The 57,077-nt window shown below is 66.9% G+C and carries 57 protein-coding genes and 3 pseudogenes (2 of these 60 only partly in view); 41 read left to right on the top strand and 19 right to left on the bottom strand.

The window, feature by feature from the left end:
• Together MKK62_RS24190 and MKK62_RS24185 are read left to right on the top strand one after the other, a co-directional pair.
• Positions 1–767 carry the 3' portion of a hypothetical protein gene (locus MKK62_RS24190; protein ID WP_434084991.1) on the top strand. Its footprint begins 22 nt before the window's first position, so 767 of the gene's 789 nt are visible here — the last part of the coding sequence; the start codon falls outside the window, past its left edge; the stop codon is at positions 765–767.
• Positions 768–776: 9 nt separating this feature from the next.
• A complete protein-coding gene (locus MKK62_RS24185) occupies positions 777–1,913 on the top strand; it encodes a glycosyltransferase family 4 protein (protein ID WP_240263365.1) in 1,137 nt (378 codons plus the stop codon).
• On the opposite strand, the gene MKK62_RS24180 is transcribed toward MKK62_RS24185, so the two are convergent.
• Entirely contained in the window at positions 1,910–3,712 is a 1,803-nt protein-coding gene (locus MKK62_RS24180; protein WP_240263366.1) for an AMP-dependent synthetase/ligase, read from the bottom strand. The genes MKK62_RS24185 and MKK62_RS24180 overlap by 4 nt on opposite strands.
• Before the next feature lie 109 nt (positions 3,713–3,821).
• Here MKK62_RS24180 and MKK62_RS24175 point away from each other — a divergent pair, with 109 nt between their 5' ends.
• The 5 genes from MKK62_RS24175 to MKK62_RS24155 all read left to right on the top strand — a co-directional run bounded on the left by MKK62_RS24175 (position 3,822) and on the right by MKK62_RS24155 (position 7,273).
• Entirely contained in the window at positions 3,822–4,220 is a 399-nt protein-coding gene (locus MKK62_RS24175) for a polyketide cyclase / dehydrase and lipid transport (RefSeq protein ID WP_240263367.1), read from the top strand.
• A 113-nt stretch (positions 4,221–4,333) separates the two neighbouring features.
• Positions 4,334–4,771 (top strand): SRPBCC family protein, encoded by a 438-nt coding sequence (locus MKK62_RS24170; protein WP_240263368.1) that lies wholly within the window; start codon positions 4,334–4,336, stop codon positions 4,769–4,771.
• 6 nt (positions 4,772–4,777) lie between these two features.
• On the top strand, positions 4,778–6,037 hold the full coding sequence (locus tag MKK62_RS24165; RefSeq protein ID WP_240263369.1) for an ArsA family ATPase: 1,260 nt from the start codon (positions 4,778–4,780) through the stop codon (positions 6,035–6,037).
• The gene (locus MKK62_RS24160) at positions 6,025–6,408 is read left to right on the top strand and encodes a hypothetical protein (protein ID WP_240263370.1); all 384 of its coding nucleotides are present in this window, start codon (positions 6,025–6,027) and stop codon (positions 6,406–6,408) included. The genes MKK62_RS24165 and MKK62_RS24160 overlap by 13 nt, the downstream gene beginning before the upstream one ends.
• 133 nt (positions 6,409–6,541) lie before the next feature.
• Entirely contained in the window at positions 6,542–7,273 is a 732-nt protein-coding gene (locus MKK62_RS24155; RefSeq protein WP_240263371.1) for a lysophospholipid acyltransferase family protein, read from the top strand.
• On the opposite strand, the gene MKK62_RS24150 is transcribed toward MKK62_RS24155, so the two are convergent.
• A complete protein-coding gene (locus tag MKK62_RS24150) occupies positions 7,270–7,974 on the bottom strand; it encodes a TetR/AcrR family transcriptional regulator (RefSeq protein WP_240263372.1) in 705 nt (234 codons plus the stop codon). The two genes, MKK62_RS24155 and MKK62_RS24150, sit on opposite strands and share 4 nt — an antisense overlap.
• Complete coding sequence (locus tag MKK62_RS24145) at positions 7,971–8,879, bottom strand: fumarylacetoacetate hydrolase family protein (RefSeq protein WP_240263373.1); 909 nt, start codon at positions 8,877–8,879, stop codon at positions 7,971–7,973. Before MKK62_RS24145 ends, MKK62_RS24150 begins: the two co-directional genes overlap by 4 nt.
• Before the next feature lie 111 nt (positions 8,880–8,990).
• Here MKK62_RS24145 and MKK62_RS24140 point away from each other — a divergent pair, with 111 nt between their 5' ends.
• On the top strand, positions 8,991–10,343 hold the full coding sequence (locus MKK62_RS24140; RefSeq protein WP_286670873.1) for an alpha/beta hydrolase family protein: 1,353 nt from the start codon (positions 8,991–8,993) through the stop codon (positions 10,341–10,343).
• A 17-nt stretch (positions 10,344–10,360) separates the two neighbouring features.
• On the opposite strand, the gene MKK62_RS24135 is transcribed toward MKK62_RS24140, so the two are convergent.
• Positions 10,361–11,674, bottom strand: a complete 1,314-nt coding sequence (locus MKK62_RS24135) for a glycosyltransferase 87 family protein (protein WP_240263374.1) — start codon at positions 11,672–11,674, stop codon at positions 10,361–10,363.
• A gap of 83 nt (positions 11,675–11,757) precedes the next feature.
• Here MKK62_RS24135 and MKK62_RS24130 point away from each other — a divergent pair, with 83 nt between their 5' ends.
• The 3 genes from MKK62_RS24130 to MKK62_RS24120 all read left to right on the top strand — a co-directional run bounded on the left by MKK62_RS24130 (position 11,758) and on the right by MKK62_RS24120 (position 14,772).
• A complete protein-coding gene (locus tag MKK62_RS24130; RefSeq protein ID WP_240263375.1) occupies positions 11,758–12,639 on the top strand; it encodes a hypothetical protein in 882 nt (293 codons plus the stop codon).
• 6 nt (positions 12,640–12,645) lie between these two features.
• Entirely contained in the window at positions 12,646–13,152 is a 507-nt protein-coding gene (locus tag MKK62_RS24125) for a polyadenylate-specific 3'-exoribonuclease AS (RefSeq protein WP_240263376.1), read from the top strand.
• A gap of 228 nt (positions 13,153–13,380) precedes the next feature.
• Positions 13,381–14,772 carry a class II 3-deoxy-7-phosphoheptulonate synthase gene (locus tag MKK62_RS24120; protein ID WP_240263377.1) on the top strand — a complete coding sequence of 464 codons (1,392 nt, stop codon included), beginning with the start codon at positions 13,381–13,383 and terminating at the stop codon, positions 14,770–14,772.
• A gap of 102 nt (positions 14,773–14,874) precedes the next feature.
• Here MKK62_RS24120 and MKK62_RS24115 read toward each other — a convergent pair whose 3' ends face one another.
• Entirely contained in the window at positions 14,875–15,990 is a 1,116-nt protein-coding gene (locus MKK62_RS24115) for a protein kinase domain-containing protein (protein WP_240263959.1), read from the bottom strand.
• Between the two features lie 175 nt (positions 15,991–16,165).
• Here MKK62_RS24115 and MKK62_RS24110 point away from each other — a divergent pair, with 175 nt between their 5' ends.
• On the top strand, positions 16,166–16,570 hold the full coding sequence (locus MKK62_RS24110; RefSeq protein ID WP_240263378.1) for an Rv2175c family DNA-binding protein: 405 nt from the start codon (positions 16,166–16,168) through the stop codon (positions 16,568–16,570).
• On the opposite strand, the gene MKK62_RS24105 is transcribed toward MKK62_RS24110, so the two are convergent.
• Both MKK62_RS24105 and idsA2 read right to left on the bottom strand, forming a co-directional pair.
• Positions 16,557–18,074 carry an alpha-(1->6)-mannopyranosyltransferase A gene (locus MKK62_RS24105; protein WP_240263379.1) on the bottom strand — a complete coding sequence of 506 codons (1,518 nt, stop codon included), beginning with the start codon at positions 18,072–18,074 and terminating at the stop codon, positions 16,557–16,559. The two genes, MKK62_RS24110 and MKK62_RS24105, sit on opposite strands and share 14 nt — an antisense overlap.
• Before the next feature lie 4 nt (positions 18,075–18,078).
• Positions 18,079–19,128 (bottom strand): bifunctional (2E,6E)-farnesyl/geranyl diphosphate synthase, encoded by a 1,050-nt coding sequence (gene idsA2 / locus MKK62_RS24100; RefSeq protein WP_240263960.1) that lies wholly within the window; start codon positions 19,126–19,128, stop codon positions 18,079–18,081.
• A gap of 237 nt (positions 19,129–19,365) precedes the next feature.
• Here idsA2 and MKK62_RS24095 point away from each other — a divergent pair, with 237 nt between their 5' ends.
• Complete coding sequence (locus tag MKK62_RS24095; RefSeq protein WP_240263380.1) at positions 19,366–20,256, top strand: mycobacterial-type methylenetetrahydrofolate reductase; 891 nt, start codon at positions 19,366–19,368, stop codon at positions 20,254–20,256.
• Here MKK62_RS24095 and MKK62_RS24090 read toward each other — a convergent pair whose 3' ends face one another.
• Complete coding sequence (locus MKK62_RS24090) at positions 20,257–20,880, bottom strand: DUF3153 domain-containing protein (protein WP_240263961.1); 624 nt, start codon at positions 20,878–20,880, stop codon at positions 20,257–20,259.
• 136 nt (positions 20,881–21,016) lie between these two features.
• Positions 21,017–21,616 (bottom strand): GNAT family N-acetyltransferase, encoded by a 600-nt coding sequence (locus tag MKK62_RS24085; protein ID WP_240263382.1) that lies wholly within the window; start codon positions 21,614–21,616, stop codon positions 21,017–21,019.
• Between the two features lie 215 nt (positions 21,617–21,831).
• Between MKK62_RS24085 and MKK62_RS24080 the strand changes: the two genes are divergently transcribed.
• From MKK62_RS24080 to MKK62_RS24060, 5 genes are all read left to right on the top strand, one after another.
• Positions 21,832–22,233 (top strand): SCO2097 family morphological protein, encoded by a 402-nt coding sequence (locus MKK62_RS24080; RefSeq protein ID WP_240263383.1) that lies wholly within the window; start codon positions 21,832–21,834, stop codon positions 22,231–22,233.
• A 296-nt stretch (positions 22,234–22,529) separates the two neighbouring features.
• The gene (gene mraZ / locus MKK62_RS24075) at positions 22,530–22,961 is read left to right on the top strand and encodes a division/cell wall cluster transcriptional repressor MraZ (protein ID WP_240263384.1); all 432 of its coding nucleotides are present in this window, start codon (positions 22,530–22,532) and stop codon (positions 22,959–22,961) included.
• Positions 22,936–24,213, top strand: coding sequence for a 16S rRNA (cytosine(1402)-N(4))-methyltransferase RsmH (rsmH, locus tag MKK62_RS24070; RefSeq protein WP_434084990.1), 1,278 nt, complete (start codon positions 22,936–22,938; stop codon positions 24,211–24,213). The genes mraZ and rsmH overlap by 26 nt, the downstream gene beginning before the upstream one ends.
• A complete protein-coding gene (ftsL, locus tag MKK62_RS24065) occupies positions 24,210–25,418 on the top strand; it encodes a cell division protein FtsL (RefSeq protein ID WP_240263387.1) in 1,209 nt (402 codons plus the stop codon). Before rsmH ends, ftsL begins: the two co-directional genes overlap by 4 nt.
• A complete protein-coding gene (locus MKK62_RS24060; RefSeq protein ID WP_240263388.1) occupies positions 25,415–27,322 on the top strand; it encodes a peptidoglycan D,D-transpeptidase FtsI family protein in 1,908 nt (635 codons plus the stop codon). Before ftsL ends, MKK62_RS24060 begins: the two co-directional genes overlap by 4 nt.
• A 2-nt stretch (positions 27,323–27,324) precedes the next feature.
• On the opposite strand, the gene MKK62_RS24055 is transcribed toward MKK62_RS24060, so the two are convergent.
• The gene (locus MKK62_RS24055; RefSeq protein WP_240263390.1) at positions 27,325–27,714 is read right to left on the bottom strand and encodes a DUF732 domain-containing protein; all 390 of its coding nucleotides are present in this window, start codon (positions 27,712–27,714) and stop codon (positions 27,325–27,327) included.
• Between the two features lie 373 nt (positions 27,715–28,087).
• On the opposite strand from MKK62_RS24055, the gene MKK62_RS24050 reads away from it, so the two are divergent.
• The 4 genes from MKK62_RS24050 to MKK62_RS24035 are packed head-to-tail and all read left to right on the top strand — an operon-like array spanning position 28,088 to position 31,116.
• A complete protein-coding gene (locus MKK62_RS24050) occupies positions 28,088–28,798 on the top strand; it encodes a glycosyltransferase family 2 protein (protein ID WP_240263392.1) in 711 nt (236 codons plus the stop codon).
• Positions 28,795–29,745 carry an acyl-CoA dehydrogenase family protein gene (locus MKK62_RS24045; RefSeq protein ID WP_240263393.1) on the top strand — a complete coding sequence of 317 codons (951 nt, stop codon included), beginning with the start codon at positions 28,795–28,797 and terminating at the stop codon, positions 29,743–29,745. Before MKK62_RS24050 ends, MKK62_RS24045 begins: the two co-directional genes overlap by 4 nt.
• Positions 29,732–30,499 (top strand): PIG-L deacetylase family protein, encoded by a 768-nt coding sequence (locus tag MKK62_RS24040; RefSeq protein WP_240263394.1) that lies wholly within the window; start codon positions 29,732–29,734, stop codon positions 30,497–30,499. Before MKK62_RS24045 ends, MKK62_RS24040 begins: the two co-directional genes overlap by 14 nt.
• Before the next feature lie 29 nt (positions 30,500–30,528).
• Positions 30,529–31,116 (top strand): SAM-dependent methyltransferase, encoded by a 588-nt coding sequence (locus MKK62_RS24035; protein WP_240263395.1) that lies wholly within the window; start codon positions 30,529–30,531, stop codon positions 31,114–31,116.
• Between the two features lie 16 nt (positions 31,117–31,132).
• Here the strand turns inward: MKK62_RS24035 and MKK62_RS24030 are convergent, their stop codons facing one another.
• Positions 31,133–32,284, bottom strand: a complete 1,152-nt coding sequence (locus MKK62_RS24030) for an NAD(P)/FAD-dependent oxidoreductase (protein WP_240263396.1) — start codon at positions 32,282–32,284, stop codon at positions 31,133–31,135.
• Between the two features lie 113 nt (positions 32,285–32,397).
• Here MKK62_RS24030 and MKK62_RS24025 point away from each other — a divergent pair, with 113 nt between their 5' ends.
• From MKK62_RS24025 to MKK62_RS23950, 16 genes are all read left to right on the top strand, one after another.
• A complete protein-coding gene (locus tag MKK62_RS24025) occupies positions 32,398–33,927 on the top strand; it encodes a UDP-N-acetylmuramoyl-L-alanyl-D-glutamate--2,6-diaminopimelate ligase (protein WP_240263397.1) in 1,530 nt (509 codons plus the stop codon).
• The gene (locus MKK62_RS24020) at positions 33,924–35,432 is read left to right on the top strand and encodes a UDP-N-acetylmuramoyl-tripeptide--D-alanyl-D-alanine ligase (protein WP_240263398.1); all 1,509 of its coding nucleotides are present in this window, start codon (positions 33,924–33,926) and stop codon (positions 35,430–35,432) included. The genes MKK62_RS24025 and MKK62_RS24020 overlap by 4 nt, the downstream gene beginning before the upstream one ends.
• Complete coding sequence (gene mraY, locus MKK62_RS24015) at positions 35,429–36,511, top strand: phospho-N-acetylmuramoyl-pentapeptide-transferase (protein WP_240263399.1); 1,083 nt, start codon at positions 35,429–35,431, stop codon at positions 36,509–36,511. Before MKK62_RS24020 ends, mraY begins: the two co-directional genes overlap by 4 nt.
• A 1-nt stretch (position 36,512) precedes the next feature.
• Positions 36,513–37,982 carry a UDP-N-acetylmuramoyl-L-alanine--D-glutamate ligase gene (gene murD, locus MKK62_RS24010; protein WP_240263400.1) on the top strand — a complete coding sequence of 490 codons (1,470 nt, stop codon included), beginning with the start codon at positions 36,513–36,515 and terminating at the stop codon, positions 37,980–37,982.
• A 5-nt stretch (positions 37,983–37,987) separates the two neighbouring features.
• Entirely contained in the window at positions 37,988–39,559 is a 1,572-nt protein-coding gene (gene ftsW / locus MKK62_RS24005) for a putative lipid II flippase FtsW (RefSeq protein ID WP_240263401.1), read from the top strand.
• Positions 39,556–40,764 carry an undecaprenyldiphospho-muramoylpentapeptide beta-N-acetylglucosaminyltransferase gene (murG, locus tag MKK62_RS24000; RefSeq protein ID WP_240263402.1) on the top strand — a complete coding sequence of 403 codons (1,209 nt, stop codon included), beginning with the start codon at positions 39,556–39,558 and terminating at the stop codon, positions 40,762–40,764. Before ftsW ends, murG begins: the two co-directional genes overlap by 4 nt.
• Complete coding sequence (gene murC, locus MKK62_RS23995; RefSeq protein ID WP_240263403.1) at positions 40,761–42,206, top strand: UDP-N-acetylmuramate--L-alanine ligase; 1,446 nt, start codon at positions 40,761–40,763, stop codon at positions 42,204–42,206. Before murG ends, murC begins: the two co-directional genes overlap by 4 nt.
• A complete protein-coding gene (locus MKK62_RS23990) occupies positions 42,203–43,135 on the top strand; it encodes a cell division protein FtsQ/DivIB (protein WP_434084989.1) in 933 nt (310 codons plus the stop codon). The genes murC and MKK62_RS23990 overlap by 4 nt, the downstream gene beginning before the upstream one ends.
• Before the next feature lie 39 nt (positions 43,136–43,174).
• The gene (locus MKK62_RS23985; protein ID WP_240263404.1) at positions 43,175–43,519 is read left to right on the top strand and encodes a hypothetical protein; all 345 of its coding nucleotides are present in this window, start codon (positions 43,175–43,177) and stop codon (positions 43,517–43,519) included.
• 239 nt (positions 43,520–43,758) lie between these two features.
• Entirely contained in the window at positions 43,759–44,910 is a 1,152-nt protein-coding gene (gene ftsZ / locus MKK62_RS23980) for a cell division protein FtsZ (RefSeq protein ID WP_240263963.1), read from the top strand.
• 103 nt (positions 44,911–45,013) lie between these two features.
• Complete coding sequence (pgeF, locus tag MKK62_RS23975; protein WP_240263405.1) at positions 45,014–45,721, top strand: peptidoglycan editing factor PgeF; 708 nt, start codon at positions 45,014–45,016, stop codon at positions 45,719–45,721.
• On the top strand, positions 45,718–46,551 hold the full coding sequence (locus tag MKK62_RS23970) for a YggS family pyridoxal phosphate enzyme (RefSeq protein WP_240263406.1): 834 nt from the start codon (positions 45,718–45,720) through the stop codon (positions 46,549–46,551). Before pgeF ends, MKK62_RS23970 begins: the two co-directional genes overlap by 4 nt.
• A 21-nt stretch (positions 46,552–46,572) precedes the next feature.
• On the top strand, positions 46,573–47,211 hold the full coding sequence (locus tag MKK62_RS23965; protein ID WP_240263407.1) for a cell division protein SepF: 639 nt from the start codon (positions 46,573–46,575) through the stop codon (positions 47,209–47,211).
• Between the two features lie 106 nt (positions 47,212–47,317).
• A complete protein-coding gene (locus tag MKK62_RS23960; protein ID WP_240263408.1) occupies positions 47,318–47,608 on the top strand; it encodes a YggT family protein in 291 nt (96 codons plus the stop codon).
• Positions 47,609–47,843: 235 nt separating this feature from the next.
• Entirely contained in the window at positions 47,844–48,659 is an 816-nt protein-coding gene (wag31, locus tag MKK62_RS23955) for a DivIVA-like cell division protein Wag31 (RefSeq protein ID WP_240263409.1), read from the top strand.
• 78 nt (positions 48,660–48,737) lie between these two features.
• Positions 48,738–49,061 (top strand): DUF308 domain-containing protein, encoded by a 324-nt coding sequence (locus MKK62_RS23950; RefSeq protein WP_240263410.1) that lies wholly within the window; start codon positions 48,738–48,740, stop codon positions 49,059–49,061.
• Here the strand turns inward: MKK62_RS23950 and MKK62_RS23945 are convergent.
• The 5 genes and pseudogenes from MKK62_RS23945 to MKK62_RS23925 form a co-directional block, all read right to left on the bottom strand.
• Positions 49,058–49,699, bottom strand: a pseudogene (locus tag MKK62_RS23945) (phosphoribosyltransferase); the annotation flags it as partial. The gene MKK62_RS23950 and the pseudogene MKK62_RS23945 overlap by 4 nt on opposite strands.
• A 114-nt stretch (positions 49,700–49,813) precedes the next feature.
• Entirely contained in the window at positions 49,814–50,029 is a 216-nt protein-coding gene (locus MKK62_RS23940; protein WP_240263411.1) for a hypothetical protein, read from the bottom strand.
• 219 nt (positions 50,030–50,248) lie between these two features.
• Positions 50,249–50,671, bottom strand: a complete 423-nt coding sequence (locus MKK62_RS23935; RefSeq protein ID WP_240263412.1) for a tautomerase family protein — start codon at positions 50,669–50,671, stop codon at positions 50,249–50,251.
• Between the two features lie 380 nt (positions 50,672–51,051).
• Positions 51,052–51,486: a type II toxin-antitoxin system VapC family toxin gene (locus tag MKK62_RS23930; protein WP_059087301.1), complete on the bottom strand. Its 435-nt coding sequence runs from the start codon at positions 51,484–51,486 to the stop codon at positions 51,052–51,054.
• Between the two features lie 3 nt (positions 51,487–51,489).
• Positions 51,490–51,944, bottom strand: a pseudogene (locus MKK62_RS23925) (type II toxin-antitoxin system Phd/YefM family antitoxin).
• A 408-nt stretch (positions 51,945–52,352) separates the two neighbouring features.
• Between MKK62_RS23925 and MKK62_RS23920 the strand changes: the two are divergent.
• Genes MKK62_RS23920 through MKK62_RS23910 form a run of 3 tightly spaced genes read left to right on the top strand, consistent with a single transcriptional unit; the run spans position 52,353 to position 55,036 of the window.
• The gene (locus MKK62_RS23920; protein ID WP_240263413.1) at positions 52,353–52,859 is read left to right on the top strand and encodes a hypothetical protein; all 507 of its coding nucleotides are present in this window, start codon (positions 52,353–52,355) and stop codon (positions 52,857–52,859) included.
• 22 nt (positions 52,860–52,881) lie between these two features.
• On the top strand, positions 52,882–54,117 hold the full coding sequence (locus MKK62_RS23915; RefSeq protein WP_046187329.1) for an IS256 family transposase: 1,236 nt from the start codon (positions 52,882–52,884) through the stop codon (positions 54,115–54,117).
• 43 nt (positions 54,118–54,160) lie between these two features.
• Entirely contained in the window at positions 54,161–55,036 is an 876-nt protein-coding gene (locus MKK62_RS23910) for an integrase catalytic domain-containing protein (RefSeq protein ID WP_240263414.1), read from the top strand.
• Positions 55,037–55,296: 260 nt separating this feature from the next.
• Here the strand turns inward: MKK62_RS23910 and MKK62_RS23905 are convergent, their stop codons facing one another.
• The 3 genes and pseudogenes from MKK62_RS23905 to MKK62_RS23895 all read right to left on the bottom strand — a co-directional run.
• Entirely contained in the window at positions 55,297–55,875 is a 579-nt protein-coding gene (locus MKK62_RS23905) for a carboxymuconolactone decarboxylase family protein (RefSeq protein WP_036428816.1), read from the bottom strand.
• Positions 55,872–57,008 carry a zinc-dependent alcohol dehydrogenase gene (locus tag MKK62_RS23900; RefSeq protein WP_240263415.1) on the bottom strand — a complete coding sequence of 379 codons (1,137 nt, stop codon included), beginning with the start codon at positions 57,006–57,008 and terminating at the stop codon, positions 55,872–55,874. The genes MKK62_RS23905 and MKK62_RS23900 overlap by 4 nt, the downstream gene beginning before the upstream one ends.
• Positions 57,005–57,077, bottom strand: a pseudogene (locus MKK62_RS23895) (acetyl-CoA acetyltransferase); its annotated part runs 296 nt beyond the window's last position; the annotation flags it as partial. The gene MKK62_RS23900 and the pseudogene MKK62_RS23895, both read right to left, overlap by 4 nt.

The following is a 57,077-nucleotide window of genomic DNA, read 5'->3' as shown; positions in this document are numbered from 1 at the left end:
TGGGCGCCGTCGTGGCCGAGCCCCGCGGCGGCCCGTCGCCGACCGTCGCCACCCCACAGCGGATCGAGGTCGGTGACCGCACCCTGCGGATGACCAACAGCGGAGGACCGGCACAGGCCGCGCTGTTGACGCGGATTGCAACAGACATCGCCCCGGCGATCCACGACGTGGATGCGTTCTGGGGTCGAGACTGGCCGCACGACATCGACGTGACCGCGGCGGGCAGCCAGCTTCAATTCGGGGCGCTGGCCGGCGGTGGGCCCAGCGCGCAATGGGCCGACATTGCCGCGATCGCTGTCGCCGATCGCGTCGATCCGCCGCACCGAATCGCGCTGGGGCAGCGGATCGTTTTCGCGCCGGGCGCAGCGGGCATGAACGAGCGCGCGCTGCGAATCGTGTTGACCCACGAGCTTTTTCACTACGCGGCCCGCGCCGACACAGCGCTTGACGCGCCGCGGTGGCTCACCGAGGGCGTCGCCGACTACGTCGCGCGGTCACCCGCGCCGTTGCCCCGGATCGCCCCTCCAACCGCCTTGCCGTCCGACGCCGATCTGAACGAGCCGGGGCCGTTGCGGTCGCAGGCCTACGATCGCGCCTGGCTGTTCGCCCTGTTCGTCGCGGCCACCCGTGGAGCGCCGACGCTGCGTGCGCTCTACCTGGCCGCGTGCGGAGTTCGGCACACCGACCTGGTCACCGCTATCGGCGATGTCCTGGGCACCGACGAGGCAGGGTTACTCGCCGCGTGGCGGCGCTGGCTCACCCGCTAGCCTTCCTACGTGTCTCGGGTCCTGCTGGTAACCAACGACTTTCCGCCCCGCCGCGGCGGAATCCAGTCGTATCTGGTCGACCTGGTCACCCGGCTGGCCGCCGCGGGGGAGCACACGCTGACGGTGTACGCACCGCAATGGAAGGACGCCGACGCATTCGACGCCCACACCGCCGGGTACCGGGTCGTGCGTCATCCCCGGACGCTGATGCTGCCGGTACCGTCCGTCGACAAGCGGATGCGACGACTGATCGCCGAGCACGACATCGACACGGTCTGGTTCGGTGCCGCCGCCCCGCTGGCGTTGCTGGCTGAGCGAGCCCGGCAGGCCGGCGCCACTCGGGTGCTGGCCAGTACGCACGGCCACGAGGTGGGTTGGTCGATGCTCCCCGGCGCCCGATCGGTGCTGCGCCACATCGGTGATCACAGCGACGTCGTCACCTACGTCAGCCGCTACACGCGGGGCCGCTTCGCCTCGGCGTTCGGGCCGCGAGCCCGGTTGGAGCATCTGCCGCCCGGGATCGACACCGAGAGATTCCGGCCCGATCCGGCCAGTCGTGCCGAGTTGCGTTCTCGCCTCGGGCTTGGCGAACGGCCCACGGCGCTGTGCCTGTCGCGACTGGTGCCGCGCAAAGGTCAGGACATGTTGATCCGCGCGCTGCCCGCGATCAGGCGGCGCGTGGACGGGGCCGCGCTAGTGATCGTCGGCGGCGGCCCCTACCTGGACACGCTGCGCGGGCTGACCGAACGCTGCGGCGTCACCGAGCACGTCACATTCACCGGCGGTGTGCCGTTCGCCGAACTTCCCGCCTACCACGCGATGGCCGACGTGTTCGCGATGCCGTGTCGGACCCGCGGCGCCGGACTCGACGTCGAAGGCCTCGGCATCGTCTTCCTGGAGGCGTCGGCCACCGGCGTTCCGGTGATTGCCGGTTCTTCCGGCGGCGCGCCGGAAACGGTGCAGCACAACAAGACTGGGATGGTGGTCGACGGCACCTCGGTGCAACAGATCGGCGACGCCATCAGCGAGTTGCTGGGCGACCCGGACCGTGCCGCCGCGATGGGCGCCGCCGGCCGGAGCTGGGTCACCGCGCAGTGGCGCTCGGACGATCTGGCTGCGCGGTTCTCCGACCTGATCCGCGGCTAGTCGGTGGTGTAGATCGCCTCGATGTCGTGGGCGAACTTCTCGGCGACGACCTTGCGCTTCACCTTCATCGTCGGGGTCAACTCCCCGGTGTCCTCGGTGAAGTCGACGGGCAGGATGCGGAACTTGCGGATCGACTCCGCATGCGACACAGCCAGATTGGCCTGTTTGACGGCGGTGTCCACCTCGGCGCGCAGATCGGGGTCGTTGGCCAGATCGGCGACCGACGCGCCCGCGGGCTTGCCGTTGCGCTGCTTCCATCCCTCAATCGCCTCCGGGTCGATGGTGATCAGCGCGCCGATGAAAGGCTTGGCGTCACCGACCACCATCGCCTGGCTGATCAACGGGTGCGACCGCAACTGGTCTTCCAGCACCGCGGGGGCGACGTTCTTTCCGCCGGCGGTGACGATGATTTCCTTCTTGCGGCCGGTGATCGTCAAGAACCCGTCGTCGTCGACCGCGCCAAGATCGCCGGTCTTGAACCAGCCGTCCTCGAACGATTCGCTGGTGGCTTGTTCGTTGTGCCAATAGCCGTGGAACACCACGCCGCCGCGCAGCAGCAGTTCGCCGTCGTCGGCGATGCGCAGGCTGTTGCCGGGCACCAACTTTCCGACCGTGCCGATCTTCAGCGCGTTGACCTGGTTGACGGTGATCGCCGCGCTGGTCTCGGTCAACCCGTAGCCCTCGTAGACGGTCAGGCCGACGCCGCGGTAGAAGTGGCCGAGCCGCGCGCCCAGCGGCGCGCCTCCGGACACGGACGCATGGCAGTCGCCGCCGAGGGCGGCACGCAGCTTGTGATAGACCAGCCGGTCGAACAATGCGTGCTTGGCCCGCAGCAGCAGCCCGGGGCCGCCGCGATCGCAGGCCTCGCTGTATTCGACGGCAGTCTGGGCGGCCGCCTCGAAGATCCAGCCCTTACCGTCGCTGGCTGCGTTCTGCGCTGCGGTGTTGTACACCTTCTCGAAAACCCGGGGGACCGAAACCACGACCGTCGGCTTGAACACCCCGAACATCGGCACGAGGTTCTTGATGTCACTGGTGAACCCGACGACGACCTTGTTGTGGAATGCGCACAGCGTCAGCGCGCGAGCCAGGACGTGTGCCAGCGGCAAAAAGATCAGCAGCCGCTCGCCCTTCTTCAACAGCGTCGGCAGCACCTCCTTGGTCCCGCGGGTCTCGTACACCAGGTTCGCGTGGGTCAGCTGGCAGCCCTTGGGGCGACCGGTGGTGCCCGAGGTGTAAATCAGCGTCGCCGGGTCGGCGCTGCGCAGCGCTTCCACCCGGGCGGTGAGCTCCGCCGGGTCGACCGACGCGCCTTCCTCGTGCAGCTGGTCGAGCGCCTTGGGCCCGGACCCGTCGATGTGCAGCACTCGCCGCAGTTCCGGCAGCTCACCGGTCAGTTCGGTGACGATCTTGGCGTGTTCGTCGGTCTCGGCAAACGCGATCACCGCCGCCGAGTCGCTCAACACCCAGCGCACCTGCTCGGCCGACGACGTCTCGTAGATCGGGACCGTGACTGCCCCGGTCGCGAGGATGGCCTGGTCGAGGATCGCCCACTCGTAGCGGGTGGCGGAGAAGATCGCCACCCGGTCGCCGGGACGTACCCCGGATGCGATCAAACCCAGTGCAGCAGCCCGGATCTGCGCTGCGGCCTGCGCACACGTCACGTCGGTCCAGCTGCCGTCGACCAACCGCTGGTAAATCACCGCGTCGGGATCGTTACGCTCATGCTCGAAAACCGTGGACACGACATTGTCGTGTTCGCCGACCGTGAACTCGGCGGGAACAGTTAACTCGCGCACTCTTGGTGACCTCGCTTCGATGATTTGCGGCGAACAAACGAAGAACAGCCTAGTCCGTTGCCGTGCGGGTGATTCCCGGCCGACGCCCCCGTATGTGAAGCTATTGGCCGTGCACAGCGTTCAGATTGCCGACGAGACGTACGTCGCCGCCGACCCGGCGCGCATCGGCGCGGCCGTCGGTGATCCGTCTAACTGGCGACGATGGTGGCCCGACCTGCGCCTCGAGGTCACCGAGGACCGCGGACCGCAGGGTGTTCGCTGGGGCGTGACGGGGCCGCTGACCGGCACCATGGAAATCTGGCTCGAGCCAATGCTGGGCGGTGCGCTGCTGCACTACTTCCTGCACGCCGAGCCGACCGGGGTGACGCAGCAGCAGTTGGCCAAGTTGAACCTTGCGAAAATGACCCATCGTCGCCGGGTAGCCGGCAAGAAGATGGCATTCGAAGTGAAGATGACACTGGAAAGCTCCCGTCCGGTGGGGGTTTCTCCGGTGCTTGACCAGGCCTGAGCAACGCCGGGGAGTACCGTTTCTGCCGTGGGCGCGGTTGAGGCCCGACGACGCAGGGCATACCGGCGGGCACGGCAGCCCAACCCGCGTAGTGCGGAGAAGGAAGCAACCAGGTGGCGGAAAAAACGGCCCAGACGATCTACATCGACGCGGCCCCCAGCACGGTGATGGACGTGATCGCCGACATCGGCTCCTATCCGACGTGGGTGTCGGAATACAAGGAGGCCGAGGTCCTCGAAACCGACCCCGCCGGCAATCCGAAGGTCGCGCGCCTGGTGCTCGACACCAGTGTGCTCAAGGACACCCTGGTGCTGTCCTACACGTGGCCCAAGGACCGCAAATCGGTCAGCTGGTCACTGGTTTCCAGCTCGTTACTGAAATCTCTTGATGGCGTATACCGTTTGGCGGCCAAGGGATCCGGAACCGACGTCACCTATGAGCTCACCGTCGATCTGGCGATCCCGATGATCGGGCTGCTCAAGCGAAAAGCCGAGCGCAGGCTGACCGACACGGCGTTGAAGGATTTGAAGAAACGAGCCGAGGCTGAGTGAGTCCGGGTGACAGTAGGTGATTCCGCAGCGCCTGCTGCCGCCCGGATCAGTCTTTTCGTCGGCAAGGGTGGGGTAGGAAAGTCCACACTGGCGGCCGCGACGGCCGTGCACGAAGCGCGCGCGGGTCAGCGCGTGCTGCTGGTCTCCACCGATCAGGCGCATTCGCTCGGTGACGTACTCGGCGTGCCGGTTACGCCGAACGGCCAGCGCGACGCCGCGCGGGTGATGGCCGACCTTGACACGGGTTCCCTCGATGCGCTCGCGATGGACACCTTGTCGCTGCTCGAGGCCCACTGGCGCGCGGTGGTCGAGACGCTCAGTCGCCGGTTTCCCGAATCGGAGTTGAGTGACATTGCGCCGGAAGAGCTTTCGGCCCTACCCGGTGTTCAGGAAGTGCTCGGACTGCATGAGGTCGGCGAACTGGCCCGAAGCGGGCAGTGGGATCACCTGGTGGTCGACTGCGCCTCGACGGCCGACGCGCTGCGGATGCTGACCCTGCCGGCGACATTCGCGCTCTACGTCGAGCGCGCCTGGCCGCGGCACCGCAGGCTTTCCACCGGCGCCGACGACGCGCGGTCGACGTCGGTGGTGGAATTGCTGGAACGCATCAGCGCCAACGTCGAAAAGCTCAGCGCGCTTCTCACGGACGGGACGCGGGTGGGCGCCCACCTGGTGCTCACCCCGGAGCGCGTAGTGGCGGCCGAGGCGATCCGGACGCTGGGCTCGTTGGCGTTGATGGGGGTGAGGGTCGAAGAACTCATCGTGAACCAGATTCTGGTGCAAGATGATTCGTACGAGTATCGCAACCTGCCCGCGCACCCGGCGTTCGACTGGTACGCCGAGCGGATCAGCGAGCAGCGCACCGTGCTCGACGAACTCGATGCCGCGATCGGTGATGTGGCGCTGGTGCTGACACCGCATTTGGCGGGTGAGCCGATCGGCGCGAAGGCGTTGGCCGAATTGCTGGACAGCGCGCGCCGTCGGGACGGGTCGCCGCCACCCGGGCCGCTGCGTCCGGTGGTGGATCTCGAATCCGGCTCTGGCCTGCAGTCGGTTTACCGGATGCGGTTAGAGTTGCCGCAGATCGATTCCGGCACGTTGAGCCTAGGACGCGTCGGCGACGATCTGATCGTCGGCGTCGGCGCCATGCGGCGCAGGGTACGGCTGGCGTCCGTTCTGCGGCGATGCATTGTTATCGACGCGCGTCTTCGCGGCAGCGAATTGACGGTGCGTTTCCGACCCGATCCGGAGGTGTGGCCGAAGTGACGCACCCCGACCTGGGCCCGGAGTTGCGCAAACTCGCGCAGAGAATTCTCGACCAGATCGACCCCGCGATCCGGCTGGCGGCCACGCGCGCGACGGGCAACGGCGCCGGCACCGGGGCCTGTCAGCAGGTGTGGTGCCCGGTGTGCGCGCTGGCTGCGGTCGTCACCGGTGACGAGCATCCGCTGCTCACCGTGATCGCCGAGCACAGCGTCGCGCTGCTGGCGGTGGTCCGAACGATTGTCGATCCCGTTCGCCAGCCGACGCCGCCACCCCCGGACGGGCCATCCACGGGTCCGGGGCCCGACCCGGCCGTCGGTGAACCGCCGCCGACAAGTCGCTACCAGCCGATCGCCGTCACCGTCGAGGAATGATCGCGGTAGTTGCCTAGCACATTCGCCGACGCCCGGTGACGCGTCGGCACGTCACACCTGTCCTGTGGTCGCACACACAGTCGGTCGGTACTCTTGGGCCTGACACTGTTGGCACGGCTGAGCAGGAGGCCTGATGGCGTACTGGATTTTCAAGTACATCCTCCTCGGCCCTTTGCTCGCGCTGATCGGCCGGCCGAAAATCGAAGGACTGGAACACGTCCCGCAGTCCGGCCCGGCGATTCTGGCCAGCAATCATCTGGCCGTGATGGACAGCTTCTACCTGCCGCTGGTGGTGCGCCGCCGGATCACCTTCCTGGCCAAGTCGGAATACTTCACCGGCACCGGATTCAAGGGCTGGTGGAGCCGGTGGTTCTTCACCGCCGTCGGCCAGGTGCCGATCGACCGCAGTAGCGCCGACGCGGCGCAGGCAGCCCTCGACACCGCCAAGCGGGTGCTGGGTGAGGGCAAGTTGCTCGGTATGTACCCCGAGGGCACCCGGTCACCCGACGGCCGTCTCTACAAAGGCAAAACCGGCCTTGCTCGGCTGGCGCTGGAAACCGGCGTCCCGGTGATCCCGGTCGCGATGATCGGCACCAACAAGGTCAACCCGCCCGGGACGTCGATGCTCCGGTTCGGCAAGGTCACCGTGCGGTTCGGCAAACCCATGGACTTCTCCCGGTTCGACGGCCTGGCCGGCAACCGCTTCATCGAGCGCGCGGTCATCGACGAGGTGATCTACGAACTGATGGGGCTTTCCGGACAGGAATACGTCGACATCTACGCCGCCACACTGAAGAACGGCGACGGCTCGGAGCCGCCGGGAAAAGCCGCGCCGTCTCGGATTCCTGAGACGGCGGCCGGCTAGAACTCGGTTGGGGGCCGTCTGGGTGCGGTGTCTGTCGCCAGCGCGATGATTCCGCCTTCGGCGAAGCGCACCAGCGCGTGGTGGCGTTCGTCGATGTCATAAGTGTGCATGCGGCCTTCGGTGAGGCTGTCCAGGCGCAGGTTGTTGGAGTAGGTGTGCAGGCTGGCCGCGACTAGATGCAGGTAGGCGTCGTGGATCGCCGCGTCGGTGGCGGCCGGGAACAGAGCGTGCAGGTGGGCGATGAAGTCGGCGGCCATGACGTTGTACTCGTCGGCGATGAATCGTCTGATCGGGTGTCCGGAGTTGGCGAGTTGGGCAATGAAGCGAAAGTAGTTGTCCCAGCCGGGGTTACGGGCTCGTTGCCGCATGGGTTCGGCGAACGCGTCGATGATCGCGCGCAGGCGCTGGGTCCGCGTGCCGCGAACGGGTAGCGCCGCCAGCCGGGCTCGCCGGTCGTCGTTGAGCGGCTGGATGCGGCGCAGCAGCACTGCGCGGAAGAGCCCTTCCTTTCCGCCGAATTGCTCACTGATAGAGGCCAGGCGGGTGCCGGCGTGGTCGGTGATGTCGCGGACGCTGACCCCGAAGTAGCCGCGGTCGGCGAAGAGTTCTTCGGCACTGTTGAGCAGCCGGTCCCGACGGTCCTCGCGGTTGACCGCTCGCGTGGAGCGCGGCGGCTGGTTGCCCGGGGCGGGAGCGGTCACGAGCCGACGGTGTGTTCGATGCGGCCGATGCCGTCGATGCTCAACTCCAGGGTGTCGCCGGGATGGAGCCAGTGGCCGGTTTCCATGCCGCTGCCGCCGGGAAGCGTTCCGGTGCCGAAAAGCTCGCCGGGGCGGAGGTGTTCGCCGCGGGAAGCGTGGGCGAGGACTTCGCCGAGTCCGTGTTGCATGCCGGCGCTGGACACGGTGGACACCGTCGCACCGTTGATCGTCACGGTGCCCCGAAGCGCGTCGACGTCGGGCAGGATCTCCTCGGCCGTGACGGCGACCTCCGACATCGAGCTGGCGAAGTGTTTGGCCTTCTGGGGCCCGAATCCGCTGTCCATCTCGGCGCGCTGCACGTCGCGGGCGCTCCAATCGTTGAGTACGACGAACGCGCCGATGGCGTCGAGTGCCTCGGCCGGGGTGGCGTTGAACAGGCCTCGCGCCAAGACGAACCCGATCTCCAGCTCGTAATCCAGGGCGTTGGTGTAGGCCGGTGGGGCGATCGGTGTGCCGGAGGGGACGAACGTCATCGCATTGGACATGTAGTACATGGGCTGGGCGTAGAACAGCGGCCTGGGTTTCAGCAGCGGGAACGTGCGCCGGGTGATCGTCTCAACGGTCTCGACGAGTCGATATTGGCCGGGATGAAAGCGCCGGACGAGCCCTCGGCTGGCGTCCAGGACGTGCTGCTCATAAAGCATGAAATCGCGGAACGACGCCGGCTGGAACGGCAGCAATGCGGTGCTGTGACGTAGGTGTTCATCGGCGCGGGCCAACTCCCAGTCGGCGTCGAAGATGCGCCCGCCCAGCGGGGTGCGGTCGTCGACAGGATGCCAGGCGCCGTCGGCGTCGCGGGTCTGCAGCTCCAAACCACCGGTGGTGCGTATGCGCCTCAGCTTCATCGTGAATCGATCCTCACCTCGGAGCGGAACAGTCGTTCCAGACTATCGCAGATCGATGCTACTGTCGGAACAATCGTTCCGCATTCTTCTGCCCACGTCGAAAGGACGCCGATGGCCGCGCCCACCCTGCCGCAGAAGCTCTTCGTGACGGCGTGCGCGGTCACCCGCAGCAGTGATCTGGCGGCTCGGTGGACCGGGGCTGCGCCGTTCCTGCCCGCTCTGTTTGTGTTGCGCTACGCCAACATGGGCGGGCTCGACCACGACGCGTTCGCCGCGCAAATTCGCGGGGCCCGGTCGTTCCGCGGCGACCGCTGGTGCAGCTATTGGAACCGCATCGCCGACGCTCACGCCCGGCAGGTCACCGACCTGCTCCGCAGCCTGGCCGGCCCCGAGTCCGACGCGGTCCCCGATGTGCTCGACCCGGGCATCGGTCCCGAGCACGTCGACGGGCTGACCGAATTGATCGCGCCCGCAGTGGAGCTGTTCGCCGACCACGGACCGCAACCGGACACCCGCACGATCACCGCGCTGGTCGACGAGCACGCGTCCACCGGAGACCGTCACCGCATCATATTGGCCTACCGGGCGGTTGACGCATGGGTCAAGGCGATCACCTACTACCAGGTCAGCGCCTTTCCCGGGCATGACCCGGATCGAATGCAGGCCTACTGGCGCTCGGCACACCTCTTCGACGGCTTGATCGGGGCGGCGGCGCCCACGCTGGGACTCACCATCGAACACGTCGACATCCCACTGGTCGGCGGTGACGTCGTCCGCGGCTATCTCATCGTGCCGCCTGGAGCGGGGCCGCACCCGGTGGTGTTGACCACCAATGGTCTTGAGGGCACCGTCCAGGAGCTGGCGATCCCGCAACTGCGCTACCGCGATTCGGGCCTGGCGACGTTCGTCATGGAGATGCCCGGCAGTTACGCCTACACCGATCCGATGAGCCCGGAATCCGAGGTGGTCTACCACCAGGTCATCGACCACCTCGCCGCCGACGAGCGGATCGACGCCGATCGCATCGCCATGGTCGGGGTCAGCTTCGGCGGCTACTGGACCGCGCGCCTAGCCGCCACCGACAACCGGCTGGCCTGTGCGATCGCCTGCGGTGCGCCCACCCACCGGTCCTTTCACGGCGGCGCACTGGGCACCCCGCAGATCATCCTGCACGCCCTGGCCAAGACCGTCGGCGCGAACCATCCGATCGACTTGATGCGCAAGCTCCGGGCATTGTCGATCCGAGATCGCTACCCGGACATCGTGATTCCGCTGCTGGTCATCAACGGCGACAACGACACCCTGATGAGCAGCCAGGACAGCAGCGACCTCGCCGACGCCGCTGGGAACGCCACCCTGCTTCTGTATCCCGACGACGATCACTGCGCGATGGGCCACTACCGCGAGTGGCTGGACTATTCGCAGCGCTGGCTTCTGGAGCACCTCACGCCCGCGGCGACGTAACCAGGCCGGCTCGCAGGTCAGGCGGATACCGGCGCGGGAGCGCTGGATGCCCTCGGCGCCGTAGCGGCAGTGGTTCTGACAGTGACGGTGGCTCCGGTGGCGACGAGCGTGGCCAACGCCCACCACAGATACGACACCCCGACCAGCTGCCGCCACCACGCGATGCCGACCTCGTGGTGCTTGGGCATCAGATCGATCGGCGTCCATACCATCGCCGCCACCCCGGCGGCGCTGACCACGGCCAACGCCAGGCTGCGCCGCCGCCAGGCCACCACCGTCGTGACGATCACCGCTTCGAGCATCCAGACCCAGTGGTGCGACCAGGACACCGGCGACACGGCCAGGCCGAACAGGGCGATGCAGACCACCGCCAGCACCGACTCACCGGCAGACAGGGCCCTGCGCGCCGCCCAGACTGTCAGGCCCAGCACCAGGAAACAGGCCACCACCCAGGGCGCGAATCGCTGATGGTCGTCGAGTCCGAGCCGAGCTAGCGTGCCGGCGATGTTCTGGTTGGTGTTCAGACTGGCCGATCCGATCCGATCGGTGTTGCGGACGGTGTGGGTCCAGTACTCCCACGAGTCCTGCCACGCCAACGCAAACCCGGCCGCGATCGTGGCCACTACGGAGGCCAACGAGGTGATCACTGCGCGGCGGTCCCGGTTCAGCAGGAAGTACAGCAGGAACACCGCCGGTGTGAGCTTCAGCGCGATGCCCAGCCCCAGCAGCACACCACGCGGCCACGGGGTGTGCCTGGGTACACATTCGGCAATCACCAGGGTCATCAGCACCACGTTGATCTGTCCGAAGGCGAAGTTCGCCTGAATCGGCTCCCAGTACAGCGTCGCCCACGCCACGATCAGCGCGGTCAGCCACCAGCGGCGCAACCACGCCGGACCCGGCACCACCCGGCTGGCGGTCCAGACCTCGAGACGGGTCAGCACGATCATCGTCGAGACCAACAGCAGCACCAGCGTGATCGCGGTGATCGTGACGCTGGCGGCCGGCATGCCGAGCCACGCGAATGGGGCGAAGATGACCGCGGCCAGCGGGGGATAGGTGAACGGCAAATTCAGCCCGATCGGGGTGTGGAACTTGACGTCGGGGCTGTACAGCGGATGGCCGTTCAACCAGGCCTGACCGCCCATGCGGTAGACGTCGATGTCGATCCGGTAGACCGTGCTGCCGAGGACCCGCCAGGCGGCGTAGCCCAGCGCTGCCAGCGCAGGCAACTGAAGCAGCAGCCAGCACGCTTTCCGCCAATTGCTCGGCTGCGCGCCGGCTTCCCGCCCGCCCGAACTGCCCGCATCGGGCGAGCGCCATCTAGTCATGTCGGGGGACAGCCTATCGGTGCTGGCGGCCCAACAGGTGTCGCGGACGGTTATCGAGGCTTCGTGCGCGTAGCTTTTGAAGGGTGCTGCACTGGTTCGAACACGACATCATCGGTCGCGGCCGGCTGCCGCTGCTGTGCTGTCTGGTCGCGTTCATCCTGACGTTCTTCGTGACCCGCACCTTCGTCAGACTGATCCGACACCGCACCAGCATCGGCCGGGCGCCGCGCTGGTGGGAGCCGCGCAACATCCACATCGGTTCCAAGCACATCCATCACGTGGTCGTCGGCGTCGTGCTGGTCATGGTGTCCGGCATCACGCTCGTGACGCTGTCGGTGAACGGTACGAAGCTCGAATTCACTGCCGCGTCCATCGTTTTCGGTGTCGGGGCGGCTTTGTTGCTCGACGAGTACGCACTGATCCTGCACCTGTCCGACGTCTACTGGGAGGAAGACGGACGCACCTCGGTCGACGCTGTCTTCGCTGCGGTGGCGGTGGGCGGGCTGTTGGTGCTGGGTCTGCACCCGTTGATGTTCTTCATCAGTCTCTGGCAGGACACCACCCACTCGGTGGTGCTGCGCGCCGCTGTGGTTTTCGCGATGGCGCTGACGTTGCCGCTGGCGGTGCTGGTCTTGCTCAAGGGCAAGGTATGGACTGGGCTGATCGGCATGTTCTTCGTTCCGCTGCTGGTCATCGGGGCGATCCGGTTGTCGCGACCGCAGGCGCCGTGGGCCCGCTATCTCTACATGCGCCGGTTGGACAAGATGAGCCGCGCCTTGCAGCGCGAGCGGACGCTGCGGCGGCCGGTGGTGCGGGCCAAGCTCTGGCTGCAGTACACGATCGCCGGCACGCCGCGGATGCCGTCGCATCGCGTGGTCAATGCGCAGCTGGATCGTGAAGTGCATCCCGCGCCGCCACCGGAGCAGGTCCCCAGTGTGCTCGCCAGCGGGCTCGGGGTCGGGTAGCGGCCGGTGCGTTACTTCTACGACACCGAATTCATCGACGACGGTTACACCATCGAGCTGATCTCGATCGGGGTGGTCGCCGAGGATGGCCGCGAATACTACGCCGTCTCAACAGAATTCAATCCGGAGCGAGCTGGAAAATGGGTTCGCGCAAATGTGCTGCCGAAGCTGCCGCCACCGGCCTCGCAGGTGTGGCGGTCGCGCTCGCAGATCCGCAGCGACCTCGAGACGTTCTTCGACATCGACGGGGCCGAACCGATCGAGCTGTGGGCCTGGGTCGGCGCCTACGACCACGTCGCGCTGTGCCAGCTGTGGGGCCCGATGACCCACCTGCCGCCGCCGATCCCGCGCTTCACCCACGAGCTGCGCCAACTGTGGGAGGACTGCGGCAGCCCCCGGCTGCCCCGCCGGTCGGAAAACGTGCACGACGCGCTGGTCGACGCCCGCGACCAGTTGACCAGATACCGGGTGATCACGGGCGACGACGATGCGGGCGGCTCGACCGCCCGTTGAGGAGTCGGCCAATCCAGCTATGGGCGACGACGATGCGGGCGGCTCGACCGCCCGTTGAGGAGTCGGCCAATCCAGCTATGGGCGACGACGATGCGGGCGGCTCGACCGCCCGTTGAGGAGTCGGCTAATCCAGCTATGTCCGACGGCGACGGGCGCTAGATCGGCCTGCTGGCATCGGCGCTGATCGCGGCCGGATTGGGGGCGTCTGGGACCCGTTACCATAGACGGGTGAATTCGACCGTCGACCTTCCCATCGAGCAGCTGCCAACTCTGCCGCCGCTGCCTGCGGATTTACGGACCCGGCTGGACGCCGCGCTGGCCAAGCCAGCCGCCCAGCAGCCGAGCTGGACCCGTGAGCAGGTCGAGCCTTGGCGGACGGTTCTGGAGAGTGTGCCGCCGGTAACGGTGGCGTCGGAGATCGTGCGGCTGCAGGACATGCTGGCCCAGGTCGCTCGCGGCGAGGCGTTCCTGCTGCAGGGCGGGGACTGCGCGGAGACGTTCGTCGACAACACCGAGCCGCACATCAAAGGCAACATCCGCACGCTGCTCCAGATGGCGGTCGTGCTGACCTACGGCGCCAGCATGCCGGTGCTCAAGGTGGCCCGCATCGCCGGCCAATACGCCAAGCCGCGGTCGGCCGACACCGACGCGCTGGGCCTGCGGTCCTATCGCGGCGACATGGTCAACGGGTTCGCCCCCGACGCGGCCATGCGCGAGCACGACCCGTCCCGGCTGGTGCGCGCCTACGCCAACGCCGCGGCCGCAATGAACCTGGTGCGGGCATTGACCTCGTCGGGGCTGGCCTCCTTGCATCTGGTGCACGACTGGAACCGTGAATTCGTCCGGACCTCGCCCGCTGGGGCTCGCTACGAGGCGCTGGCGTCCGAGATCGACCGCGGCCTCAAGTTCATGAGCGCTTGCGGGGTGGCCGACAGCAACTTGCAGACAGCCGAAATCTACTCCAGCCATGAGGCTTTGGTGCTCGACTACGAAAGGGCCATGCTGCGCCTGTCCTCCGAAGAGGACGACGGCGCGCCGCAGCTCTACGACATGTCGGCGCACTACCTGTGGATCGGTGACCGCACCCGTCAACTCGACGGCGCCCACATCGCTTTCGCGGAGGTGATCGCCAACCCGATCGGCGTCAAGATCGGTCCGTCGACGACACCGGACCAGGTGGTCGAGTACGTCGAGCGCCTCGACCCGCACAACAAGCCTGGCCGGCTGACGCTGGTGAGCCGAATGGGTAACAACAAGGTTCGCGACCTGTTGCCGCCGATCATCGAAAAGGTCCAGGCGACAGGGCATCAGGTGATCTGGCAGTGCGATCCGATGCACGGCAACACCCACGAATCGTCCACCGGGTACAAGACCCGGCACTTCGACCGCATTGTCGACGAGGTGCAGGGCTTCTTCGAGGTGCACCGCGCACTGGGCACTTTCCCCGGCGGCATCCACGTCGAGATCACCGGTGAGAACGTCACCGAGTGCCTCGGTGGTGCGCAAGACATCTCGGACACCGACTTGAGTGGCCGCTACGAGACCGCTTGCGACCCAAGGCTGAACACCCAGCAGTCGCTGGAGTTGGCGTTCCTGGTCGCGGAGATGCTGCGCGACTGAAAGGTAGCGCAGCAGGCTCCGCGTGTGACGGGGCGGAGATGCTGCGCGACTGAAAGGTAGCGCAGCAGGCTCCGCGTGTGACGGGGCGGAGATGCTGCGCGATTAGATCAGTCCGCCGATGTTGCTGCCGACGGTCCACGCCGCGGCGGCGATCATCCCGGTGATCGACAACACGATCGCGATCCAGATGAGCATCATGCGCCGGGCCCGCTGGCGCTCGTACACGAACTCGGCAAGGTCGATGCCGGCGAATTGCGCTGCAACTAAGCCTTGCTCGGTCTCGACCGGGACGTCGCGGGTCAGCTGACGGGTCGGCCGGTGGGCCGGCGGCCGCCCGGCCGCAGACTGACTCAGCTCCGCGGTGCGGTTCTGATCGAGGGTCACGTCGTTTCGGCGCGCAGATGCCGAGCGGTGCTGGGCCGAGTTGCGCGGTGCCGGTACCCGGAATGCGGGCAGCCGCAGGGCGTCGACGATGGCGTCGAGCTCGGCGCCCATCTCCTGGGCGTCGGCGTAACGGCCCGCGGGGTCGCGTGCGGTGGCACGCTCGACCAGGTCGTCGAATTGCGCAGGCACGCCGCTGATCACGCTGCCCGGCGGCGGCACGTCGGTGTCTAGCCGCCGGAAGGCGACCGACAGCGAGGTGTCGCCGGAGAAGGGCGTCTGGCCGGTCAACAGTTCGTAGGCGACGATGCCGACCGCGTAGACATCGCTGCGGGGGCTGGCCATTCCGTCCTTGACCTGTTCGGGCGACAGGTATGCCGCGGTGCCGAGAATGACGCTACTCGAGGTGATTCCGGCTTCGGCGACCGCGCGCACCAACCCGAAGTCGACGAGCTTGACGTCGCCGTCGTCGGAGATCAGCACGTTCTCGGGTTTGACGTCGCGGTGCACCAAGCCGGCGCGATGGGCGGCGGCCAACCCGCCCAACACCGGGCGCAGTACCGCGGCGACGGCGTGCGGCGGCATCGGGCCGCGCTCGGTGAGCAGCTCGCGTAGCGTGCCGCCCTCGACGAGTTCCATCACCAGGAATGGGTGCCGGGCGTCCAGCCCCTGGTCGTAGACGGCGACCAGGCCGGGGTCCTTCAGGCGGGCCACGCTGCGGGCTTCCAATTGGAATCGGGTCAGGAACTGCTGGTCGCCGGCGTAGCGGGAATCCATCACCTTTAGTGCGACCGGCCGGTCCAGCCGCGTGTCCAGGCCGCGATAGACCGTCGACATGCCGCCAGTGGCGATCTTGGCCGCCACCCGATAGCGCCCGTCGAGCAATGCGCCTTCGAGGTCGTTGCTCGCCGCTGCAGTCACGCGCTCATCGTAGGCGGCGTCCGGCCCTGCGCCCGAAACCTTTACGCCGCGAGCACCGAACTTGCGGTCCGCCCGGCCGTACACTGTTCCGGTGAGCAGGATTCCGGCCGGGGAGGATGTTCTCGACCCCGACGAACCCACCTACGATCTGCGCAATGTCGCCGACTTGCTCGGCGTGGCGGTGACGAAAGTCCAGCAGCATCTCAAGGACGGACACCTGGTCGCGGTACGGCGGGCCGGCGACGTGGTGATCCCGCAGATTTTCTTCACCAGCAGCGGGGAAGTGGTCAAGAGCCTCCCCGGGCTGTTGGTGGTGCTGCGCGACGGTGGCTACGGGGACACCGAGATCGTCCGCTGGTTGTTCACTCCGGACCCGTCGCTGACGGTGACCCGCGACGGCTCGCGTGACGCGCTCAGCAATGCGCGTCCGGTCGACGCGCTGCACGCGCATCAAGCGCGGGAAGTGCTGCGCCGAGCGCAGGCTATGGCGTACTGACTTCCGCCGTTGGCGGGCGGTCCAGGACCCGCCAGACGAACACCGCGACGGCGGTCGCCAGCAGTACGTGCGGCCACGAGTACATGCCATGCGCGCCATCGGGTTTGAAGATGACCATGATCCACGTCGAAAACGCCCCGACCGACGCGACCGCGCGGCGTGACTGGGCGAGCGGAGCCAGCACGGCCAGCGGCCACGAGTAGTACCACGGCAGCGCGGCCGGAGCGAACAACACCACAACCAACATCACCCAGGCAATGCCGACGAGTGCCTCACGATCATCATGGCGGAAGCGCCACCACAACAGCGGCAGCGCTATCGCGATGATCGCCACCCCGATCACACGGGTAACTTGCAGCACCCCGTAGAAGCTCACCGCGAAGAACAGGCCGCCGACAGCGTGCACCAGATTCGCCGTCGCAGTCGGAACGCTCAGCCAGTTGATGATTTTCACCGAGCCGGCTAGCGCGGTCAGCCAGCCGAGGCCTACCCCGGCAACACCGGATAGTGCTGCGAACACCGCCACGACGATCGCGACCGACATCGCCGCTGTTGCCGAAAAGGCCTGCAATGGCCGGTAGTCACGGCGATCACGCAGATGACGCATCCACACCCAGACCATGAAGGGCAGCGCGAGTCCCGCGGTCGCCTTGACCGCCATCCCGACGGCGATCACCGCGATTCCGGCGACGTGACGTCGCTCGAAGGTCAGTGCGATGCCCGCGGCCATCAGGCCCACCATCAACATCTCGTTGTGCACGCCGCCCATCAGGTGGATGATCACCAGTGGGTTGAGCACGCAGACCCACAGCGCCACAGGCACATTCGCCCCGACGTGCCGGGCTATCCGTGGTGTCGCCCATACCAACAGGGCCAGCCCCGGCAGCATGCACAGCCGCAGCAGCATGGTCCCGGCGATCACGTGGTTGCCGACCAGCATCGTCACCAACCTGGCGATCATGATGAACGCCGGGCCGTACGGCGCGGTGGTGATCGTCCAGATCGGACTGACGTTGTCCAGCAGAGGGTTCGGGTTGTCGATCGGCCCGACCGCATACGGATCAAGCCCGTCGCGCAGCAGCGCCCCCTGAGCCAGATACGAGTAGGTGTCTCGGCTGAACAGCGGCACGGACAGCAGCAGCGGCGCAAGCCAGAACGCGGCGCTGGCCACCATGGCGTATTCGCTTGCGCGGCCTACCAATGCGCGACGGCCCAGCCACAGCCAGGCGCTCAGCATCAGGGTCACGCCGACCCACAGCAGCACCGACGACAGCACCAGGCCGTGACCAAAACGCAGCCAGGACAGATGCAACGACTCCAGCAGCGGATCGTGCTGTTTGGTGCTGCCCGAGCCCAACCCGCCGGTTGTGATCAGTGCCGCACCCACGAAACCCAGCAGCGCCGGCCGTCCCTCGTCGGCAGCGGCGAATTCCCGCAGCCGTGAAAGGGGTTGCCGGGCAGCGGTGCTCGAAGCCGAGTCGGGGGCCGAGGTCGGAACGGACATCGTGTCAGGCCGATCGGTTCGCGGAGAGCTCGGCGAGGTCGGCGAGCCCGGCCTTGGCCGCCTGGTGAATGGGTGCCTCGGCGACCAGATCGAGCGCACTGCGGGTGAGGGCGGCGATCTGCTCCTCGACCGAAGCCAGTGCGCCGACCCGTTCGATCACCGCGCGGAGTTGTCGCACCTGATCATCGCTCAGGTCGGTACCGACCGACGCGCGTATCAGCTTGGCAGCGGCCGGGTCTGACGCTTCAGCCAGCTCGAGCGCGGTGGCCAGCAGCACGGTTCGCTTTCCGGAGCGCAGGTCGTCACCGGACGGCTTGCCCGTCACGGCGGGGTCGCCGAATACGCCGAGCACGTCGTCGCGCAGCTGAAACGCCACACCCAGCTGGTTGCCGACCTCGTGGAAAAGCGTGTGGACATCGGGCCGGTCGGCCGCTGCGGCCGCCCCCAGTTGCAGCGGCCGGGCCACCGTGTAGGAAGCGGTCTTATAAGTGTTGACGGCCATCGCCGAAGCGATCGACTCCGCGGCGCTGGCTTCGGCCACGATGTCGAGGTACTGCCCGCCGAGCACTTCGGTGCGAATGTCGGCCCACACCCGGCGCACGCGGTTGTGGGCACCCTGCGGCAGTTCGACGCCGGCGACGATGTCGTCAGCCCACGTCAGCGCCAGGTCGCCGAGCAGGATTGCCGCCGAGACCCCGAACTGGTCGGCCGGCCCACGCCACCCGCTGTCGCGATGTAACGCGGCGAATCGGATGTGGGTCGTCGGCCGCCCGCGGCGGGTGGCCGAGCTGTCGATCACGTCGTCGTGGACCAGCGCTGAGGCGTGCAGCAGCTCCAGCGCGGCGAACAGCAGCAGCGCCTGGTCGTCGGCCTCGTCGTCACGAACAGCCCGCCAGCCCCAATAGGCGAACACCGGGCGCAGCCGTTTGCCGCCGCCGAGGACGAAGTCCTCCAGGTGGGCGATGAGTGCGTCGTAGTCCTGGCCGATGTGCGCAGCCTCGCCTCGACGCCGGCGCAGATAGCTACGCAACTGGTCGGTGACGGCGTCGGCCAGTTCGACGGTTGCCGCTGCTCCTGCGCTCAGCGCCACACCCCTTCCCGGTTCCTTGCGATGATGGCCCGCCAAGTCTATTCGGCGCGGTCACGTGCAGCGGGTTTTGGCGGCCGTAGGTGAACTCCGGCGGCGCGCTCGACCGTCGCCGGGTGGTCAGCCGAGCGGCGTCACTATGCTGTCGTGATGCCTGGCCCGGGTCTGCGGCGGGGGACTAGTCGTTGATTGAGGAGCAGCTCGTTGACTTTGAACACCATCGCGCTTGAGCTGGTGCCGCCGAATCTGGAAAGCGGTACGGAGAAGGCTCTCGAAGACGCCCGAAAAATGGTGCAGCTGGCGGCGAGCTCGGGCATCGACGGTCGGATCGGCCACGTGATGATGCCTGGGCTGATCGAAGAGGACGACGACCGTCCGATCGAGATGAAGCCCAAGCTGGACGTGTTGGATTTCTGGTCGACGATCAAGCCGGAGTTGCCCGGCGTGCGCGGACTGTGCAGTCAGGTCACGGCTTTCATGGACGAGCCGGCCCTGCGTCAGCGGCTCGGCGCGCTGGTCGGTGCCGGGATCGAGGGCATCGTGTTCGTTGGGGTTCCGCGCACGATGGCCGACGGTGAGGGCTCGGGGGTGGCACCCACCGACGCGCTGTCGATTTACCAAGAGCTGGTTGGCAATCGGGGCGTCATCCTGATCCCGACCCGCGAGGGAGAAACGGGCCGGCTCAATTTCAAATGCGAGCGGGGCGCCACCTTCGCGCAGACGCAACTGCTGTATTCCGATGCGATCGTGGGCTTTTTGACCGACTTCGCCAAGGAGACCAACCACCGCCCGGAGATCCTGCTCGGCTTCGGGTTCGTGCCTAAGCTCGAGGAGCGAATCGGATTCATCAACTGGCTGATCCAGGATCCGGGCAACCCCGCCGTGGCCGCGGAGCAGGCATTCGTCACGAAGCTGGCGAACACCGAACCGGCGCAACGCCGCTCGCTGATGCTCGATCTGTACAAGCGGATCATCGACGGCGTCGTCGACTTGGGCTATCCGCTGAGCCTTCATCTGGAAGCGACCTACGGGAACTCCGCGCCGGCGTTCGAGACGTTCGCCGAGATGCTCGATTACTGGTCGCCGGGCAGCTGATCAGCTGGACGAGGGGTCGCTCGGCTCGGCGATCTTGGGTGACCGGTCGCGGGTGTACCAGGCCAGACCGGCCACGGCGCCGGCGACCGCCAGCGACGCCAACGCCAGCCACAGCGCGGCATGCTGGAACGAGCGCGTGCTCGGGTCGGTGTAGCGCGCCTGCGCGGTCAGCAGGCTGACCACGCCGGGCTTCAGCTTCCACTGCACGGTCTGCTCGTCGACGCGGTCACCGTTGGTGGAGGTCACCGACCCCGGGAACGCCACCGACAGTTCCACGTCAGCGTCGGGATCGGTCAGCGACGTCAGATCCGCGCGTCCCTCCAGGATCACCAGGTCACCCGCGCGTCGTAGCGAGAGGTTGACGCCTTGGGCGTCGGAATTCATCCGCGCCAACTCGGGCAGTTCGGCAAATGTCAGGTCGGAGAACGTCGCCTGCGATCCGACGTAGCCGTCGCGGTCGTACTTGGACACCGCGACCTTTTGGCCGAAGGCCAGGTTGGGGTCGAGTTGCGGCCCGTTGTCTTTCTCGTTGCGAGGTTTCGACGCCGCGATGATGTCGCCGGACACCAAATCTTCGGGAGAGATGGTGATCGATGCTTTGATCCGCACGCAGCCGGCGAGCATCGGTATCGCCAGCAGCAGCAAGCCCCATGCCGTGAGGCGGCGAGCTGCCCGCCGCGCTGGGAAGATCCGGGACGAGAGCTGTATACCGCTGGCGCGCACCCGGTCATCGTGCCAGACGAGGACGGTGCCGGTGCCACTACAGCGGCAGCTCGCGTCCCAGGATCGCGAAAGCCCGTGGGTCGCCGGTGAAGTGGTAACCGCGGATGATGTCCATGAAGCCCAGTCGGCGGTATAGCCGCCAGGCCCGGTTGGCTTCGCCGTTGGTCTCCGGCGTAGAAAGCAGAACGTTGGCTTCGCTGCGCTCGGAAAGGAGTCGACGCGCCAGCGCCTCGCCGAGTCCACGACCCTGAGCCCGCGGGGTGATGTGCAGCTCGGTCAGCTCGAAATAGCTGGCCATCAGCTTGCTGATGTCGGGGTCGGGATAGCCACTGCGTTGCAGGCCCGCGACGACCTGCTGCTGCCACCACTGGTCAGGTGCGCCGCAGTAGCCGTAGGCCACGCCCAGCAGGGGCGCGTTGCTCAGCTCGTCCGATGACGGCTCCACCCCGGGCGGGGCGTCAACCTCGACCGCGGCCACCGCCTGCCAGCCGCGCCGCCGCGTGTGTTCGAGCCACATCGCGGCGCGCTGATTTTCGGTGCCGGGCGGATAGCGCATGGCGTCGACGTACACGCCCAAGGCTTCCGAAAGCCGCCGCTGCATGTCCTGCGGCGGCAGGTTGATGAGGAACGTCACCAACGTGCGGTCTCCTCTTCGGTCGTCCAGTGCGGTGCGCCATTTCATTATCGGGCGCGCCGGCACTGCGCGGCCCCCCGACCGTCACGATTACAATCAGCAAGCGAAGCGGTGGTAACGCGCAGATTGACCTCGTATCATTCTTATTAGTTGTCCCCGCAGCGGGCGCAGCCGTGCTATCGGTAATAACGTGACATGTTTTCGGCAAGGAGGGACGGATGCCACTCTCCGATCATGAGCAGCGGATGCTCGACCAGATCGAGAGCGCTCTCTATGCCGAGGACCCCAAATTCGCCTCGAGCGTTCGGGGCGGCGGGTTGCGTGCGCCTACGGCTCGCCGACGGCTGCAGGGTGCGGCGCTGTTCGTGCTGGGCCTCGCGATGCTGGTCTCAGGAGTGGCGTTTAAGGCCACCATGATCGGAACGTTCCCGGTCTTGTCGGTGCTCGGTTTCGTGGTGATGTTCGGCGGCGTCGTGTTCGCCATCACCGGACCGCGACTTGCCGGCCGCGGCGAGCGCTCGGGACCGGCCGTAAACGGACGTCAACGCCGAAACCGTAGTGGGGGCGGGTCCTTCACCAGTCGCATGGAAGACCGGTTCCGCCGGCGCTTCGAGCAATAGTCGGCGGGACATCCAAAGGGCAGCCACCTGGCTGCCCTTTTTTGTGCCCCACGGACGGGCCAGGTGGGCGAAGCGTCGACCATGCAGCCCCACTGTGCCCCACTTCAGGCTATAAACCCAGCTCACGGCCATCTTAGGGGGCTTGTGGCAGGGGTTGTCGTGACTCTCGTCAGCGACGACGGTGGCCGAGAACCTGCAGAAACGACACCAAACGGTGACATGCGTGTCGTTAAATGGAGCGAAGTGGGGGATTGTGGGGTATCGTGGCGGAAGTCGAAAGGCATGGAGGTAGCCAGATGTTTCTCGGCACCTACACGCCAAAACTCGACGACAAGGGGCGACTCACATTGCCCGCCAAGTTCCGCGACGCGCTGGCAGGGGGGTTGATGGTCACCAAGAGTCAGGACCACAGCCTCGCCGTCTACCCGCGAGCAGCGTTCGAAGAACTCGCCCGCAAGGCGAGCCAGACGTCGCGCAGCAATCCCGAGGCGCGGGCGTTCCTGCGTAACCTGGCCGCAGGCACCGACGAACAACACCCCGACGCGCAAGGCCGAATCACCTTGTCGGCCGACCACCGTCGCTACGCGAGTCTGTCTAAGGATTGCGTCGTCATCGGATCGATTGACTACCTGGAGATCTGGGACGCCGCGGCCTGGCAGCAGTACCAAGAAGCCCACGAAGAGAACTTCTCCGCAGCCAGCGATGAAGCACTCGGCGACATCATCTGAGGCGCGCGCCCGTGCAACGTGGCCTCTGCCCGAACCGACCCTGACGTACTTCCCCAACGCCAGGTTCGTGCCATCGGACAGGGACCTCGATGCAACGGGGCGCTGCCGGTCGCAAGCGCGGCGAAGCCGCGTGCAGCGGGCCGGCAACATCGGGACCTGCCGGTCGCAAGCGCGGCGAAGCCGCGTGCAGCGGGCCGGCAACATCGGGACCTGCCGGTCACGTCGGGAAGGTGCGCTCATGCCTGACGCCACTGGTGGTTTCGGCCATGTGCCCGTGCTGCTCGACCGTTGCTTCGAATTGCTCCGACCCGCATTAACCCGCCGCGATTCCGACGGATCGGGCGCGGTGCTCCTCGACGGGACGGTTGGTGCCGGTGGTCATGCTGAGCGCTTCCTCGCCGAATTGCCCGGTCTGCGCCTGATCGGTGTCGACCGCGATCCGACCGCCCTCGACATCGTCCGTGAGCGCCTTTCCCGCTTCGGGGACCGGCTCACCCTGGTGCAGACCAGGTACGACGGCATCGTGGATGCGTTAGCCGAATCGGGTTACGGCGCAGACGAATCCGTCGATGGGATGCTCTTCGATCTCGGAGTTTCCTCGATGCAACTCGACCGGGTCGAGCGAGGCTTTTCCTATGCGCAGGACGCGCCGCTGGACATGCGGATGGACCCGACCTCGCCCTTGACCGCCGCCGAGATCCTCAACACCTATGACGAGGCCGAGATCGCTGACATCCTGCGGCGCTATGGCGAGGAGAAGCTGGCCCGCCGCATCGCGACGCACATCGTCCGTCGCCGCGCACACTCGCCGTTCACGACGACCGCCGAGCTGGTCGAGGTCATCTACCAAGCCGTTCCGGCGCCGGCCAGGCGGACCGGGGGACACCCGGCCAAGCGGACTTTCCAGGCGTTGCGGATCGCAGTCAACAGCGAATTGGATGCCCTGCGCGACGCCATGCCCGCCGCGCTCGATGCCCTCGCCGTAGGCGGCCGCATGGTGGTGATGGCCTATCAGTCGCTCGAAGACCGCATTGTCAAACGCGTCTTCGCGGAGGCCACGACGTCGAGCACGCCGTCCGGCTTGCCCGTCGAATTACCCGGACACGCACCGCAATTCACGCTGCTGACCCGCGGCGCCGAACGTGCCGGAGACGCGGAAGTCCAGCAGAACCCGCGCAGTGCCGCGGTGCGATTACGCGCCATCGAGCGGGTGCAGTCGAAGTCGAACGCAGCGAGGAAGGGAGGCGCATGAAAGCGAAGCGTCCAGCGCACCCGGCCCGCGCCGGTGAACGGCGTGGTGGCTCGGTCAAGGCTTCGCGGGTGGCCGACGCGACGCCGGCTCGCCGCGGCCGTCCCCGCTCCGGAAAACCCACCGCACCGGCCCGCGAACCGCGTACGTCGCGGTCAGCGCCGCACACCTCACCGGTCGCCCGGCCGGTCGAGAAACCAGCACGCGCCAAGAGCGCGAACCAAGCCAAGGCCCGCGCCAAGGCACGGAAGGCCAAGGCGCCGAAGGTTGTTCGCCCTCCGCTACGCGAACGCCTGATCAACCGGTTGGCGTCGCTGGACCTGCGGCCGCGCACCCTGGTGACCAAGGTCCCGTTCGTCGTTCTGGTGATTGGTTCGCTGGGCGCCGGGCTGGGCCTCACCCTGTGGCTTTCCACCGATGCCGCCGAGCGGTCCTATGAACTCGGCAGTGCCCGCCAGCGCACCGAATTGCTGCAGCAGGAAAAGGAAGCGCTCGAGCGCGACGTACAAGAAGCGCAATCCGCACCCGCGCTGGCCGAGGCGGCTCGCGGCCTAGGCATGATCCCGACCCGCGATACCGCGCATCTGATTCAAGATCCCGCCGGCAACTGGGTGGTGGTCGGCACGCCGAAGCCGGCCCAGGGTGTTCCACCACCACCGCTGAACACGAAGCTGCCGGACGAGAAGCCAGCCGCGCCGCCGGCTCCACCGCTGAATGCGGTCGAGGTGCCGTCAGTCGTGTTGCCTGGCAACGGCCCTCAGCCCGTGCCGCTGGCGCCGGGGCCGAACGCTCAGGTTCGCACGCCCGACGGCGCAACCACCGTTGGTCCTCAGCACCTGCCGTCGCCGGACGCTCCGCTGCCCATGCCGGGTGCCGGACCGGGGCCGGTGCCGGGAATGCCTGTCGCGCCGGGCTTGCCTATCGTGCCGGGGGTGCCGCTGGCGCCCGGGACACAACCGCTACCCACTGCGCCGGCCGCGCCGGTCGTTCCGGTTGCTCCGGCACCGGCTGTGGCGCCCGCACCGATCGCTCCGGTGCTGCCGCCGCCGGCTGGCGCAGCTGTGCCGCTTGCCGGCGTGGCACCGCCACCCGCCGCGTCATCGCCGGCAGACTTACCAGGTATGCCGCATCACCCCGCGCCCGCTGGTCCGCTGGTCGGCGAGCAATTCGGTCCGCTGACGGTCACCCCGCCCGGCCCGCCGCGATGAATCGGCCTGCCTCATCGCGTAGGCCGCGCCGCGCCAAAGCCAGCACGCCCGACCGCTCGGCCCGCACGCGTCGAACCCGCCAGGCGGTAGAGGTGGCAAGCCGCGGTGCGTCATTCGCCTTCCGGCACCGCGTCGGCAACGGCGTCATCTTTCTGGCGCTGCTGATTGCCGGCGCCCAGCTTTTCTACCTCCAGGTCCCCAAGGCGGCCGGACTGCGCGCCGAGGCCGCCGGGCAGCTGAAGGTCACCGATGTCGAAAAGGCGGTCCGCGGCAGCATCGTCGACCGCAACAACAATCAACTGGCTTTTACGATCGAGGCGCGCGCTTTGACCTTCCAGCCGAAGCGCATCCTCAAGCAACTGACCGAAGCCAAGCAGAAGAACGCCAAAGCGCCTGATCCGCAACGGCGTTTGAACGAGATCGCGAAGGATGTGGCGACCAGGCTGAACAACAAGCCGGACAAAGCCACCATCTTGAAGAAGCTTCGTAGCGACGAGTCGTTCGTCTACCTGGCCCGAGCCGTAGACCCCGCCGTCGCGACCGCCATCACCCGTAAATTTCCCGAAGTCGGGGCCGAGCGTCAGGACTTGCGGCAGTATCCCGGTGGATCGCTGGCCGCCAACGTGGTCGGTGGAATCGACTGGGACGGGCACGGTTTGCTCGGCCTGGAAGACTCGATGGACGCCGAGCTGGCGGGCACCGACGGCTCGGTAACTTACGACCGCGGCTCCGACGGTGTCGTCATTCCGGGCAGCTACCGCAACCAGCACCGTGCGGTCAACGGGGCGACGATTCAGCTCACAATCGACGACGATATCCAGTTCTACGTCCAACAGCAGGTGCAGCAGGCCAAGAACCTATCGGGCGCCCGCAACGTCTCGGCCGTCGTGCTGGATTCCAAGACCGGCGAAGTCCTGGCGATGTCGAACGACAACACCTTCGACCCGTCACAGGACATCGGGCGTCAGGGCGACAAGCAACTCGGCAACCCGGCGGTGTCCTCACCATTCGAGCCTGGGTCGGTCAACAAGATCATCACCGCGTCCTCGGTGATCGAATACGGCCTGTCCAATCCCGACGAGGTATTGCAGGTCCCGGGCTCGATCAACATGGGCGGCGTCACAATCCACGATGCATGGGAGCACGGCGTGGCGCCGTACACCACCACAGGAGTTTTCGGTAAGTCGTCCAACGTCGGCACGTTGATGCTGGCGCAACGCGTTGGGCCGCAACGATTTTACGACATGGTCGAAAAGTTCGGCCTGGGTCAGCGCACCGGCATCGGTCTTCCCGGCGAGAGCGCGGGCCTAGTGCCGCCCATCGGGCAGTGGTCCGGCAGCTCGTTTTCCAACCTGCCGATCGGACAAGGCCTTTCGATGACACTGGTGCAGATGGCCGGCATGTACCAGGCCATCGCGAACGACGGCGTGCGGATGCCGCCGCGGATCGTGAAGTCCACGGTCAGCGCCGACGGTTCCCGCACCGAAGAGCCGCGCCCGGAAGGAGTTCGGGTGGTGTCGCCGGAGACCGCACGCACAGTGCGCAACATGCTGCGCGCGGTGGTGCAGCGCGACCCACGGGGTGTCCAGCAGGGGACCGGCTCGGCGGCTGCGGTCGAGGGCTACCAGATTGCCGGAAAGACCGGTACCGCACAGCAGATCAATCCGGCGTGCGGCTGCTACTACGACAACGTCTACTGGATCACCTTCGCGGGCATGGCCACCGTCGATGACCCGCGTTATGTCATCGGCATCATGATGGACAATCCGGTTCGCAATGCCGACGGAACGCCCGGCCACTCGGCAGCCCCGCTCTTCCACAACATCGCCGGATGGCTACTGCAGCGCGGGAACGTCCCGTTGTCGCCCGACCCGGGTCCGCCGTTGTTGTTGCAGGCCAGCTGATCTCAGCTGGTGCTGTAAGACCAGTAGTCGTAGGAGCCCGCCACCGGGCACAGGTCGCGGTAAGCGGCCAGCACGAAATTTGCCGCCTCCTGCGTGGTGACCCCGGGATGGTCGCGCGCCAGCCCGGCAGCGACCGCGGTGCCCTCGACGCGTTGATTCCATAGCTTCCAGCAGACGTCGTAGCCGTCGGCCAGCATTGCCGGATCGGCTCCGCTGACGCCCGCGGCGCGCGCGGCGGCGAGGAAGGCCTGCGGGGTGGGTGATGGTGCGGGGGCTGATGCGCCCACGAGGTCCGGATTGCCGGGCGGCGTCGCCGGGTCGGCGTTGGCCGGGATGGCCAGCCCGATGGCAATGGCAGCCCCCGCAGTGCCGATCAAGGCTTTTGAGATCACGAGTGGCTCCGTTCACTTTATGTTCATGCCTGATATATCCGTGGTTCAGATTATGGACGCCAAAACTTAAGATTGGCTGTGGATACGGTGAAGTGCCTCTGTCGGGGGCGCCGTCTGGCAGCCAAATAGCGGTTGAGCTGCGTGATCGTCCCGATTTCGGCAGCACGATTCGCGCACGCCGTCAGCGTGTCGAGATTGCTGCTGACGAATCCGGTGGTGAGCACCAGCGGAAATGCGCGCTCGAGACGTGTACTCGCGTTGGCAGCTAATTCACCGTCTGTTCACCTTCGAGCAGTCACCCGGCCGTGGCCTGATTCAGCGAGGCCGGAGGCAGAAGTGTGTCAAAACCTGCTCTAACGGTTACTTCCCATCGGTGACAGCCGAGGCCGGTGCCGTCGTCGTGGTGCCCGCACACAACGAATTTGATGCGTTGTGGCGTTGCCTGAGCGCGGTTCGGACAGCAGCGGTAGCTGTCGCCATTCCCACCGAGGTAGTCGTCGTCCTGGATGCATGCGAAGACGACAGCGCCTCCCTGGAAGGGCAATTCGGACCTGCCGTGCACTTCCTCGCCGTCGACGAACGCAACGTCGGCGCCGCGCGGTCGGCCGGTTTCCGCTACGCCAAGACGGAGCTGCACGCCGTCGGCCCGCGCATCTGGTACGCAACCACCGACGCCGACACCGAGGTCGGTGGCGACTGGCTGATGCGACAACTCGGCTGGGGCGCTGACATGGTCCTTGGCCAAGTGCGAGTGGCCGAATGGCGCCACCACTCGCCCGAGGTGGCCGCCGAGTACGAGGCGCGCTACCGCGCCGAGACGCCGTTTCACCAGCACATTCATGGCGCGAACATGGGTTTTCGGTCCGAGGCCTACTGGCGTGTCGGCGGATTCGCTGCGCTGCGCAGCGGCGAGGATGTCGATTTGGTCGACCGGTTCCGGGCGGCGGGGATGCACATCGTTTCCGACGACGAACTGTCGGTCACCACGTCGGACCGGTGGAACGCGCGGGCACCGGGAGGGTTCGCCGATCACTTGGCCGAGGTGTCGAAAGAGGTGCTGGGCAGAGCGGACGAGGTGTCGTGACGGCTGCTCAGGTCATGGAGTGGCTGGAGACTGGTCGGCTGCAGCTGCCACCCCCGGGGTCGGGCCAGACCGCGCAGCGCTGGCGGCGACTCTCTCAACTGGCCGAAATCGACATTGCGGCAGCGCGTTTGGCCGAGGCACACACAGACGCGGTCGCCATTCTGATCGAACTCGGCGGACCGCTGCCCGGCCGAGACGAACTGTGGGGCGTGTGGGCTGCCGAAGCTCCGAACGCGATCGTGACGGCCCACGGCAAGGGCGACGCGGTGACGCTCGACGGCACCAAGGCTTGGTGCTCGGGTGCCGAACTGTGCACCGATGCGCTCGTGACGGCTCGGCTGGCCGACGGCCGGCGAGGGCTGTTTGCGCTCGATCTGCGCGCTCCAGGAGTTCATCCACTGGAGCACACGTGGCGAAATGCGGGCATGGCCGAATGCGACACCAGATCCGTACGATTCGACAACGCCCCGGCGATTCCGGTCGGCGGCCCGGACGACTACCTGGACCGACCGGGCTTTTGGTTCGGCGCGATCGGGGTCGCGGCCTGTTGGCTGGGTGGCGCCCGAGCGGTTGCCGCGCCGCTGTACCAGCGTGCCGCACGGCTGTCCGCCGACGATCACGCGTTGGCTCATCTCGGCGCGATCGACGCCGCGCTCAACGCCGCCGACACCGCTCTTCGCGCGGCCGCCGGTCAGGTCGACTCGGACCCCGACAATCGCTCCGGGCTCGCGGAGCTGACCGCCAGGCGGGTGCGCGCAGTGGTGGAAGTCGCGGTCGAGGAAGCGCTCAACCGAACCGATCGGGCGCTGGGGCCGGGACCACTGTGCCTCGACGAAAGGCATGCTCGCGCTGTGGCTGACTTGCGCGTGTACGTCAGACAGAGTCATGCCGAACGTGATCTCGCTGTACTCGGCTCGATTGCCGCAAAGAACTATGAATCCTTCTGACGAGGGGTCACGCACAGCGCGTTTCCAGACGAGTCCCGTCGCCGAGGGTGGGACTTCCGTCGAGGCATGGACCTCCTGGGACGACGGACTGTTGACGCTGGATCTTCGTCGGTGCCCGGGCCTGACGGTCGTGGCCCCACACCCCGACGACGAGACGCTCGGCCTGGGAGCGACCATGGCCGCGCTGTCGGCCGCCGGCGTCGACGTTCAGGTGGTGTCGGTGACCGATGGCGAATCCGCTTATCCCGACTCCACCCCACAGCAACGCAAGGAACTCAAAGCGTTGCGCCGCAAAGAAGTTCGCCGCTCTGCGCGAATCCTCGGTGTCGCCGAGCCGATCAGCCTCGACTTCCCGGATGGTGAATTGGCCGGACTGGAGCACGACATCGCTACTCGGCTTGCGTCGCTGCTAGGCAGCCATCCGGCGGGCAGGTGGTGCGCGGCGACCTGGCGTGGCGACGGCCATCCCGACCATGAGACGGTCGGCCGCGCGGCTGCCGCGGCCGCCGCGCGCACCGGCGCGGAGCTGGTGGAGTATCCGGTCTGGATGTGGCATTGGGCGCAGCCGGGCGATCCCGCGGTGCCGTGGAGCAGGGCCAGGCGCATCAGCCTGACGGATCGGGCAATCCAGGCCAAACATGCCGCGGTGAAATGCTTTCCAAGCCAGACTCGGCCAACGTCGGACGGGTACACGGTGCTGCCACCGACTGTCGTTGCGCGGGCCTTGGCGGTCGGGGAGGTGATGTTCATCTGAGCCGGTTACCTGACGACTATTTCGAGGCGATGTACTCGCGCTCATCTGATCCGTGGCAGCTCGGCACCCGCTGGTACGAGCAGCGCAAGTACGCGCTCACCCTGGCTATGCTGCCGCGGGCCCACTACGAGCACGCGTTCGAGCCGGGTTGCTCGGTCGGAGTGCTGACCAATTTGCTCGCTGAACGGTGCACCCAGGTCACCGCCACCGACATCGCGTCGACCGCCCTGGACGGTGCCCGACGGCGACTCGCCAACTCCGGGCACGGTGAGCGGGTGACGCTACTTCGCCGATCCATCGACGAACCCTGGCCCACAGGCCCATTCGATCTCCTCGTGCTCTCCGAGGTCGGGTATTACCTGGCCCCAGAGGCGCTGGGCGAGCTGCTGGAGCGCGAATGTCCGCGACTGGCGGCCGGCGCGACGGTGGTGGCCGCGCACTGGCGGCATCGGGTCGACGATTACCTGATGGGAGGCGACGAGGTCAACGAGATCGTGGCCGGCGTTGCCGGAATGCAACGGATCGGGAGCTATCGCGACGCCGACGTCGCGATAGACGTGTTCGACAACGCTGAGGGGACGTCGGTCGCAGCGAGCAGCGGCGTCCCCATGTCATGACCTGGATCCTGTTGCGTCAGAATGGAATTGGCTTACGATCCCGGATCAGCTTTTCGCCACGGTCGTAGTCGTCGTCGGCGTTGAACGTCAGGACACCGACGGTCACACCACGGGCTTCGTACCAGGCGGTGAAGCCGCCGCTGTGTTCGATGAGGCGCGCGCGGTCGAAGCCGTCGCCCCAGGCGTGATACTTCAGGGTCGCCTCGCCGATGGTGGTCCAGAATCCCGGGATCGCGTCCCATTCACCGTCGCGCCCTGCAGCGGCGGCACCAGCCAGCGCACCTTGATCCATGGCGTCTTGCCAGTGCTCCACGGCAACTGGGCGGTCGGCCAGACTGTTGTAAGCCAGCGCCACATCGCCGGCGGCGTACACGTTGTCCACCGACGTCCGCATGCGTGCGTCGACGACGATCCGTCCGTCGCGGGTATCGATGCCGGCGTTGGCGGCGAGATCCGATTGTGGTGTGACACCGGTTGCAGCCAAAACCAGGTCGCAGTCGATACGAGTCCCGTTGTCGAGGTGCACCGCTTCGTCGGTGACTTCGCTGACGTGCGCCGAGCCGACGTAGCGCGCGCCGGCGTCGGCGACGAGACGTTTGATTCGCTCGCCGGCCTCGTCGCCGAGTCGCTTGGCCTGCGGTACTGGGTCGGGGGCGACCAGCGTCGTGGCGACCCCGCGCATAGCCAGCGATGCGGCAGCCTCGCAGCCGATGAAGCCGGCGCCGACCACCACCGCCGCGCCTGCCTTCGTCGCGGCCTTACGCAGTGCCTGCGCGTCGGCCATCGACCGCAGCTGCAGCGCTTTCTCGCCGCCGCGCACCGGAAACCCGGACGGCTTTGCCCCGCAGGCCAACACGAGCGACCGGTAAGAATGACGGATCCCGGCGGCGGTGAGCTGATGTCGGGCCGGGTCAATGTGCTCCACGCCGGTCGTTCGCACCAACTCGATGTTGTTCTCGTCGAACCACTGCGCAGGGTGCAGCTCAGCGTCGCCTGGCTCGGCGTCGCCGCGGAGGAACTCCTTGCTCAGCGGCGGCCGTTCGTAGGGCAGCGCCGCGTCGTCGGTCACAATCTGGACCCGGCCATCGTGGTTGTGTTGGCGGAACGCTTCGGCCGCGCTGACGCCTGCCGGCCCACTGCCGATGATGATGAGTTCGGTGTCGTTCACGTCCGGTCGGCTACCCCGGTCGCGGGCGCTTTACGCCGACGACTCCTGCTTCCTGGGCGGATCGACGTCGGGCGGCTCGATAAGGTGTCAGGGCTGATCTGCAGACGGAGGTGATGATTGTGCCCGCTGCGCTGCGTCCCTCGTCGTGTGCGGGCGTGCCGCTGTCGATGCTGGCTTTCCAGGTGGGGGCGGTTCCCGCCGAGGGCAGCACGGAATCGGACTTGCAGATCACCGGGGTCACGTTGCGCGCCCAAGACGTGCAGCCGGGTGACCTCTTTGCGGCGTTACCGGGCGCGACCGTCCACGGCGCCCGCTTCTACGGCCAAGCGGTCGAAAGCGGAGCCGCGGCGGTGCTCACCGACGCCGACGGGTTTGCGCAGCTGAACCGTGACGCAGGTACCGTGCCGGTGCTCGTGCACCCCCAGCCGCGCGGCGTGCTAGGCGAGATCGCCGCCACCGTGTACGGGCACCCGTCCGCGCACCTGGCCGTCGTAGGGATCACCGGCACCTCGGGCAAGACCACGACGACCTATCTGATCGAAGCGGGGCTGCGCGCGGCCGGCCGGTCCGTCGGATTGATCGGCACCGTCGGCCTGCGGATCAACGGCGAGGACATCCCCAGCGCGCTCACCACCCCGGAAGCGCCGGCACTGCAGGCGCTTCTCGCGGCGATGGTCGAGCGCGGCGTCGACACGGTGGTGATGGAGGTGTCCAGTCACGCGTTGACCCTCGGGCGCGTCGACGGCACCGAGTTCGCGGTCGGCGGCTTCACCAACCTGTCTCGCGATCATCTCGACTTTCACCCGACGATGGAGGACTACTTCGACGCCAAGGCGCGGCTGTTCGACCCGACCTCACCGCTGCGGGCGCGCCGGGCGGTGGTGTGTGTCGACGACGACGCCGGCCGCGCGATGGCCCACCGCGCAGACCAGGCCGTCACGGTCAGCACCAAGGGCCGGCCTGCCGACTGGCGTGCCGAGGCCGTCGTCGTGCAGGCGGGTGGGCAGGAATTCACCGCCGTCGACCCGGCCGGTGTTCATCACCGGCTGGCCATCACGCTGCCCGGCGATTACAACGTTGCCAATTGCCTTGTCGCAGTGGCGGTCCTAGACGCTGTCGGCGTCTCGCCGGAGCAGGCCTGCACGGGCCTACGGCACACTCAGGTTCCCGGCCGCCTCGAGCAGGTCAACCGCGGCCAGGACTTCCTCGCACTGGTCGACTACGCCCACAAACCGGGCGCGCTGCGCGAGGTGCTCCGCACCCTTCGACGTCCGGACGGCCGGCTCGGTGTGGTATTCGGCGCCGGTGGCGATCGCGACAGTGGCAAGCGGGCCGAGATGGGCCGTGTCGCTGCAGAACTCGCGGACCTGGTGGTGGTGACCGACGACAATCCGCGCAGCGAGGACCCGGCCGAGATCCGCCGCGAGATCCTCGGCGGCACAGCGGAAGCCGGCACCGACGTCGAGGTGGTCGAGATCGGCGACCGGCGCGCGGCGATCAACCACGCGGTGGGCTGGGCGGCGGCCGGGGACGTGGTGCTGATCGCGGGCAAGGGGCATGAAACCGGTCAGACCCGCAACGGGCAAACGCAGCCGTTCGATGATCGGATCGAACTCGCCGCCGCGCTTGAGGCCCGCAAGTGATCGACCTCACCGTGGCACAGATCGCCGCGATCGTCGGCGGCGAGCTGGCCGACATCTCCGCCGCGGACGCCGCGAAGCTGCACGTCACCGGGACAGTCGAATTCGATTCCCGCAAGGTCACTTCCGGCGGACTCTTCCTGGCGTTGCCCGGCGCCCGCGTCGACGGGCACGATCACGCGGCGTCGGCGGTGGCCGCGGGAGCCGTCGCGGTGCTGGCCGCTCGTCCGGTCGGCGTCCCCGCGATCGTCGTCGCGCCGGCGGAGCACGTCGACACGGCCGCCGGTGTGCTCGAACACGACAGCGACGGGTCGGGCGCCGCCGTGCTCGCGGCATTGGCCAAGCTCGCCGCCGCGGTGGCTGCCGAGTTGGTGGCCGGGGGACTCACAATCGTCGGCATCACCGGTTCATCGGGCAAAACCTCCACGAAAGACCTGCTTGCCGCGGTGCTTTCGCCGCTCGGCGAGGTGATCGCCCCGCCGGGATCATTCAACAACGAGCTTGGCCACCCGTGGACCGTGCTGCGTGCCACGCCGAGCACCGACTACCTGGTGCTCGAGCTGTCGGCCCGCCATCCCGGCAACATCGCCGCGCTCGCCGCGATAGCGCCGCCCGCGATCGGAGTGGTGCTGAACGTCGGCACCGCGCACCTCGGCGAGTTCGGCTCGCGGGAAGCCATCGCGCAAACCAAAAGTGAACTGCCTCAGGCTGTCCCGCGTTCCGGGGTGGTGGTGCTCAACGCCGATGATCCGGCCGTCGCCGCGATGGCCGAGGTGACGGCGGCCCGCGTCGTGCGGATCAGCCGAAACCGGGAGACCGACGTCTGGGCCGGGCCGGTGACGCTTGACGAGCTGGCGCGTCCGCAGTTCACGCTGCACGCGGGCGACGTCGCGATCGACGTCAACCTGGCCGTGCATGGCGATCACCAGGTCAGCAATGCGCTGTGCGCCGCAGCGGTCGCGCTGGAGTGTGGGGCCACCGCCGCGCAGGTCGCGCAGGCCCTGGCCGACGCCGGGCCGGTCTCGGGCCACCGGATGCGGGTCAGCACCCGCACCGACGGGGTGACCGTTATCGACGACGCCTACAACGCCAATCCGGACTCGATGCGCGCCGGGTTGCAGGCGCTGGCGTGGATTTCGGCCTCCGGTGACGCAGGCCCCGGCGGGCGACGCCGCCGCAGCTGGGCAGTGCTGGGCGAGATGGCAGAACTCGGCGACGATGCGATATCCGAGCATGACCGCGTTGGACGGCTGGCAGTGCGATTAGATGTGTCTCGACTCATTGTCGTCGGAACGGGGAGGTCTATGAGCGCCATGCACCAGGGCGCCGTCATGGAAGGTTCGTGGGGCGACGAGGTCGTGATCGTCGCCGACGCCGATGCCGCCCTGGCCGTCCTGCGGGCTGAGTTGCAGCCCGGCGACGTGGTGCTGGTCAAAGCCTCCAACGCGGCCGGACTTGGGGCGCTGGCCGATTCGCTGGTGGCGGAGAGCCAGGGCGACACCCGATGATCGACATTCTGCTCGCCGTCGCGATCTCCGTGACGGTCTCGATCCTGCTCACCCCGATGCTGATCCGGCTGTTCAACAGGCAGGGCTTTGGCCACGAGGTTCGCGAGGACGGCCCGCCCAGCCACAAGACCAAGCGCGGCACACCGTCGATGGGCGGGGTCGCGATCCTGGCCGGCATTTGGGCGGGCTACCTCGGCACGCACCTGGCCGGGCTGGCGTTCGACGGCAACGGCCCGTCCGCGTCAGGTTTGCTGGTGCTGTTCTTGGCCACCACCCTGGGTGCCGTGGGGTTCGTCGACGACCTGATCAAGGTCCGGCGATCCCGCAACCTCGGGCTGAACAAAACCGCAAAGACCATCGGGCAGATCGTCGCCGCCACCTTGTTCGGCGCCCTGGTCCTGCGATTTCGCAACGACACAGGGCTGACCCCGGGGTCCTCGAGCCTGTCTTACGTACGCGAAATCGCCACGGTCGCACTGGGTCCGGCGCTCTTCGTGTTGTTCTGCGTGATCGTCGTCAGCGCGTGGTCCAACGCGGTCAATTTCACCGACGGACTGGACGGACTGGCGGCCGGATCGATGGCGATGGTGACCGCCGCCTACGTCCTGATCACCTTCTGGCAGTACCGCAACGCGTGCGCGACCGCGCCGGGGCTGGGCTGCTACAACGTGCGCGATCCGCTGGACCTAGCCATCATCGCCGCGTCCACCGCCGGCGCGTGCATCGGCTTCCTGTGGTGGAATGCCGCGCCCGCCAAGATCTTCATGGGCGACACCGGCTCGCTGGCCCTCGGCGGCATCATCGCCGGCATCTCGGTGACCAGCCGCACCGAGATCCTCGCGGTGGTGCTCGGCTCGCTGTTCGTCGCCGAGATCGTCTCGGTGGTGGTGCAGATCTTGGCGTTCCGCACGACCGGCCGTCGAGTGTTCCGGATGGCACCCTTCCACCACCACTTCGAGCTGGTCGGCTGGGCGGAGACCACGGTGATCATCCGGTTCTGGCTGCTCACGGCCATCAGCTGCGGCCTGGGTGTCGCGCTGTTCTACAGCGAATGGCTCGCGGCCACCGGCGGCGGCTGAGATGACCGGCCCCGGGCTGGAGGTGCTGTCGGCCGGAGCGCCAGTGCTCGTCGCGGGCGGGGGAGTGACCGGCCGCGCGGTGGTGGCGGCGCTCGATGCGTTGGGCGCGGCGGCGACTCTGTGCGACGACTCCGCGGCCACCCGTCAGCAGTTCACCGACGCCGGTTACCCAACGGAAGACTCGACCACCGCGGCAGCGCACGTCGCCGACTATGTGCTGGTCGTGGTCAGCCCGGGTTTCGCACCGAGCACTCCCGTGCCGGCCGCCGCGGCGGCCGCCGGAGTGCCGATCTGGGGTGACGTCGAGCTGGCCTGGCGGCTCGACCAGGCCGGGCGCTACGGCCCGCCGCGACGCTGGTTGGCGGTCACCGGCACCAACGGCAAGACCACCACCACGTCGATGCTGCAGGCGATGCTGGTCGCGGGCGGTGTGAACAGCCGGTTGTGCGGCAACATCGGCAACCCGGTGCTTGACGAGTTGCACGAGCCCGCCGACGTGCTGGCCGTCGAGCTGTCCAGCTTTCAGCTGCACTGGGCACCGTCGCTGCGACCCGAGGCCGGCGTCGTGCTCAACATCGCCGAGGACCACCTGGACTGGCACGGCAGCCTCGCCGCCTACGCCGCCGCGAAGGCCGGGGTGCTGCGCGGGAGGGTCGCGGTCGCCGGGCTCGACGATCCGCGGGCCGCTGCGCTGCTGGCCGACGCCCCTGCACCGGTGCGGGTCGGCTTCCGGCTGGGTGAACCGGGCGACGGCGAGCTCGGGGTCCGCGACGGACTGCTGATCGATCGCGCTTTTTCCGGCAACTCCGCGGCGCTGGCTCCGGTGTCGACGATTTCGGTGCCGGGTCCGGTGGGTGTGCTCGACGCGCTGGCCGCCGCCGCGCTGGCCCGCAGCGTCGGGGTGCCCGCCGAGGCGATCGCCGCGGCGCTGTCGGCGTTCCGGGTGGGCCGGCATCGGGCCGAGCTTGTCGCAGTGATCGACCAGGTCAGCTACGTCGACGACTCCAAAGCGACCAATCCGCATGCCGCCGAAGCATCGCTGCTGGCCTACCCGGGCGTGGTGTGGATCGCCGGCGGTCTGCTGAAGGGCGCGTCCGTCGACGAGACGGTCGAACGTGTTGCGTCGCGGCTGGTCGGAGCGGTGCTGATCGGCCGCGACCGGGCACTGGTGGCCGAGGCGTTATCGCGACACGCGCCGGATGTGCCCGTCGTACAGGTTGTGGCAGGCGAGGATATTGATATGCATGCGACTGCTGAGTCTCCTCTCGCATATGTGACACATGTGGTTCCGCCGTCGGATGAGACTGTCGGTGTTCGCGTCATGACCGCGGCCGTGGCCGCCGCGCGTGACCTCGCCCGCCCCGGCGACACGGTGCTACTGGCCCCGGCCGGCGCGTCGTTCGACCAGTTCAGCGGGTACGCGGACCGCGGTGACACGTTCGCGGCCGCGGCCCGCGCCGGACGCCGGTAGCAGCGGTGAAACCCGCACTGGCCCGGCTGCTGCGCCGGGGGACCAACGACGGCCAGCTGGCGGAGCAGGCAGCCGCTGACCCGGCCGCGGCCGACGTCGAGAACGGCAAGCCCGCCAAGCCCGCCAAGGCCGCTGAGGCCGCCAAGGTCGTCGTCGGCGAGCCGCGCACCCGGTTCGGGGCCTGGCTGGGCCGGCCGATGACCTCATTTCACTTGATCGTCGCGGTGGCTGCCCTGCTGACGACGCTCGGCCTGATCATGGTGCTGTCGGCGTCCGGGGTGCGCTCCTATGACGACGACGGCTCGGCCTGGACGATCTTCGGTCGCCAGGTCCTCTGGACCGTCATCGGCCTATTCGCCTGCTATCTGGCGCTGCGCTTGCCGGTGCGGTTCATGCGTCGGATGGCCTTCACCGGCTTCGCCACCACCATCGTCATGCTGGTACTCGTGCTGATCCCGGGAATCGGCAAGGAAGCCAATGGTTCTCGCGGATGGTTCGTGATCGCAGGCTTCTCGATGCAGCCCTCCGAGCTGACCAAGATCGCGTTCGCTATCTGGGGCGCACACCTGCTGGCGGCGCGGCGCATGGAACGAGCCTCGCTGCGCGAAATGCTCATTCCGTTGATCCCGGCCGCGATCATCGCGCTGTCGCTCATCCTGGCCCAGCCCGACCTCGGCCAGACGGTGTCGATGGTCATCATCCTGCTGGGTCTGCTGTGGTACGCGGGGTTGCCGCTGCGCGTGTTCCTGAGTTCGCTCGGCCTGGCGATCGTCGCGGCCGGCGTTTTGGCGATGACGGCTGGTTACCGCTCTGACCGCGTGCGGTCGTGGCTGGACCCGGGCCAAGACCCGCAGGACTCGGGATATCAAGCCCGGCAGGCCAAATACGCGCTGGCCAACGGCGGTGTGTTCGGTGACGGGCTGGGCCAGGGCACCGCGAAGTGGAACTACCTCCCCAACGCGCACAACGACTTCATCTTCGCGATCATCGGCGAGGAGTTGGGCCTGGTCGGCGCGCTCGGTCTGCTTGGCCTGTTCGGTCTGTTCGCCTACACCGGAATGCGCATCGCCCGTCGCTCCGCTGATCCGTTCCTGCGACTGCTGACCGCGACCACCACCCTGTGGGTGATCGGCCAGTCGTTCATCAACGTCGGCTACGTGATCGGGCTCTTGCCCGTCACCGGCATCCAGTTGCCGTTGATATCGGCGGGCGGAACATCAACGGCGACAACGCTAGTGATGATCGGCATGATGGCGAATGCGGCCCGTCACGAACCCGAGGCGGTCGCCGCCCTGCGCGCAGGCCGCGACGACCGGATGACCCGCATTCTGCGGCTGCCGCTGCCAGAGCCCTATTCGCCGACCCGGGTCGAGGCGCTGCGCGACCGGTTGCGTACCAAGCCGCAGCAGGCCAAGCCGCAGCGCAAGCCCCCGCCGGGGCGCGCCGCGCGACCGCCCAAGCCACCTGCGGCGGACAAGCGCGCCGCACGCGCAAGGCATCATGTAGGCGGACAGCGGTACACCGGCGAGCGTCAGGCACACGGCCGTCGAGCATTGGAAAGGCAACGCTACGGGTGAACGACTCGGTCAGAGAGCCAGCCGGGCCTTCGTCGCTGTCGGTTGTGCTTGCGGGCGGCGGCACAGCCGGCCACGTCGAGCCCGCGATGGCCGTTGCTGACGCCCTGGTCAGCCTCGAACCCGACGTCCGCATCACCGCGCTGGGCACCGCACGCGGCCTGGAGACCAGACTCGTGCCCGAGCGCGGCTACCCGCTCGAGCTGATCACCCCGGTCCCGTTGCCCCGCAAACCCACCGGCGATCTCGCCCGGTTGCCGGCACGTGTGCTGCGCGCCGTGCGGCAGACCCGGGCCGTACTGAACAAGGTCGACGCCGACGTCGTCATCGGATTCGGCGGCTATGTGGCGCTGCCGGCCTATCTGGCCGCTCGCGGCGCGGCGCGGCGTGGCCGTCGGGTGCCGGTGGTGATCCACGAAGCCAACGCCAGCGCCGGATTGGCCAACCGGGTCGGAGCCCGCAGCGCGCAGAGGATCCTCTCGGCGGTGCCCGACCCGGGACTGCGCCGCGCCGAGGTGGTCGGCGTCCCGGTTCGCGAGGCGATCACCTCGCTGGACCGTGCCGCGCTGCGATCGACCGCGCGGGCGCACTTCGGCTTCGCCGACGACGCCCGGGTGCTGTTGGTGTTCGGCGGCTCGCAGGGCGCGGTGTCCATCAATCGTGCGGTCGCCGCGGCGGCCACCGATCTGGCGGCCGCAGGGGTGGCGGTGCTGCACGCGCACGGCGCTAAAAACACGCTCGACCTTCCCGATCCGCGGCCGGGCGATCCGCCCTACGTTGCGGTGCCGTATCTGAGCCGAATGGATCTCGCGTACGCCGCCGCCGACCTGGCGATCTGCCGGTCCGGCGCGATGACCGTCGCCGAGGTGACCGCGGTCGGTCTGCCCGCGATCTATGTGCCGCTGCCGATCGGCAACGGCGAGCAGCGCCTCAATGCGTTGCCGGTGGTCAAAGCAGGTGGGGGAATGGTGGTCGCCGACGCCGACCTGACCCCGAGCTTTGTCGCCGAGCAGGTGGCCGGCCTGCTCGGCGACGAGTCGCGGCTGGCGGCGATGACGGCGGCCGCGACGCTGGTCGGTCACCCGGAAGCGGCTCGGCAGGTGGCCCGCGTCGCGCTGGACGTCGCGCGCGAAGCGCGGGACGGGAGGCGCGCGCAAAAAAGGCGCCGTGCGCTGGACGTCGCGCGCGCGGGGAGAGCGGACCGATGAGCCAGTCGCTGCCTCCCGAGCTGCAGCGCGTGCACATGGTCGGCATCGGGGGAGCGGGCATGTCGGGGATCGCCCGCATCCTGCTGGACCGGGGCGGACAGGTCTCGGGATCGGACGCCAAGGAGTCGCGCGGCGTGCGTGCGCTGCAGGCGCGCGGCGCGGAGATCCGGATCGGTCACGACGCATCGTCGCTGGACCTGTTGCCCGGCGGACCGACCGCGGTGATCACCACTCACGCCGCGATTCCCAAGACCAACCCCGAGCTCGTCGAGGCCCGCCGTCGCGGGATTCCGGTGGTATTACGGCCGGCCGTGCTGGCCAAGCTCATGGCGGGGCGGACCACGCTGATGGTGACCGGGACGCACGGCAAGACGACCACCACGTCGATGTTGATCGTGGCACTACAACATTGCGGGCGTGACCCGTCCTTCGCCGTCGGCGGTGAGCTGGGTGAAGCGGGCACCAACGCCCATCACGGCAGTGGCGACTGCTTTGTCGCCGAAGCCGACGAGAGCGACGGCTCGCTGCTGGAGTACACCCCGCATGTCGCGGTGGTCACCAACATCGAGGCCGACCACCTCGACTTCTTCGGCAGCCCCGAGGCCTACACCGCGGTGTTCGACTCTTTCGCCGAACGTATCGCCCCAGGCGGCGCGCTGGTGGTCTGCGTCGACGACCCGGGGGCCGCGGCGCTGGCGGATCGCGTTGCGGCGCTGGGTATCCGGGTACTGCGCTACGGTTCGTCCGGCGACGGGCTGGCCGGGACGCTGCTGTCGTGGGAGCAGCAGGGCACCGAGGCGGTCGCGCACATCGCACTCGACGGTGAAACCCGTCCGCGGGCGATGCGGCTGTCGGTGCCCGGCCGGCACATGGCGCTCAACGCGCTGGGCGCCCTGCTGGCCGCCGTCGAGATCGGCGCCGACGTCGAATGCGTACTGGACGGGCTGGCCGGTTTCGAAGGTGTGCGCCGCCGCTTCGATTTGATCGGAACCGCCTCTGCGGTAAAGGTGTTCGACGATTATGCGCACCACCCGACGGAGGTCCGCGCCACGCTGGGGGCGGTGCGGACGCTCCTTGAACAGGCCGGCACCGGGCGTTCGCTGGTGGTGTTTCAGCCGCACCTGTACTCGCGCACCCAGGCTTTCGCCGCCGAATTCGGGGCGGCCCTCGACGGCGCCGACCAGGTATTCGTGCTGGACGTCTACGGTGCCCGCGAGCAACCCATCGCCGGAGTGAGCGGGGCGAGCGTCGCCGAGCATGTCGGTGTCCCGACGCAATACCTGCCGGACCTGTCTACCGTCGCCGAGGCGGTGGCCGCCACCGCGCTGCCCGGCGATGTCGTAGTGACCATGGGCGCCGGCGACGTCACCATGCTGGCACCCGAGATCGTGACCGCGCTGCGGGTCCGCGCCAACCGCAGCGCGCCGGGGGCGTCGCGGTGACCGAGGCGCACGGCGAAACGACGGACGAGCCCGTCGACGACGTCACCGCCGACCCGATCACCGAAACGAGCGATGGTGACGGCGAATCGGAGCCGGCCGGCGAACCCGAGCCGGTCGAGGGCCCGAGGCGGCGCGAGCGCCGGGAACGCGCCGAGCGCCGGGAGGCGCAAGCCCGCGCGATGGCGATCGAACAGGCTCGTCGGGAAGCCAAACGCGCAGCCCGCGGACGAGGTGCGGCCGCATCGAAACCCGTTGCGCGCGGGACGGTCCGGGGCCTGAAGCTGTTTCTGGTGTCGCTTCTGCTGGTCGTCGGGATCGTCGGAGCGGCGCTGATCCTGTATTTCACCCCGCTGATGGCGGCCCGTGGCATCACCGTGACCGGCACCGGCGCGGTGACCCGCGACGAGGTGCTCGATGCGGCACACGTCAAGCCCGGTACTCCGCTGCTGCAGATCAACACTGACAACGTCGCCGACCGAGTCGCCGCGATTCGCCGAGTGGCCAGCGCACGTGTGCAGCGTGACTATCCCTCGACGCTGATGATCACCATCGTCGAGCGCATTCCCGTGGTGGTCAAGGACTTTCCTGACGGCCCGCACTTGTTCGACCGCGACGGCGTGGATTTCGCGACCGCACCGCCGCCACCGGCGCTGCCGTATATCGACGTCGACAACCCGGGCCCGGCCGATCCGACGACCAAGGCTGCGCTTGCGGTGCTCACCGCGTTGCGGCCCGAGGTTGTCGCGCAGGTGAGCCGGATCGCGGCGCCCTCCGTCGCGTCCATCACGTTGACGCTGACCGACGGGCGCAAGGTGATCTGGGGGACCAACGACCGGACCGAGGAAAAGGCCCAGAAACTCGCGGCGCTGTTGACCCGGCCGGGGCGGATCTACGACGTGTCCAGTCCGGATCTGCCGACGGTCAAATAAGTGTCCGGCGACCATCCGATTTCGCCGTAGATTCGGTCCGTGAGAAAAAACGTCGTCATCGTGCTGAGCCTTGCCGCCGCCGTGTCGTGCACGCCGCAGGCGCAAGCCGATCCCGGATCACAGATCGGCACCGCGACGATGCGGGTCAGCGGCGCCACCGGGCCGGTGACTATCCGCTATCAGATCAACGGCGGCCCGCAGACCACCGAAACCGGCGTGACGCTGCCGTGGGAAAAGCAATATCCCGTGTATGACGAAGTGTCGACCTCCGTCACCGCTGACGGTGGTGACGACGCCATCACCTGCACGATCACGATGGACGGCAAGTTGTTGTCGTTCAAGACCGAACCTCGGCCCACCTGCAGCTTCGCCTATTACGGCTAGCCCGCCGCGGCGCTGAAGGCTTTGTGCCGCAGGCGGTGACGCGCGGCAGAAGGCACGCCGGACAAATCGGCTGAAATTCGCCCGGCGTGTTTCGGCGCGCCTGCATCGATCCCACGCATGGCGGCCATACCGTTCTGTTTGCGCGAATCAACTTGACATAACTCTAACCCTTTACTAAAGGTTGAGGTTTGCCACCCGGTTCGCTTTCACGCAGTCCCACCAGGGAGGAAGACAGCATGATGACCCCGCCGCACAATTACTTGGCCGTCATCAAAGTCGTGGGTATCGGCGGCGGTGGTGTCAACGCCGTCAACCGCATGATCGAGCAAGGGCTCAAAGGCGTGGAGTTCATCGCCATCAACACTGACGCCCAGGCGCTGTTGATGAGCGATGCCGACGTCAAGCTCGACGTCGGTCGCGACTCCACCCGTGGTCTGGGTGCAGGTGCCGACCCCGAGGTCGGCAAGAAGGCCGCCGAGGACGCCAAAGACGAGATCGAGGAACTGCTGCGCGGGGCCGACATGGTCTTCGTCACGGCGGGTGAAGGCGGCGGAACGGGTACCGGCGGTGCCCCCGTCGTCGCCAGCATCGCGCGCAAGCTGGGCGCTCTGACCGTCGGCGTCGTCACCCGGCCGTTCTCCTTCGAGGGCAAGCGCCGCAGCAATCAGGCCGAAAACGGCATCTCGGCGCTGCGGGAAAGCTGTGACACGCTGATCGTCATCCCCAACGACCGCCTGCTGCAGATGGGTGACGCCGCGGTGTCGCTGATGGACGCGTTCCGCAGCGCCGACGAGGTACTGCTCAACGGTGTCCAAGGCATCACCGACCTGATCACCACTCCGGGGCTGATCAACGTCGACTTCGCCGACGTCAAGGGCGTGATGAGCGGCGCGGGCACCGCGCTGATGGGAATCGGGTCGGCCCGCGGCGACGGCCGGGCGTTGAAAGCCGCGGAGATCGCGATCAACTCGCCGCTGCTCGAGGCGTCGATGGAAGGCGCTCAGGGCGTGCTGCTCTCGGTCGCCGGCGGCAGCGACCTCGGGCTGTTCGAGATCAACGAGGCGGCGTCGCTGGTGCAGGACGCGGCCCACCAAGACGCCAACATCATCTTCGGGACGGTCATCGACGACTCGCTCGGCGACGAAGTGCGGGTGACAGTGATCGCCGCGGGCTTCGATGCCGCGGGTCCCGGTCGCAAGCCGGTCGTCGGCAACGCCGGTGCCCCGTCGACATCGGGCATCGTTGCGTCGGGCAAACACGGCAAGGTCAGCTCCAGCTTGTTCGAACCCGCCGACGCGGTCAGCGTCTCGGTGCCGACGAATGGCGCCACCTTCGACATCGGCGGTGGCGAGGATGACGATGTCGACGTGCCGCCGTTCATGCGGCGCTAGCCGGACGACGATGCAGGCCGCGACGCGGCGTGCGGAGGAGTGCGGCAATCAGCCGCAGCGGCACCACGCGATGGCGGCCTTGCTTCCGCCGGATACTGGACTGGTGAGTGTTCGCATCCGGCGGGTCAGCACGACCCGAGCCGGCGGTGTCTCGTCGCCGCCATTCGACAGCTTCAATCTCGGCGACCATGTCGGCGATGACCCGGCCGCCGTCGCCGCCAACCGCAAGCGGCTGGGTACGGCCATCGGCCTGGGTGCCGACCGGGTGGTCTGGATGAACCAGGTACATGGCGACCACATCGAGGTCGTCGACGGCCCACGCCCTGCTCCGCTCGACAACACCGACGGACTCGTCACGCGCACACCACGATTGGCGTTGGCGGTGGTGACCGCCGACTGCGTTCCCGTGCTTTTGGCCGATGCGCGGGCCGGTGTGGTCGCGGCCGTGCACGCCGGCCGGGTCGGAGCCCGCGACGGCGTGGTGGCTCGTGCCGTCGAAGCAATGGTCGGCCTCGGTGCCCACGAGCAGGACATCTCCGTGCTGCTGGGCCCGGCGGTCAGCGGGCGCAACTACGAAGTGCCAGCGGCGATGGCCGACGACGTCGAGGCAGCGTTGCCGGGCAGTCGCACCACCACCTCGGCGGGCACACCAGGCCTGGATCTGCGCGCCGGAATCGCCCGCCAACTCACGACATTGGGGGTGAGCGCGATCGACGTCGACCCGCGGTGCACGGTCGACGACACCGACCTGTTCAGCCATCGTCGTGGCGCCCCGACCGGACGCCTGGCCTCCGTGGTGTGGATGGAATGAGTGTGGCGCTCGACGAATCGACTCAGCCGGACCGAGAAAAGGAATTGACCGATTCTTTGTCGGCCGTCCGTTCACGGCTCGCCGCGGCCGCCAAAGCGGCCGGCCGCAAACTCGACGACATTCAACTCCTGCCTATTACCAAATTCTTTCCGGCAACCGATGTCGCGATTCTGTCGCGATTGGGATGCAGCGACTTCGGTGAATCCCGCGACCAGGAAGCGGCGGCCAAGGTCACCGACGTCGAGCGGTTGCTGGACCGCTCGGGGGAGGCGGATCGCGCTGCCGCTCAACGGCACTGGCACATGGTCGGCACCATCCAGCGCAACAAGGCCCGCTCGCTTGCCGGCTGGGCGCATACCGCGCACTCGGTCAGCAGCAGCCGCGTGGTGACCGTGCTCGATCGGGCCGTGGAGGGGGCGTTGGACGAGGGGCGACGGACCATACCGCTGCGCGTCTACGTCCAAATCAGCCTCGACGGTGATGTGTCGCGTGGCGGGGTTGACATCTCCGATACCGGCGCGGTCGACGAAATCTGCGCGCAAGTCGACGCCGCCGACGCATTGGAACTGGTTGGGCTGATGGGTATCCCGCCGCTGGATTGGGAGCCGGATCGCGCGTTCGCACGGCTGCAGTCGGAACATCAGCGGGTGCAACAGACTCACCCTGACGCGGTCGGATTGTCCGCCGGAATGTCGAACGACCTCGAGACGGCGGTCAAACACGGTTCGACGTGTGTGCGTGTCGGTACCGCATTGTTGGGTCAAAGGCCTCTATCGTCACCGTCAATAGTCACTCCAGTCACATCTTCATCACAGACACCGGAATCCTGAGAGCTGTAGAAGGGTCAAGCGATGAGCACATTGCACAAGGTCAAGGCTTACTTCGGGATGGCTCCCATGGAGGACTACGACGACGAGTACTACGACGACCACGGGCCGGGCCGGCCCAGCGGCTACCCGCGGCAGCGATTCGCCGACGACGGTTACGGCCGTTACGAGGGTCGCGAATACGACGATCCGCGCGGCGAACCCGCCGAGTACGGCGCCGGGAGCTACCGCGGTGGTTATGCCGACGAACCGCGTTTCCGCGGACCCGACTACGAGCGCAGCGACATGCCCCGATCCCGCTTCGGGTCGCTGCGTGGCTCTACCCGCGGTGCTCTGGCGATGGACCCACGCCGAATGGCGATGTTGTTCGACGAGAGCAGCCCGCTGTCGAAGATCACCACGCTGCGCCCGAAGGACTACAGCGAGGCCCGCACCATTGGTGAGCGGTTCCGCGACGGCACCCCGGTGATTATGGACCTGGTCTCGATGGACAACGCCGACGCAAAGCGGCTGGTCGACTTCGCCGCCGGCCTGGCCTTCGCGCTGCGCGGCTCATTCGACAAGGTGGCCACGAAGGTGTTCTTACTCTCGCCGGCCGACGTCGACGTCTCTCCCGAGGAGCGTCGACGCATCGCCGAGACCGGGTTTTACGCTTACCAATAGCCGCACGGCGGCTCGGAGCCCTAGCCGGTAGGCTGACTTCGCCCTGCTCGAATGCAGCGTGGGCTGTCGCCAAGGTCACATCTTCATCACTAAGGTCGGGCTGTCGTTGACGCTGTTAGTGCACATCATCGGTTTTGCGCTGTTCATCTTTTGGTTGTTGCTGATCGCGCGCGTGGTCGTTGAGTTCATTCGGTCGTTCAGCCGGGACTGGCACCCGCGCGGGCTGACCGTCGTGGTGCTGGAAATCATCCTGTCGGTCACCGATCCACCGGTAAACCTGCTGCGACGGCTGATCCCACAGCTCACGGTCGGTGCGGTGCGCTTCGACCTGTCCATCATGGTGCTGCTGCTGGTGGCCTTCATCGGCATGACCATGGCGCTGGACTACCACGCCTGAGGCGCCTCGGAGCGTGCCGGCGAAGGCAGTTTGCTGGGACGCGGATTCGAATCTCGTAAGAGGCCGAATTGTTACCTCTTAATCTTTGAAATTCGGTCTTAATTATTAGCCGATTCGGCAACCGGCGGGTCTGGTGTGACAGGATGGGCGGCAGTTGCAGCATGGCTACGACACCGTTCTACGCGTTCTACACTTTCCCGGTCGGTAGAACCGTCCACACCCAAGGGGGCTAAGAATGCCGCTGACACCCGCAGACGTCCACAATGTGGCGTTCAGCAAGCCGCCGATCGGCAAGCGTGGTTACAACGAGGATGAGGTCGACGCGTTCCTCGATCTGGTCGAGAACGAGCTGACACGGCTCATCGAGGAGAACTCCGACCTGCGCCAGCGCGTAGCCGAACTGGACCAGGAGCTGGCCAGCGCCCGTGCCGGCGGCGGCACCAGTGCGCAAGCCACTCAAACGATTCCGGTGTACGAGGCCGAGCCCGAGCCGGTCAAGCCGCCGCAGCCCGCTCCCGTCGCGGCACCTGCTGCCTCGCCGTCGCTAGGTGAAGAGCAGGCCATTAAGGCCGCCCGCGTGCTCAGCCTGGCGCAGGACACCGCCGACCGGCTGACCAGCACCGCCCAGGCAGAATCGGACAAGCTGCTGTCCGACGCCCGCGCCAACGCCGAGCAGATTGTCGGCGACGCCCGCCGCGAGGCCGAGACCACCGTCTCCGAGGCTCGTCAGCGTGCCGACGCTCTGCTGGCCGACGCGCAGACCCGGTCCGAGACCCAGTTGCGCCAGGCTCAGGAGAAGGCCGACGCCCTGCAGGCCGACGCCGAACGCAAGCACTCCGAGATCATGGGCACGATCAACCAGCAACGCACCGTGCTGGAAGGCCGGCTCGAGCAACTGCGCACCTTCGAGCGCGAATACCGCACCCGCCTCAAGACCTACCTGGAGTCTCAGCTCGAGGAATTGGGTCAGCGCGGATCCGCGGCGCCGGTCGATTCCAGCGCCAACAACGATTCAGCGGGATTCAACCAGTTCAATCGCGGTAATAACTAGGCCGGTCAGCGATACTGACCCCGGCTGTCGCTATCCTGCGCAGTTGGCAGTGTCGCCTTGTCGGCTGGAGGTTGATCGATGCTGATTATCTCGCTGGTGCTCGCGGTGATCGGCCTTGCCGCGCTCGTATTCGCCGTTATTACGAGCAACGAGCTGGTCGCGTGGGTGTGCATCGGCGCCAGCGTGCTCGGTGTGGTGCTGCTGATCGTCGACGCGCTGCAGGAACGGCAGCGTAGAGGGACGGGTTCGACGGCCAGCGATTCATCGACGCCCGACACACACGACGACGAGCCCGCCGCCGACTATCCAGACGACGCGGACGAGGAGTCCGAGGAGGCTTCGGCCCATCCGGATTCCGAGCACGCGGACGACAGCGTCAGCGACGATCACACCAAGCACTAGCGGCGCGGCGCGGACTGCAGCAGTTCGCGGACCTCGTCGTCGCTGACTTGAGTGAAGTCGGCGAACACCTGTCCTACCGCGCCGAAATCTTCGGGCATCGTCGCGCACACCACGTCGTCGGCCTCCTCGGCCAGTAGTTGGCACACCGACCGCGGGCCGACCGGCACAGCGGCAACGATCGCGGCCGGCTTGGCCGCCTCAAGGGCCCGCACCGCGGCAAGGATGCTTGCGCCAGTGGCGATGCCGTCATCCACCACGATCACGGTCCGGCCGCGCGGGTCGGCCGGCGGTCGTCCACCCCGGTAAGCCTGCTCGCGGCGATGCAGCTCGGCGGTCTCCCGATCGATGGCGCGGCGCACCTGGTCCTCGCCGATCTGCAGGTTGGCGACCACGCTGTCATTCATCACCACACCGCCGCCGCTGGCCACTGCGCCCATGGCCAGCTCGGGCCACTGCGGCACGCCGAGCTTGCGCACCACGAACACGTCGAGTTCGGCACCCAGCGCCGCGGCGACTTCCCAGCCGACCGGCACGCCGCCGCGGGCCAACCCGAGCACCAGCAGGTCGGCTTTCCCGCGGTATGACGCCAATTCCCCCGCGAGCACGCGTCCGGCGTCATGGCGGTCCCGGAAGGTGCGCATGTCTCGAGTGTGGACCCGTCAGCGCCGAGCCGCGCCGGAAGTGCAACTGCCGACAGGTTCACTCGGAAAAAGACGTCGCTGGTTGCACTTTCGCGATCCCTGGCGGTGCGCCTAGTCGGCCGGTTCGTCGGTTCCGTCCCTGGCGGCTTGGGCGTCGGAACGATCCTGTCCCGCAACCCGGCGGTATCTGGTGGCAGCCTCGTCATGAAGGTCGGAGTTACCTCCGAGCTTCCCGTCGGCGGCCCACTCGTGGCCTTGAGCTATCTGTTCGTTGAGGGTCGCCGCGCGGTCGTCGGCGTCCGCCCTGTCGCGCGCTGATTCCTGCATATCTATTACGCTACGCGCGCAATGCGGCCCGACCGATTCTCAGTCGGTCAGGTGTGATCGCGGCTTCGCCGCTCACCACACTTCCAGAACCAGTTCCGGCTCCGGTATCCGAACTGCCGGCGCCAGTCGAGGGCCGTGTTCATCTTTAAACGATGGTCCGACTAGGTCACACGGAGACGGTCCGTCGAGGTTGCTCCGCGCGGGGCAAAGCTGAAATCGTCACTGCGGGATGGAGTTTGGGTCGAGACGGTCGGCTGGTACCCCTCTCACATAGGTTGCCACCCCCAGGCCCATGGAGAAGTCCGCGGGCCCAACCGTCATGAGGTTGAAGAAGACGTCCTCGGGCCGCACTTGCAGCTTCTCCTCCAAGTCGTTCACGACAGCCTCGTAGAATTTGGCCTTTTGCTCCGGGGTCGCGACGTCGAGGAAAATCAGCTGGATAAAGATGCAGTTCTCGGACCTGTAGATGCCGAGATAGTCGGCGTCGAAGAAGAAGTTCTCCGCCTTGTGTTCGCTGATGGTCTGAAATCGATCCTCGGGTACGCCAAGGCATTTGATCATCTGGTCGTAGACGACATCGGCAATGGTACGGCGGTACTCCGCTGACTTGCCCTCGATGAGGTCGATACGGGCCAGAGGCATACAGTGCTCCTAACGGGGTTGGTGAAGGACCCGGGAGTTGCACCCGGAACTGATGTGGATGTCGACTACTTTCCGTGCCGTGCCAGTCATCCCCGGGCCGCTGGCGGTCAACTAAAACAAAAGCCCCGGCCCAAAGCCGGGGAATCTGTAACCCATGACGCGACTCATTCGTCACCTACGACTCGAATCATGACAACGCGGCTTCGCCACTCACCACACCCCGTCGGCTCGGAAATGAATGCAAGCATTCATTTCGCTCGCCTCCGTCGGGTGTCCGAGGGGGGACTTGGCCACTTACGACACGGGTTCTGACCTGGCGAATCGGTACCTGATCGTCATCCATGCCGGGGTCGACCCACCTCTGACGTCGAGCGGTCGGATTAGCGGTCGAGTTGGGCGGGGGCGAGTCGGCACCCGGCGGCTTGGGCTCCGGCGTGCAGGCGTCGGTCCCAAACGGCGACGATCAGGCCGGGGTCGCCGACTGCCAACGCGCTGGCCAGATGGACAGCGTCGGCTCCGCGCAAGGCATGGGCGCGGGCGAGGCGGCCGGCGTGCTGTTCAATTGTCGCGGTGAGTTCGACTGGGCGGGTGGCGGCCCAGAAGTCCTCCCAGTCACGCTCGGCAGCGGCGAGCTCGGATTCAGTTAGGTCGTGATTGCGGGCTGCTGCAGCGAGTGCGGCGCGGACTTCGGGGTAGGCCAGACGGCTGGACAATGCGGCGTCGCAGCCGTCCCATAGCGCGGACGCCAGCGAGCTCCCTGTCTCGGTGGTGAGAAGTTTGACGAGGGCGCTGGCGTCGAAGTAGACGAGCGGCACCGGTCAGCGCCGCTGGTCGCTGACCTGGTCAGACACCGGCCGCCGCGGCCTGGGCCGGGACCGTCCCGCAGCGACGGGCCGCTGCGCGGTGGCCCTGCCAATCACGCCTTCGGCCGTGAGACGCTCCAAGGTGCCTGCGCTGTCCAGCGCAGCGAGTCGCGCGACCGGAATCCCGCGGTCGGTGATGACGACCTCACCACCAGCCCGAACTCGATCGAGCCAATCGCTAAGGTGCGCGCGCAACTCGGTCACGGATACCTCCACACCGTGAACTGTACACTCGCTGAACCGTGATTTGTACATGTCACTCCTGAGTGTGGCAACGACGACCTGAGAGATTGACCTGCGCAAGCCGGAGGCGAGGTGGCAACGGGCCGGTACACCGATTCGTCCGCGGTGCTGGCGACGCCGAGACGGTCGATATCATGGTGGCTGGTGGCCTTCCGTCCAAGCTGCATCCGAAGGTGTTGCGGCGGAAGGTGTTTGCCGTCCCCGGTGGGACTTCGGCGCAGCTGGCGTTCGTGGTCAGCTGCATGGAGGCGGCAGCGCCTCGGTGTCGGACGCCGGGTCTAGCTTGCAGCAGCGGGCTCTTGAATTCTCTGCTTGAGGTGCTGTGTGCGGTGACTGCTGGCGATCGCCTTCATTGGCGTTCTGTTGCCAGCGACCCGATTGAACGACTCTCCCAGTAGTAACAGTTGGCCTGAGTCGCGAAGAACCTCGACATGCCTTGGATCGTATTCGTATGACGGAGCGTGCTTCAGCTGGCGGCTTGACTCACGAAAAGTGCCCGCGAAACGCCCTCGGTGCCTCACGTAAGAATGCCCGCGAAATGGTGATCGTCGTGGAGCATGGGAAGTGGGTTGTCGATGGCGTCTCGTGCCGAGGTCACCGCCAGGTACGCCAAGGCGTATGTGAGGGCTTCGAAGAAGGACCGGGGCCGGATTCTGGATCAGGTGGTCGAGGTGACCGGCTGGTCGCGTGATAACGCCCGCCGGCGGCTCACGGTAGCGGCCAGGCGCCCGCCGGGTGCGGGCCGCAGTGTCGCAAAACGGCCGCGCAAACCGCGCTCGCCGAAGTACAGCTATGACACCCGTAAGGTGCTGCAGAAGGTCTGGGCCGCCTCGGGTGGGCAGTGCGGCAAGTACCTGGCTGCTTCGATGGCCCTGCAGCTCGACGGGTTGGAGCGCCACGGCGAGTTGGTCTTTGGCCGTGACCGTTACAGCCCGACGGTGCGCGAGGAGCTGTTGGCGATGAGCGCGGCGTCAAGGGCGTGTCATTCCATCTGTGTAAGTCCGGGGTGGTCCAAGATCGGACCGCCGTTGGGGCGGACAGAAGGAGTGTTTTGTGACGAAGACCACGCAGTCGTCGGCTGAGGAGAAGTCGGCGGCGCGGCGGCTGGCCGAGACGTTTTCGGCGGAGACGCTGGATTCGCTGATCAAGGATGCGGTGAAGTCGGGCACTCCGATCGACGGCGCGGACGGTTTGCTCAATGAGTTGACTAAGGCGGTGCTGGAGCGCTCGCTGCAGACCGAGATGACTCATCATCTGGGCTATGAGTCCGGGGATCTGGCCGGGCGCGGGTCGGGCAATTCGCGCAACGGGTTCAGCTCGAAGACGGTGTCCACGGTCAACGGTCCAGTGGATATCTCCGTGCCGCGCGACCGCAACGGATCGTTCGAGCCGGCGATCGTGCCCAAGAAGACCCGCCGACTCAATAACATCAATTCCGTTGTGTTGTCGCTGTATTCGCGCGGGATGACCACCCGCGACATTGAAGCCCATCTGCAGGAGGTGTACGGGGCTGCCGTGTCGCGCGAGCTGATCTCTAATGTCACCGACGTCGTGGTCGATGAGATCAAGGCCTGGCAGTCCCGCCCGCTCGATGAGGTCTATCCCATCCTCTACATCGACGGGCTGCGGTTGCGCATCAAGGACAACGGGGTGGTCACGACCAAGGTGGCCTATCTGGCCATCGGGGTGGATCTGGAGGGCCGCAAACACGCCCTGGGGGTCTGGATCCAAGACTCCGAGGGCGCCAAATTCTGGCAGAAAGTCGTCATCGACCTGCGCAACCGCGGGGTGCGCGACATCCTGATCGCCTGCTGCGACGGGCTGACCGGGCTGCCTGATGCGATCCGCTCGACCTTTCCCGACACCGTGGTGCAGACCTGCGTGGTGCACGTCATCCGCAACGCCATGCGCTTCGTGTCCTACAAGGACCGCAAGAAGGTCGCGACCTCGATGCGCGCGATCTATGGCGCGTCGACCACCGAGGCCGCCGAGCTCGCGCTCAAAGAGTTCGACACCGCCTACGGGGCCCAATATCCTGGGGCAATCGACGTTTGGCGCAACGCCTGGCCAGAGTTCGTGCCGTTCCTGGATTATCCGGTGGAGCTGCGCAAGATCGTTTACACCACCAACGCCATCGAGTCGATCAACTTCCAGCTGCGCAAGATCACCAAAAACCGCGGCCATTTCCCCGACAAGGACGCCGCGATGAAGTTGCTGTATCTCGGATTGCGCAACATCTCCAGCGACAGAGGAGGATTCTCGGGCACCGGAACGTACAACTGGACTGTGGCATTGAACACACTCGCCAGACTGTTCCCGGGACGAATTCCGTTGTGTTAGACTACAATTCGTAGTCAAATCACCTCTGACTTACACAAAATTCGTGACAGGCTCGGCGTCAATCGACCGCTATCTGGCGCCGGTGAAAGCCAAAGACCAGATCAAGGGCAAGTCCACCACCAAGCCCTCGCCGCTGTTGCGCTCGTCGGTCAAGATTCGCAAGGCCACCGACGAAATCGAAGCTGCGCCAGGCTTTTTCGAAGGAGACACCGTCGCGCACTGCGGGCCGACGTTGAAGGGCGAGTTCGCCCGCACCCTCAACCTCACCGATGTGCACACCGGCTGGACTTTCACGCGGACCGTGCGCAACAACGCCCACACCCACATCCTGGCCGCCCTGAAAGCAGGTGTGCATGAAATACCGTATGAGGTAACTGGTTTGGACTTCGACAACGGCACCGAGTTCCTCAACAAAGCCGTCATCAAATGGGCCGGGCAGATGGAGATCTTCTTCACCCGCTCCCGGCCGTACAAGAAGAACGACCAGGCCACCATCGAGTCCAAGAACAACCATCTCGTCCGCAAGTACGGGTTCTACTACCGCTACGACACCGACGAGGAACGTGCGGTGCTCAACCGGCTCTGGCCTCTGGTCAACGACCGGCTCAACTACCTGACCCCCACCATCAAACCCATCGGCTACGCCAGCAGCGGTGACGGCCGGCGCCGCCGTCTCTACGACCAGCCCAAGACCCCACTGGACCGGCTACTGGCGGCCGGCGTCCTCTCACCAGCCCAAGAATCGGAGCTCCTGACCTACCGCGACAGCCTGAACCCGGCCGCGATGGGACGCCAGATCGCCGACCTGCAGAACCGACTTCTCCAGCTGGCCAAGGAGAAAACCGAACAGCTCTACCTCGCCAGCATCCCCACCGCCCTACCCGACACCCGCAAAGGCATCCGGATCAAGGCCTCCTGACCCAACGCCGTTTCGCGGGCATTCTTACCTGAGGCATGGATCAGATTTCGCGGGCATCTTGATCTGAGGCATCACGGCTGGTGTAGGCGTCCCAGAACAGTTGGCTCCACATGTTTAGTTGGTGGCATTACCCCGAGACCGTGGCTATGAGACCGAAATCACAACTACCCGTTTGAAATTCAATAGCCCACAACTGACTAGGAACATAAGGGGTAACCGAGCTTCAACTTGGGTGCGACTGCTGAACAACCGGTTTTTACTCAATCGTCACGTCGAGGGGCTCGCCCATCGGGCGGCCAGGAGTCGGTACCCGACTCAAGCGGAATATTCAAGGATCGAAGCAGGATCGAAAAGAGCCGCCAATTGGCGATCGCTCCGACAAGTTCGACCAAAACCGCGTGATCGCCATTGAATGCCTTGTGGCACGCGGCCCAGTTTTCCTCGGCAATGACCCCGTCACGTACCACATCATCGGTCGCCGCCAGGACTGCACGCTCGGCATGGCCCAGACGATTGGAACTTTGCCAGTCACGCACCGCCAGAAGGTCATCCGAAGCCACACCGAGCAGCGTCGCGATTCGCCAATGCTGTGTCCACTCATATACCGACCCCGTTACCCAGCCGATGCGCATGATGATCAATTCGCGTAGCCGGGCGTCGAGCACACCGTTAAATAGCAGCGCCTCGAGCATTCCGTACAGGGCCACTGCGAGGCTCGGCTGGTGAAGTGCCACGCGAAATACTGACAGTTCTGCCATCTCTTCGGGCAGCCCACACTCGGCAGCCCGCAGCCGGGCCTGCTCAAGGTCGAGCATCGGTACGCGTTCCGTCCTCGTCACGTGACCTTTCTCTGTTGAAGCTCCGCATGCTGTGAGGGCGTGGGCACGAAGACGTTGTGCAGGGCCGCACTCGATTTGGCATTTTCATCTGCAAGCGAACTGAGCAGCGGCGCGAGACCAGCGAATCCGGTTGATTCTCTTGTGATCCGGTCGAACGGCCAGCGGCGCGTGGCCAGAATCTCGAGGGCTGCCCGGTAGGCGGGATACTCCACGCCGAGTGCACCGGAGATGTGTAATTCCTTATACACCAGCGTGTCTGGTTCAAAGCCGGGCGCGCCGCCTCCGCCGCGGGTGCCGGCAACCACGACCGTGCCGCCAGGCCTGGCAAGGGCGACGGCGTCGGCGAACGCGGAGGGTGCTTTGGCGGTGACATCGACGACCACGTCGGCAAGCTGTCCGCCTGTCTCACGCTGGAGCGCTGTCACTGCATCGTCCTGCGATACGTCGATGGGCAGGTCGACACCGAATGATCTGGCTATGGCCAGTCGCTGATCGTCGCGTGGACCGATGCCGGTCATCGCGACGAAAGCGGCTCCCGCCTCGTTCGCCGCCACCGCCGCGCAGATCCCGCGGATGCCCGGTCCCAGTATCGCTACGATACCCCCCGCCTTGGTGTCGGGAAGAGTTTTCCCCCATTGGATACCGGCCCCGAGAGGGTTGAACAACGTGGCGAGAACGGGGTCCATGTCTTCGGCAATCGGGAGTAGCATCGCGTCCCACGGAAGCTCCACATGGGTGGCGTATCCGCCCCATAACCCGGCGCCGATCTCCACGTCGACGAACCCGAACATGGTGGCGATGCCGTTCACCGCACATCGCCGGTATTCGCCGCGGCGACACTCCGGGCAGTCTCGGCAGGACCGGAACACCTCGACGGCCACGCGCTGGCCGGCCTGGACGCACAAGCGTTCGCTGGCCGCATTGCCGACATGTTCGACGATGCCGACGATTTCGTGACCTGGAACGAATGAGAAGCCGGCAGGCAGGTGTCCGGTGAATTGTTCGTGATCTGTACCGCATAGACCACATGCTTCAACTCGCAGGATCGCACCGCGGTCACCGACGTCGGGGATGGTCATCTGGCGCCGCTCCAGATTCCGCGGTCCGGTCAACACCATGGCCTCGGCGATCATGGAAGCTCGAATCCCGTGGACGACCCTGTGTTTCGGAGGCAAACCGTTCTGCCAACGTACATCTCGCCC

This window comes from Mycobacterium paraterrae, assembly GCF_022430545.2.
Lineage (GTDB): Bacteria > Actinomycetota > Actinomycetes > Mycobacteriales > Mycobacteriaceae > Mycobacterium > Mycobacterium paraterrae.
This window is presented reverse-complemented; position numbering and strand designations above follow the sequence as displayed.

Coding starts and splice junctions, on each gene's coding strand:
- wag31 (WP_240263409.1), top strand. CDS start 47,844: ATGCCGCTGACACCCGCAGACGTCCACAATGTGGCGTTCAGCAAGCCG.
- MKK62_RS24105 (WP_240263379.1), bottom strand. CDS start 18,074: ATGTCCGTTCCGACCTCGGCCCCCGACTCGGCTTCGAGCACCGCTGCC.
- MKK62_RS24060 (WP_240263388.1), top strand. CDS start 25,415: ATGAATCGGCCTGCCTCATCGCGTAGGCCGCGCCGCGCCAAAGCCAGC.
- murD (WP_240263400.1), top strand. CDS start 36,513: ATGACCGGCCCCGGGCTGGAGGTGCTGTCGGCCGGAGCGCCAGTGCTC.
- mraY (WP_240263399.1), top strand. CDS start 35,429: ATGATCGACATTCTGCTCGCCGTCGCGATCTCCGTGACGGTCTCGATC.
- MKK62_RS23965 (WP_240263407.1), top strand. CDS start 46,573: ATGAGCACATTGCACAAGGTCAAGGCTTACTTCGGGATGGCTCCCATG.
- MKK62_RS23920 (WP_240263413.1), top strand. CDS start 52,353: ATGGCGTCTCGTGCCGAGGTCACCGCCAGGTACGCCAAGGCGTATGTG.
- rsmH (WP_434084990.1), top strand. CDS start 22,936: ATGAAGCACTCGGCGACATCATCTGAGGCGCGCGCCCGTGCAACGTGG.
- MKK62_RS24040 (WP_240263394.1), top strand. CDS start 29,732: ATGAATCCTTCTGACGAGGGGTCACGCACAGCGCGTTTCCAGACGAGT.
- MKK62_RS23950 (WP_240263410.1), top strand. CDS start 48,738: ATGCTGATTATCTCGCTGGTGCTCGCGGTGATCGGCCTTGCCGCGCTC.
- MKK62_RS24140 (WP_286670873.1), top strand. CDS start 8,991: ATGGCCGCGCCCACCCTGCCGCAGAAGCTCTTCGTGACGGCGTGCGCG.
- MKK62_RS24090 (WP_240263961.1), bottom strand. CDS start 20,880: ATGCTCGCCGGCTGCGTGCGGATCAAAGCATCGATCACCATCTCTCCC.
- ftsZ (WP_240263963.1), top strand. CDS start 43,759: ATGACCCCGCCGCACAATTACTTGGCCGTCATCAAAGTCGTGGGTATC.
- MKK62_RS24080 (WP_240263383.1), top strand. CDS start 21,832: ATGCCACTCTCCGATCATGAGCAGCGGATGCTCGACCAGATCGAGAGC.
- mraZ (WP_240263384.1), top strand. CDS start 22,530: ATGTTTCTCGGCACCTACACGCCAAAACTCGACGACAAGGGGCGACTC.
- MKK62_RS24155 (WP_240263371.1), top strand. CDS start 6,542: ATGGCGTACTGGATTTTCAAGTACATCCTCCTCGGCCCTTTGCTCGCG.
- MKK62_RS24135 (WP_240263374.1), bottom strand. CDS start 11,674: ATGACTAGATGGCGCTCGCCCGATGCGGGCAGTTCGGGCGGGCGGGAA.
- MKK62_RS23935 (WP_240263412.1), bottom strand. CDS start 50,671: ATGCCTCTGGCCCGTATCGACCTCATCGAGGGCAAGTCAGCGGAGTAC.
- MKK62_RS23900 (WP_240263415.1), bottom strand. CDS start 57,008: ATGATCGCCGAGGCCATGGTGTTGACCGGACCGCGGAATCTGGAGCGG.
- MKK62_RS23970 (WP_240263406.1), top strand. CDS start 45,718: ATGAGTGTGGCGCTCGACGAATCGACTCAGCCGGACCGAGAAAAGGAA.
- MKK62_RS24035 (WP_240263395.1), top strand. CDS start 30,529: ATGTACTCGCGCTCATCTGATCCGTGGCAGCTCGGCACCCGCTGGTAC.
- murC (WP_240263403.1), top strand. CDS start 40,761: ATGAGCCAGTCGCTGCCTCCCGAGCTGCAGCGCGTGCACATGGTCGGC.
- MKK62_RS23940 (WP_240263411.1), bottom strand. CDS start 50,029: ATGCAGGAATCAGCGCGCGACAGGGCGGACGCCGACGACCGCGCGGCG.
- MKK62_RS24115 (WP_240263959.1), bottom strand. CDS start 15,990: ATGTCGACGGTCTATCGCGGCCTGGACACGCGGCTGGACCGGCCGGTC.
- MKK62_RS24025 (WP_240263397.1), top strand. CDS start 32,398: ATGATTGTGCCCGCTGCGCTGCGTCCCTCGTCGTGTGCGGGCGTGCCG.
- MKK62_RS24145 (WP_240263373.1), bottom strand. CDS start 8,879: ATGAAGCTGAGGCGCATACGCACCACCGGTGGTTTGGAGCTGCAGACC.
- ftsL (WP_240263387.1), top strand. CDS start 24,210: ATGAAAGCGAAGCGTCCAGCGCACCCGGCCCGCGCCGGTGAACGGCGT.